The sequence below is a fragment of the Pontibacter sp. HSC-36F09 genome (genome assembly GCF_024171605.1).
Classification (GTDB): Bacteria; Bacteroidota; Bacteroidia; order Cytophagales; family Hymenobacteraceae; genus Pontibacter.
Genome location: NZ_JALKAA010000002.1, coordinates 634,387 through 692,057 on the forward strand (window position 1 = coordinate 634,387; position 57,671 = coordinate 692,057).

A 57,671-nucleotide genomic window follows, 5' to 3' on the forward strand; every position below is an offset into this window, starting at 1 on the left:
CAGGTATAGGCGGGCTGTTTCCAGTACGACAGGTTGAGGTGCAGCGGGGCTTTTCATAGTTTTTTAATTTCAAATTTAAGATTCAAAATCAGAATTGAAGCAAGGGTGATTAAAACAAATTAAACAGTAGGCGACAGCATGTTGCCAGCCTTAAAGGCATTTTAATCTTTACGGAATGTAGGTGCGAGCTGCAAGTTCGCACCAGAGGCAATTGCCATTGACACCAGTAAAAGCACTAGCGAAAGGAGAATTCGCATAGCACTGGCTCCACAAGATTGCGAAACGTCAACTCCTGATAGTTTAGCGCAGGCCTAATAACTTCCATTGTACTTCCGCACAAACCACTCGCCGCATACCAGCGCCAGAATCACGAAAAACAACCATTTTAGGTCTACCAGGTCGTTGAGCGACTCAGAACTGTAGATCAGATCCTTGTGCTCGGCCTGCAGAATATCTTGTTCCAATTGTTGCAGTTGGGCAGGGTAATAAAGCTTTGAGCCGGTATTGGTACCGAGCTGGTACAGCAGGTTGTGATCGGCCACAGCATGTAAGGCTTCCAGTTGCCGCTCTTCTACCACAAACTCGCCTTTGTCCTGCTGCAAAGAACCGTTGATGCGGGCCGTAGCCGTGTAGGTATAACGGCCACCCGGCAAGGTGCCAATGTTCACACCCGACTGGTTCTCGCCATTGGCAAAATCAAATGACTTTTCGGCTCCTTCTGTGTCCTGTATTTTGAGGGTGATATTCTGTCCGTAGATCGGTTCCAGGGCTTCGTTGTAGGCCTCGGCTGCGAAGCGGATTTCGTCGGAACTGCTGTATTCGTTCAGTTGCGGGTATACGTTCAGGCGCTTTTTGTTGCGGGGAGCCGTAAGCAGTTGCACCAGGTTGGTGATCAGCTTGTCGTACACGGCGGCATTTTCGTGGGTGGCCGTTTCCGTAAGTCGCCATTGCCAGGTGCCGGATGCCAGCAGAGCGGCGTTGCGTTTGTCGCCCACGGTCTGCACGGTGAGCAGCGGTTTGGTGGTACGCACGCGCCCCACTTGCTGGTACAGCACCGTTTCAGTGTTGGGCGTGAGTTGGTAATCGCCATAAGGTACCGTGGCCGGTGGATATTGCTGCAGACGCTCTGTGGCTTCCTCGGCTACTTTAAAAGTGCTGAAGTTTGGGTTGAATACACTGGTTACTTCGTCGGACTGCCCGGGTGTGTTGATGCGGATGCCCACGTTAAGGCGGTTGAAATTACCGATGTCGCTTTGCGGACCGATGATGTACAAGGCTGGCAAATTCTTTTGGCGCACCAGACTAAGCGCTGCCTCGCCGCCGGCTGTGCGGCCCGGCAACTGGTGTAGCACGGCCACATCGTAGTCCTGCTGCTTAAGTGTAGTCAGGCCAGGTATAAATAGTTCGGTTTCATAGTTCTCGTTCGATTCAATGGCGGCACGCAGTGCCTTGATGTCGGGATGGGGAGACGCGGCGGCCACGAGTACTTTTATCTTGCCTTTCACCACATCGATGTACGCGCTCCGGGAGTTGTTGAGATCCGTAAACTCGCCCTGCTGCGGCAGCACTTCCACCTCGTAGTGGCGCTTGCCCAGACCACTGGCCATCACCTGAAAAGGCACTTGCTGCAGCGGCTGACCGGCTTTGAGGGTAACGGTTTTGCGCTCGATCACCTTCTTGTTCTCCTTCAGCTGCACCGTTACGGACCTGCCATCAAAGCCCTGCTGCTGTAGTTCGGCCTCCAATGGAAAACGGTTACCACTGTAGTTTACCTTGTTGTAGCGCAGCGAAGCCATCACGATGTCTCTCTTCGGCACGGTATCGCCCATGGCTACAGGGTATATGGTATAGTTGAAATTCGCGTAAGTGGGGGAGGTGCCCTGGTTCACGATGCCATCCGAAAGCAGGACGACACCGGCCAGGTTCTGCTGCTCAAAATCAAGCTGCACCTTGTGGAGCAACTCGCTCAGATTGGTAGTCTCCGATTCGTACTGCAATTCACTTAAATTTTGGGGAGCCTCCGCTTCACCTAAAACACGTACCTCGGTCTGTATACCCTGCTCCTGCAGTTTGTTGCGCAGGTTCTGCAACCCCTGCTGCACCTGACGGAGCTGCACCGAGTCGGAAAACAGCGCCACGGACTGCGAATTATCCACTGCAAACACAATGGTAGGCGACTGCGTGCTGCTGGTGACATAGCGCACCATCGGACCAAGCAGCAGGAAACACAGAAAACTCACCACCATGAAGCGAACCGCCGCCAGGGTATAGTTTATATATGCGGACCAGGGTGTACGCTTGCTATAGAGCAGCCAGGCGTAAAGCGCCCCAACAGCCAGGCAGGCCACAATCAGCCAGGGCGAATAAGTCGTTATGAGGCGGAAGGAATCCAAAGAAGTTTAAGTGTTAGAGAGTTTAAGAAGTTGTTCTTCTAAAGAATCGAAAAATCTAAGGATTAAAGATAAAAGAAAAAGACCAATGCTACTAACGTAAACGCTTTAGCATTGGTCTAATATATAATTTGAAAGTCCGAGAGTTCAAAACTCTCAAACTCCTCAATTCTTAAACTTAGGTCAGCATGCCGCCGTCTACCTGTAGCACCTGGCCGGAGATGTAAGACGACTGGTCAGAGGCCAGGAAGGCAACGGCGTTGGCCACGTCTTCGGGCGTGCCGCCACGCTTCAGCGGAATGGCCTTTCTCCACTCGTCAACCACTTTCTGGTCAAGCTCGCCTGTCATTTCAGTTTCGATGAAGCCCGGGGCCACCGCGTTGCAACGGATGTTGCGTGAGCCCAGTTCCAAAGCCACAGACTTCGTGAAGCCGATGATGCCTGCCTTAGAAGCGGAGTAGTTGGCTTGTCCGGCGTTGCCCTTTATACCTACCACCGAAGTGATGTTGATGATCGAGCCGTTTTTGGCGCGCATCATGTGCTTAGTGGCACCTTTCGTTAAAGCAAACACAGATTTCAGGTTGGTATTGATCACCGCATCCCACTGCTCTTCGGTCATGCGCATCAGCAGACCGTCACGCGTGATGCCGGCGTTGTTCACCAGGATGTCGATCTTGCCAAACTCCGCTACTACATCCTCGATCAGCTTCTCAGCCTGCGCCATGTCAGAGGCGTCGGAGCGAAAACCTTTGGCTTTGCCGCCGTTGGCAGTCAGTTCCTGCTCCAGGGCTTGGCCTTTTTCAACGCTTGAGAGGTAGGTGAATGCTACCTGGGCGCCCATCTCTACCAACTTCTCGGCGATGGCGCGGCCTATACCTTTTGATGCCCCGGTTACGAGGGCTACTTTTCCTTCTAGTGCTTTCATAGGGGCCAAAGTTATAAAAGATTTTTTTATTCAGAAGGGCCGCCGCATTCTCCAGTTTTAGATGGCTACAATTTTCTGATTTTTAGTTGGTTAAGGTGATGTGAACGAGCAAAAGTGCAATCGGGGTAATGCGTGTTAAGCCACTTTGATGATATAGTTTAATTCTGAATATAGGCTGCAACATATTTATAATCTGAATATTGTGTTCTAAAATATTTTTATTTCTATCGGTTAAACCATATTTTCGTGCCATTCTTCCAACCAAAGGTACCTTGTAATGTTCAAACGTAGTGTCGGACTAGCCATCCTGATCGCGGTGTCGATGTTCGTGTTTATCACGGCAGCGCAAACAATCAGCTTCGAAAAATTCCATTTCTCAGAAGATAAAATAGTAACTGAACCGGAGCCCGAACCAGCCGTTGTGGTCAAAAAACCTGCCCCGATCATCTTCGGCATCCCCACCGACACACTCGAAATAGTAGAAGGCACCGTGGAAAGAGGGGAGAACCTCTCGCAGATCCTTGCCAGCTTCAACATCTCGCCGGTCACCATCGACCAACTGGCCCGCAAATCAAAAAAGATATTCGATGTGCGCCGCATCAACGCCAGGCGCAACTACATTATTCTGCATGCCCAGGACTCTGCACAAACGGCCCGCTACTTTATCTATGAACCAAACGAGGTGGAATATGTGATCTATGACCTGAACGGGGAACTGGACGTCCGCCTTGAGAAGCGCGAAGTGGAAGTGGTGGAGCGTGCCATAGCCGGTTTTATTGAAAGCTCCCTGTTCGAATCTATTCTGGCTGCCGGTGGCTCGCCGCAGTTGGTCAACCACTTTGCCGATATCTACGCCTGGCGCCTCAACCTGAGCCGTCTGCAGCCCGGCGACCATTTCAAGTTGATCTATGATGAAAGGCAGGTGAACGGTAATGTGATCGGTTTCGGGAAGATCAAGGCTGCTTATTTTGAGCACGAAGGCAAACCACTGTATGCCATTGCGTTTGACCAGGAAGGCAAGAAAGCCGGCTACTACGACCAGGACGGAAAAAGCCTGAAAAAAGCCTTCTTGAGAGAGCCATTGGAGTACAGTCGCATTAGCTCCCGCTTTACTAAGAATCGTTTCCATCCAGTGCAGAAGCGCTACAAGCCACACCTGGGCACCGACTTTGCCGCTCCGCGTGGCACACCGATCCGGACGGTGGGAGATGGCGTGGTACTGGAAGCGTCCTATACCCGGGGCAATGGCTACTATGTAAAGATCAAGCACAACAAGACCTATACCACCCAGTACCTGCATATGTCCAAATTTGCCAAAGGCATCAGACGTGGCTCCCGCGTTAGCCAGGGCCAGACCATCGGCTACGTAGGCAGCACCGGCCTGGCGACAGGCCCGCACCTGTGCTACCGCTTCTGGAAAAACGGCCGACAAGTGGACGCCCTGAAAGTGAAGCTGCCGTCCGCCCACCCGATCGAAAAGAAGTACAGAGAGGCTTTTGAAGAGTTGAAGTCTGAACTGGAGGGCAAACTAATGGCGATTGAGCCCAAAGGCTTGCAGCAGGAACTGCTGGCTACGGAGCAACAGAAGAATTTTAATGAAGAAGAGGTATAACGTTTATTATAAGTGAAACAAAAAAGGGGCGCTGCAAAGCGTCCCTTTTTTGTTTTGTGCCGATGAGGGTTCGTGGCTATACCTGTACTTGGATTCCTTTTGTCATATCGAAAGAATTGAGAGATCTGGAGCACTTAAAATCTGGACAATAATTCAGATTTCTCCTGAAACGAGGGCCCCTACCCCCAAGTCGAAATGACATTAAAAGCTTTAGATAACTATAATGGACAACGCCTTCTGCTCCTCTCCTAAAAAGACACTTTACTTAGTCGGATTTGTGGCAGCGGTAGAATTCTGATTGCAAAACTGTTTCAGATACTGAGCAGCTTCTTTTAAACCGAGTTTTTCAGCTTTTACCCAGTCTTCGCAGGCACCGCTTATGTCCCCGCTGGTATACCTGGGCGCTCCCCGGTTATAGTAGGCCTCGGCGTAGTTGGGCTGCAGCGTGATGGCGCGGCCGTAGTCGATGATGGCGCTGCGGTAGTCTTTAAGGGCGAAGCGCACCAGGCCACGGTTGTTGTATGTGCGAGCCTGCAGCTGATCGATCGAAACGGCTGTGTTGAAATCAATGAGTGCACCCTTGTAGTCCTGTAGGTTATACTTCGAAAGGCCACGGCTTACCCACGCTTCCACGTGTTTAGGATCCAGTGCCAGGGCTTTGTCAAAGTCAGCAATGGCACCGCGGTAGTCAAGTATGCGGTCGCGGGCGATGCCGCGGTTCGTCATCGTGACGATGTGCTCGGGCTCCTGCTTCAGCACTTCGCTGTACTCCTTTATGGCCTCGGTATATTTGCCAGACTTAAATTTCTGGTTGCCAGCATTGAAATGCTGCAGCGCCGTTTTCTTGGGGGCAGGCTGCGTTGCGGCCTTCTGTGAAAAAGCCGGTAGCGCAAGAAGTACAGGTATGATCAGAAGTAAAATTGTTTTCATGCAGTAGGGGTTACCTCATGTTATAGCGCGCAAAATACAATAGTTCAGTGCAATACCGAACAGCGATGCTGTTTTTTGTAGCAATTCTTGGTAATACCTGCGTGCTGCCTTTTTATAGTGCTATGTTTAACTCAGATCACACTGTTGCAGAACTGGTTTTGTGATGTTGGGATTATCGTTTAATTTTGCTCAGCATTTAAAAAAGAGAAACTATGGCATCAAAATACGATTTGGTAGTGTTGGGTAGCGGCCCGGGCGGTTATGTAGCGGCTATCCGCGCGTCGCAACTGGGTTTGAAAGTAGGTGTGATCGAGCGTGAGTCGCTGGGCGGCATCTGTTTGAACTGGGGCTGTATCCCAACCAAAGCATTGCTTAAGAGCGCAAACGTTTTCGAATACATCAACCATGCGGCTGACTACGGCATTACGATCGGAGAAGCCTCTGTAGACTTCAACGCGGTGATCAAGCGTAGCCGCGGTGTGGCCGACGGCATGAGCAAAGGCATTCAGTTCCTGTTCCGCAAAAACAAGATCGACGCCATCATGGGTACCGGCAAAGTAGTAGCCAAAGGCAAAATTGAGGTGACCGATGCAGACGGTAAAAAAGACACCGTAGAGGCAGACCACATCATCCTGGCAACAGGTGCCCGTTCCCGCGAGCTGCCTAACCTACCAATCGACGGCAAAAAGATCATCGGCTACCGTCAGGCCATGAATCTTGACAAAATGCCAGAGAGCATGGTCGTAGTAGGTTCCGGCGCCATTGGCGTGGAGTTCGCTTACTTCTACAACGCCATGGGCACGAAAGTGACCATCGTGGAGTACCTGCCGAACATTGTGCCGGTAGAGGACGAAGAAGTATCGCGTCAGCTGTCGAAGTCTTTCCGCAAATCAGGCATCAACATCATGACCGATTCCTCAGTGGAGTCAGTAGATACCAGCGGCGACCTTTGCAAAGTGAAAGTGAAAACGGCGAAAGGTGAAGAAACACTGGAAGCGGAAGTAGTGCTTTCGGCGGTAGGTATACAGACCAACCTCGAGAACATCGGTATCGAGGAGCTGGGTATAAAAGTAGACAAAGGCCGCGTGATCGTGGACGAGTACTACAAAACCAACGTGGACGGTATCTATGCGATCGGTGACATCGTGCCAGGCCCAGCGCTGGCGCACGTAGCATCTGCCGAGGGTATCATCTGCGTGGAGGCCATCACTGGTCACGATCCGGAGCCGTTGAACTATGGTAACATCCCGGGATGTACGTACTGCTCTCCTGAGATCGCTTCGGTTGGTCTGACAGAGAAAGCTGCTCGCGAGCAAGGTTTGGAGATCAAAGTAGGCAAGTTCCCATTCTCAGCTTCCGGCAAGGCAAGCGCCGCCGGTGCCAAAGACGGTTTCGTAAAATTGATCTTCGATGCGAAATATGGTGAGTTCCTGGGCGCGCACATGATCGGCGCCAACGTAACGGAGATGATTGCCGAGATAGTGGTTGCCCGCAAACTGGAAACTACTGGTCACGAGATCATTAAGTCGGTGCACCCGCACCCAACCATGAGCGAAGCCATCATGGAAGCCGCCGCAGCTGCTTACGACGAAGTGATTCACCTATAATTTTTTAGGTATAGCTTAAAAAAGCCTGACCGGATTTATCTGGTCAGGCCTTTTTTTGTACTTGCTGGTCTAGCCTAGCATTTTTTTTGGCTCTATATTTGAAGTGCAGGAGCTACTATTTATGTGATTTTGACTATATTGCGAACATTGTCAGGTGTGTAAAAACCTGTCGTATCGCTCGTAATCAGGAATTGAACGCTGAAGCAAGTTGCAAAAGAGTCATGGGGTGACGCAATAGTTCTGAACTTAATTAAGCCGAATTCTCTTTTATATTGAAACTTAGTACATCCTCAGTTCACTCTTTGTGCCTTTTTGCCCCTACGTGTGAGTTCTGATTTTTCACACAACACCCTAAAAACTATGAAGCTGCAAAGCAAAGTCAAGTTTGTCAACAAGGACAAAAGCCTGTTCTTTCCGACACTCCGCAAGCGTGTAGACGCTTATTTCGCTGAGAATAATATCCCCAAAACTGCCAACACCGCCATGATTGTAAAGAGCGTGGTGCTGTTGCTCACATACTTTCTGCCTTTTGTGGCCCTGCTTGTTTTTACACCCGGACTGGGCGTTAGCCTGCTGCTATGGTTCCTGATGGGATTGGGCGTGGCAGGGATAGGGATGAGCGTGATGCACGACGCCAACCACGGCGCCTTTTCCAAGAGCAAGCGTGTCAACGACCTGATGGGCCATACCTTAAATTTAGTGGGTGGCTCCGCTTTTAACTGGAAACTGCAACACAACATCCTGCACCATACCTACACCAACGTGGTAGACCTGGACGAGGATATTCAGGACAGACTAGTGCTGCGCTTCAATCCCCACAGCAAAGTGAAGTTCTTTCATAAGCTGCAGTGGGTGTACGCGTTTGTATTCTATGGTTTGCTCACACTCTATTGGGTGGTGGCCAAGGACTTTGTGCAGTATGCGCTTTTCAAAAAGAACGGTGTCAACAACAACACGGCAGCTGAGAACAGGAACTGGTTCATGAAACTGGTTGCCATGAAAGCGCTGTACTTCTTTACCATGTTTGGGGTGCCGACCCTTTTCTTCGGAATTCCTTTTCTGCAAGTATTACTAGGCTTTCTGTTGATGCACTTTGTGGCCGGTATTATCCTGACGGTCGTATTCCAGTTGGCGCATACCGTAGAGGGAACCACGCACCCGAGGCCGGACGAGACCGGTGTGATTGAGAATGACTGGGCGATACACCAGATGAACACCACCGTTAACTTTTCGCGCCACAACAAAATTCTGTCGTGGTACGTGGGAGGATTGAACTTCCAAGTGGAACATCACCTTTTTCCGCGTGTATGCCATGTGCATTACCCGGCCATCGCAGGTATTGTGAAAGAAACGGCCGAAGAATTTGGCGTTCCCTATCTCGAGAATGAGACTTTTGGGCAGGCCGTGCGCTCCCACATTGCCACGCTGCATCGCTTTGGCCGACTGCCAAATATGAACGAGGCCATCGGCTAACAAAATCAAATTACCCGCACCTGCTTATACTCCCACATTTCTACTCTATATTTGTAGCCGCTTTTGCATATCTGACTGGCAAAATTGATTTGGTCAGCGCTTGCATACAGCAGAAAATCACAAGTTAGAGCGGCAAAGACAAACACATAACCGACTGATTCGTAGGATATACCTCCCTCGGGTGAGTTTTGAATAAAGATTATCAAGTAGATTAAATGAAGCTTAAAGGCAAAGTAAAATTCGTTAACAAAGAAAAAAGTCTGTTTTTCCCGACGCTCCGCAAACGTGTGGATGCCTATTTTTCTGAAAATAACCTGCCCAAATCCGGCAGTTCCAGCCTGCTGGTAAAGAGCATTGTGCTGTTGCTGATGTATGTGGTGCCATTTGCGGTTCTGCTTGCCCTCACACCAGGTATAGGCATTAGTCTGCTGCTGTGGTTTGTGATGGGCCTGGGCGTGGCCGGCGTGGCCATGAGTGTGATGCACGATGCCAACCACGGCGCTTTCTCCAAAAACAAGACAGTGAACTACCTGATGGCGCACTCGGTGAACCTGCTGGGGGCCTCCGCTTTTAACTGGAAACTGCAGCACAACATCCTGCACCATACCTACACCAACGTAGTGGATATGGACGAGGACATCGACGACATGGTCGTACTACGTTTTTCCCCGCACACCGACGTGAAGTTGATCCACAGGCTGCAGTGGGCGTACGCTCTGTTTTTCTATGGACTACTTACCCTGTACTGGGTCATTTTGAAAGATTTTGTGCAGTTCTTCAAGTATATCAAGAGCGGGGTAAACGCAAATTCCAAATCAGAAAACACAGTGGCCTTTCTGAAGATCGTTGCATTTAAAGTGCTGTACTTCTTCTCTATTCTCGTTGCCCCTACTCTGATTTTTGGTATACCTTTCTGGGAAGTGCTGGCCGGCTTTGTGCTGATGCATTTTGTAGCAGGCATTATCCTGTCGACGGTGTTTCAGCTGGCGCACACGGTGGAGGGCACCAGCCATCCGCTGCCAAGTGAGAGTGGCGTAATCGAGAATGACTGGGCTATCCATCAGTTGAGCACGACCGCCAATTTCGCGCGTAAGAGCAAGTGGCTGTCGTGGTATGTGGGCGGACTGAACTTCCAGATTGAGCACCATTTGTTCCCGCGCATCAGCCACGTGCACTACCCGGCCATTGCGGAAATCGTGAAGCAAACCGCTGCCGAATTTAACCTCACCTACATCGAGAGCAAAACCTTCATGCAGGCCGTGCACTCACATTTGAGCACCCTGCACCGGTTCGGGCGACTGCGTCTGCCGAACCTGAACGAGGTGATGGCGTAGTTTTTTTGACAAAAGACTATTTGATAAAGGACAAAAGACCTTTAGAATACAGCAAATCAAGAACGGCGGGAATACACTCCCGCCGTTTTTTTGTTGCACACAGGTATAGCGCCTTGCCGGGCTACCCTATACCTTTGCACCAGCGTTGGCCGCACAACCTGGCTAACCACGTATACCTGAAGCTATTATGACATTCAAAGACCTATCCCTGATTTCGCCCATCCTGCAGGCGCTGGAAGAGGCGGGCTATATCCTGCCCACGCCCATCCAGTTGCAAGCTATACCTGAAGTGCTGCAGGGCCGCGATTTGCTGGCGACGGCCCAGACGGGTACAGGCAAAACGGCGGCCTTCGCTATACCTATATTGCAGCTGCTACACGGGCAGGCTATACCTGTGCCGCGCATCATCCGGGCACTTGTGCTCACGCCCACGCGCGAGTTGGCCAGTCAGGTAGGCGATAGTTTCGCAGCCTACAGCAGGTATACCGACCTGAAACAGTTGGTGGTATATGGCGGCGTGCCGTACAAAGTGCAGACCGAAGCGTTGCAGGCAGGTATAGACATTCTCGTAGCCACACCCGGCCGTTTGCTGGACCTGCTCGACCAGGGTTTTGTGGACTTGGAGCACGTGCAGCTGCTGGTTCTCGACGAGGCCGATCGTATGCTCGATATGGGCTTTCTACAGGACATCCGTCGGGTGCTGCATGCCATACCTGAAAAACGACAGACTCTGTTCTTTTCGGCTACCATGGCCCCCGAGGTAAGCAAGCTGGCTAAGAAGATATTGACAGAACCTGTGACGGTAGAAGTGACGCCTATCTCATCGACGGCAGTTACCATCCGGCAGGAACTGTATTATGTGAAGAAAGCGAACAAAATGCCTTTGCTGCTGCACCTGTTGCAGCATACAGGTATAGACCGCACGCTGGTATTTATACGCACCAAAGAAGGAGCTGACAAACTGGCCAAAGAACTCAGCTCCGTAGGTATAGCCGCCGAGGCCATCCACGCCGACCGCGCCCAGCGTGACCGGGAGCGAGTGCTGGAGAGCTTCAAAAACAGCGAAACACGTGTGCTGGTGGCGACTGATGTAGCCGCCCGGGGAATTGATGTAGAGGAGCTATCGCATGTGATTAACTACGAACTGCCTTTTGAGCCGGAGACGTATGTGCACCGCATCGGCCGCACGGGCAGGGCGGGGGCTGCAGGTATAGCGATTACCTTCTGCGGCGCCAGCGAAACCCCATTACTCATCGCCCTTCAAAACCTGACCGGCAAAGCTATACCTGTAGTAGACCAGCATCCTTTTCCGCTCACCACGCAGGATTTTATGGATGCAGCCGCTGGTTCTAAAAACGACAAGCGCAAAGGCTCAGGCAGGGGAGGGAAAGGCAAGCGGGGGAGACGATAGCATAGGAGTACCTGGTGCACGTAGCTCCCGCAATTGTCTGTCATCTAGCCTAATTTTACCCAAATAAAACAGGCCGCCGGTTTCCCGATGGCCTGTTTTGTTATCAACGACAGGTATAGCCTATCGCTCGTCTTGTGGCTGCTGGTAATTCTCCCGCTCTCGCTGGCGTTCCCGCTTCTTCTTGTCTTTCTTGCGGCCGATGGCTCCACCACCGACTGCACCTGCCGCGCCACCAATCACCGCACCGGAGGTACCCCCCACGGCAGCACCTGTGGCTGCACCCGCTGCACCGCCTATCACGGCGCCTTTCTTTTTACTGCTCCAACCGTCTGTGCCAGCACAACCACCTAGTAGAAATACTGACATTATTGCAAAGGTTAATATTCTTATATTTTTCATAGTTCATTGGTTTTCAAGTGAATGTTATACGAATTGTGCGTATGTGTTGTTTTCGGTCCCTTTCGAAATAGTGCAATTTTAACCTGAAGTGCAGGCCTGATTTGGGAAGGGGTATGAAATAATTATTGGCCGGAAATAGAAATTTAAGCCCTCACGCAGCAAAAAAACAATCGCGCCGTAGTATATTGGCTTAAGCAATTTCTATTACAGACACTACATGACCGACATTGCCATATCCCCCTGCCTGCTTGCAGACCTGACCGATCTGCGGAACATAGCCATAGAGGCTTACAACGACCATTATACGTACCTCTGGCACGATGGCGGAGCCTGGTACCTCGACCGGTGTTTCTCGGAGGAGGCGCTGCGCCATGACCTGGCTAATCCTAACTCGTCTTATTTCATGATCCAGTACCAGGATGCGCCTGTGGGTTTTATGAAGTTCAATAAAGACAAGGCGTTGGAGGGCTATACAGATGCTGAGTGCCTTGAATTGGAGCGGCTATACCTGGTTGACCTCGCTTCAGGTATAGGCATCGGTAAATGGGCCGTGGATTTTACAGTGCAGTATGCCCTTGAAAGCGGCAAGCGAGTTGTCTGGCTCAGAGCCATGGATAGCAGCCGTTCCGTGGACTTTTATGAGCAGAATGGCTTTGTGCGGTGGGGAACCGACGAGCTCGACTTCGAGCAGATGAAGGAGATATACCGCGGCATGGTGATCATGAAAAGAGACATTGCCTGATGCGCTGAAACGATTCTCTTTATACCTTTGAATCCGACAAAACTGCACCGCATGAAGCTCCGCCTCATATTTGCCCTATACCTATGCACGCTCGTGGCCTGCAGCCAACAAGAGGAAGAACAGTATGAGCGGCTTGAACAGGAAAACGTAAGCTCAGATGTAAACACATGGGTAAAGGCCGACCTGCAGTGCGAGGAAATCCAGAATGCCGATGATGACAATCCGTTAGCTGTGGTATACCTGAGTCAAATGGAGATGCAGTATGTGATCGATACGGTGTATACCTGCTCCGTCATCGCGCCGCAGATGTTCACTTCCTTTGGGGTACCACGCCAGGCGCTCTCGGCCTGCGGTGGCTGGTGGGCCGGACAAGGCAACTTTTACTATACCCTGCACGAAGGCGATAGCATCGCTGTGATGCATGCCAGGCCTGTTAAAAGCGACTCCGTAGACTTTCAGTATACCTTACTGCAGCGGGTGCCAGTCTCGCACAGCACCACCGACCTGCCCGAAGAAAGCTACATGCCTTAGGCTGCTTCTTTAATGACGTTTTGCTTCGTTCTACTCACCAGGTATACCCCTGCAAAAATCAGGAGCGCATAGATCGCCTTTTGCAGCGTGAACACATCTTTGCCTACCCCAATTGCAATCAGGATAGCCATCACGGGCTGCAGGTATATGTAAGCACCAACCAACGAGGGATTGGCGTAACGTAGCGCCCAGGTGTTGAGCAGGTAGGCCACGATAGTGACCGCAAAGACCATGAACAGAATAGCCAGCCAGATCGACACTGGAAACGCGTTGTATTCAGGCGCCATGAGCTGTTGCCAGCCAAACGGAATCACCAGCACGGCTCCTACCGTAAAGATGCGGCTCACAATGGTAATGGCCTGGTACTTCTGCATCAGCGGCTTTACCAGCACCAGGTACAGGCCAAAAGACGTGGCGTTCAGGATGATGAGAAGGTCACCCCACAGGTTGCCAGTAGCCTGTCCACCCTGCGAGGTATAAATGAGCAGAAAAGCACCCACACAGGCCATGGCTATACCTGACACCTTCCGCTTGCCGATGCGCTCCCGCAGCAGCAGGGCCGAAAAAACCAGCACCACCACCGGCACAATCACCATGAGGAGCGCCGCATTGATCGGAGCAGTCAGGTTCAAGCCGCCAAAAAAGCACAGCTGGTTGACGGCCACACCGGTCACCCCACACAGAATTACCCGGATGTTGTCAGCACGACCCACAATCTTCTCCTTCACCACGAGGCGGGCAAAAATGCCAAAGAAAAGTGCCGCCGACACCACCCGGATCAGGATTAATCCGAATGGGCCAACATACTCAGGCATCACCTCTTTGGCGATGCTGTAATTACTACCATAGATAAGTGCCACCAGAAAAAGTGAGGCGTGCACCTGTACCTGTTTATTCATGCCGCAAAATTACGTGCTTAATCGGTTTGTACCGTATAAGGAGGCAACTAAAACCCATACGCTCAAGCTACACTACTACATGAATCAAATACCTCTAACGGTGAGAAGAGCCATCGAAATAACAGGACTGTTTTTTCTGGGCTGGATAATAGTATTGGGAAAGGGATTGCTGGCACCCCTGCTCATGGCATTCTTCATCAGCATCATGCTGCTGCCGGTATACCGTTTTTTCAGGAACAGTAAGATGCCGGAGGCGGTAGCCATTGGCCTGAGCTTGTTGGCGATGATTGTGGTGCTGGGCGGCATTGTATGGTTTTTCTCCTCCCAGATCAGCGTGCTGATACGTGATTTCCCGACCATCCAGAAAAACGTGATGAACCACCTGAACGCGCTGAGCACATGGGTTGGGAGCAATACACCCTTTTCTTCTCAGGAACAGATCAATTTCGTTAAAGAGCAGAGTAACAACCTACTGACCTATGCCGGTACCCTGCTGGGCGGTGTGGCTGGGGGCGTTACGGGTATTCTGATCTTCCTGGGCCTGTTGCCCATTTACATCTTCCTGCTGCTCTTTTACCGGAACCTCCTGCTGCGCTTTGTGTTCCTGTGGTTCCCCCGCGATAACCACGAGAAAGTGGAGGAGATACTGCGCGAGATGCAGGTGATCATCAAGAGCTACCTGTTCGGCCTGCTCATACAGGTAACCTACATGACGGTGCTGCTCGGCGGCCTTCTGATGATCATCGGTATTAAGCACGCGCTGCTTATCGGAATTATCTTCGCTTTTCTCAACCTGATACCCTATGTGGGCGCGCTGCTGGGCAACATCATCGGGGTGCTGCTCACGCTGGCCTCGTCACCTGATATCTGGCCGATCTTTGTGGTGTTGGGTACCATTGCCGGTGTGCAGTTCCTGGATAACAACATCCTGATGCCCCGCATCGTGGGTTCCAAGGTCAAGATCAATGCCCTCGCCACCATCGTGGGTGTGGTAGTGGGCGGCGAGATAGCAGGTATAGCAGGCATGTTCCTGTCGCTCCCGATTATTGCGGTGCTGAAAGTGGTGTTTGACAGAACAGATCAGTTCAAGCAGTGGGGTGTGCTGTTTGGTGACGAGCGTCCTTCCCGCAGCCCCATGGAAGTTCCGGTGCTGCGCTGGAACACGAAAGCCATCAGGCAAAAACTCGAGAAGGAAAACGAGATAGAGCCGCCGCATGAAGGAGAAAAAGAGGAGGAGACGAAGAGGTAGGAGATACACTAATTCAGTCCGTCAGCTTTGCCCTCAAATTCGTAACTTTGTTTAGAACGAATTTCGAAGAGAGAAAAAGAGCAGATGAATCACCCGAACGTACCTTTGGCCGAGCGCTTGCGGCCACACAACCTGGACCAGTATTACGGACAAAAGCACCTGGTAGGGCCGGATGGCATCCTGCGCCGCTACATCGAAGGCGGGGTTATACCTAGCATGATTTTGTGGGGACCTCCGGGCGTGGGTAAAACTACGCTGGCTAACATCATCGCCAACCAAATGAAAGTGCCTTTTGTGGCGCTGAGTGCCATTAATGCGGGCGTGAAGGATATCCGGGAAGTGATTGAGCAGGCCAAAAAGCGGCAGGGCACGGTGCTGTTCATCGACGAGATTCACCGCTTCAACAAGTCGCAGCAGGACGCATTGCTGGGCGCTGTGGAAAAAGGCACCGTGACTTTAGTGGGCGCTACGACCGAGAATCCTTCCTTTGAGGTGATATCGGCCTTGTTGTCGCGCTGCCAGGTATACATTCTCAAACACCTCACCAAAGACGAACTCATCGAACTGGTTGACAAAGCGCTGGAGCAGGACGAGTGGATGCGCCACCGCAAGGTGCGGATAGAAGAATACGAAGCGCTGCTGACCATTTCGGGTGGCGATGCCCGCAAGCTGCTGAACCTGCTCGAGATCGTTGCTGAAGGTATAAAATCCGACGAAGTGGTGGTGACCAACGAACTGGTGAAGCAGGTGGCCCAGCAGAACATCGTGATGTACGACAAGTCGGGTGAGATGCATTATGATCTGGTTTCGGCTTTCATCAAGTCCATCCGCGGCTCCGACCCTAATGCGGCTGTTTACTGGCTGGCCCGCATGATCGAGGGCGGCGAAGATCCAAAATTCATTGCCCGTCGATTGCTCATCGCCTCTTCCGAAGACATCGGACTGGCCAACTCCAACGCGCTGCTCATGGCAACTTCCTGCTTTCAGGCAGTGCAGATGATCGGCTATCCGGAGGCGGAAATCATTCTTTCGCAGTGCACGGTATACCTGGCGACTTCACCGAAGAGCAATGCCAGCTACAAAGCCATCAAACAGGCCCGCCAACTGGTGCAGCAAACCGGCAACCTACCTGTTCCGCTGCACATCCGCAACGCCCCGACTAAACTGATGAAAGAGATCGGGTACGGCAACAACTACAAGTATGCCCACGACTACGAAGGCAATTTTGTGCAGCAGGAGTTCATGCCGCAGGAACTCACCAACACCGCCCTTTACCAGCCCGGCAACAACGCCCGCGAACGCGACCTGCTCAAGCAACTGCAGGCACAGTGGGCCAAGAAGTACCGGTATTAGAGTTTGGGAGTTGAGGAGTTTAAGATTCGACAAATGAACAGAACTGTTTTCGTGATTTTATTGGTGCTGCAAATTGTCTGCTTTCTGGTTTGGCGGCATTTGGGGTATAGATATGGAGGAGCGTATCTTTTCCTTTCGGGAATAGTGATGCTCTATTTCCGCAGACGCTACCTGGATATGAAACCCTACTGGGGCGGAGAATTTTCAGACGTTCCCAAGTATTTCACCGGAAAGTATAAATCAAAGATCAGACAGGTATAGCAAAGGGATAACTACATCAGGATAAGGGGAACACTGGCTCTTCCTAGGATCCATGTCCCGAAGAGCCTTTTAAAAAGCCATTTGCAAATTATGCCTATACTTGTAGGGACAGGTCGCGACCTGTCGGGCTATACCTGTCCGATTTGCGCACCGGCGTACTTGTCCAATTCGCTCAAGTTAATTGTTCTCCCAACAATTTAACCTTTCAACCATCAACCATTCAATTAGTCTATGAAAAGGCCCGATTGGTCGAGATTGCTGTTTAATGGGGTTTGGTATTGAACTTTAAGCGCTATTTTTGTTTATTGTATGCAGGGACCAGTATTTCCTGATACCTTTAAAACAGAACCTTAACCCTAACTAGAACCTATGTTGAATTTCCTCCGATATGTACTGGCGACCATCCTTGGCCTGTTCATATTTTTCTTTCTGGGCCTCCTGATTATGGTCGGCATCATTGCGGCATCAGCCTCCAAGGGCGATATCACGGTAGCCGAAAACTCCGTGCTGGAGCTTAAACTGGACAAAGCCATCGTGGAACGTGAGCAGGAGAACCCCTTCGGTGACCTCTCTTTTGGCTTCTTCTCGATGAGTAGCGGCGACGGATTAGATCAGATCAAAGCCTCTATTCGCCGTGCCAAAACAGACGACAATGTAAAAGGCATCTTCCTGAACATGCGCTTCGTGGATGCCGGTATGGGCAAACTGGAAGAGATTCGTGATGAACTGATCGACTTCAAGGAGTCAGGCAAATTCATTGTGTCTTACGGCGATATGACCAACGAGAAAGCTTACTACCTTTCTTCTGTGGCCGACAAAATATACCTGAACCCACTGGGTACGCTGGAGTTTAACGGCATCAGCTCTGAGGTGTTCTTCTTCAAAGGCACCCTCGAAAAACTCGATATCAAGCCTGAAATCTTTAAAGTTGGCGATTTCAAGAGTGCGGTAGAGCCTTTCTTCCTCGACAAGATGAGCGAAGCCAACCGGGAGCAGATGACTTCTTTCCTGAACTCGATCAACGACTACCAACTGCGCAAAATCGCTGAGGCTCGCGGCAAGACGTATGAGGAACTGAAAAAAGTATCGGATGAAGTGTTGGTTCGTGAAGCGGAAGACGCCAAAACACATGGACTGGCCACTGATATTGGCTACTACGACGAAGCTATAGATTACATGAAAGAGCAAGTTGGTGTAGAAGCTGACAAAAAGCTGCAGTTGGTTAGCCTTGCCAAGTACAAAAAGGTGAAAGACGCGGAAAAGAGTGGCTCCGCTAAAAATCGCATTGCCGTGATTTACGCGGAAGGCGACATTGTGGACGGTGAAGGTGATGACGACCAGATCGGTAGCACACGCTATGCAGAAGCGATCCGCAATGCCCGTATGGACAAAAACGTGAAGGCTGTGGTACTCCGCATCAACTCACCGGGTGGCAGCGCGCTGGCGTCTGATGTGATGTGGCGCGAAATCCAGGAGACCCGTAAGGTGAAACCCGTGATTGCCTCCATGTCTGACATGGCTGCCTCCGGCGGTTACTACATGGCTATGGGTTGCGATACAATTGTGGCGCACCCGAACACCATCACAGGCAGTATCGGTGTGTTTGGCATCGTTCCGAACTTCGAAGGTTTCTTCAAAAACAAGCTGGGCATCACGGTGGACCGCGTAAGCACAGGCAACCACTCAGACCTGCCGACTGTTACCCGTGCCATGACGCCTTTCGAGAAAGAAATCGTGCAGCGCGAGATCAATAAGATCTACGAAGTATTTACCCAAAAAGCAGCTGACGGCCGTGGCATGTCGCAGGACGACCTGAAGAAAATTGCTTCGGGCCGTGTGTGGTCAGGTATAGAAGCCAAGGAGCGCAACCTGGTGGATGTGCACGGTGGCTTGGAAAAAGCCATCGAAATTGCCGCTGCCCGTGTAGGTATAGAAGATGATTACCGCATCAAAGAGCTGCCGCGCCGTAAGACTTTCTTCGAAGAGATGCTGGGTGAGGCTGGTTCGCAGGTAAAAGAACGTGCTGTGAAGGCTGAGCTAGGTCAGCTATACCCTATGTACAACATGTACAAGAAAGTGGAAAACATGCAAGGTATACAAACTCGTATGCCGTATGAACTGACGATCCATTAAAGATTATAGGCAGGTATAGCCTGCTGCTGATTTAATATCTGAGAGCCCGCTGGTGCAGACTAGTGGGCTTTCTGTTTCAGGACTGAGCCATTTTTTGCAACTTGCAGGTATAGCGGGGGAGGTTTATTTAATGGCGCGAGCGTCCACGCTCGTGACTGTTATAGTGGGGCCTCTGGCTCAGGTATAGGTAGGTATAGTTTACTTTGCTTTGTAGTAACTGCTATTGCAGGTATAGCTACTTGAGTTGCTTCATTGCTTGCCCTGGCCGGAGGGCACTCACTTTTTGTCTTGACACAAAAAGTAAGCAAAAAGGTCAAGACTCCCCAAACTCGCTGAACGCTCGAACAGTGGGTAGTCACAAAGGTGCACCTGGCTAAGGCTGTTTGTTTCATAGTAGAAGTGGCAAGTTACTTTTTCTATACCTGCCAGTGGAATGTTACTGGTGCAATAGGGCTATACCTGAGAAATTGAAGTGGCTAAGAACCAGGCACAACTAAAGCGGTACAAAACCTTTGGTACCACCACATGATGAAAATCATTTATTCTCTCAGAATAAATGCCCTATTTCGCGAACCTAAATACAGCATAAAAAACGATGAACGATATGATGCAGCAATTACGAGAGTCCGCTTCTTTTATTCAGGAAAAGACAGGCAATTTTCAACCTGAGTTCGGAATTATACTGGGCACAGGCCTGGGTGCTTTGATCAAAGAAATTGAGATAGAACACAGACTTGACTACGCCGATATTCCGCACTTCCCGGTTTCGACGGTAGAGAGCCATACCGGTCGTTTGGCTTTTGGTACGCTGGCCGGACGTCGTGTGATCGTGATGCAGGGACGCTTCCATTACTACGAGGGCTATACCATGAACCAGGTAGTGCATCCGGTGCGTGTCATGAAGTTGCTGGGCGTTAATAAGCTCTTCATTTCCAACGCTAGCGGTGGCCTGAATCCTGCTTTCAACACCTCTGATCTGATGGTGATCACCGACCACATCAACCTGCAGCCGTCTAACCCGCTGATCGGTCCGAATTTAGACGAACTGGGACCTCGTTTCCCGGATATGAGCGAAGTGTATGACGAGAAGATGGTGCGACAGGCCATGGTGATAGCGGAAGATGCCGGCTTCACGCTGCAGGAAGGCGTCTATGCGAGTGTGCCCGGCCCGATGCTGGAAACGTTAGCAGAGTATACCTATATTTCCCGAATCGGGGCTGATGCCGTGGGCATGTCGACGGTGCCGGAGGCCATTGCTGCCCGTCACATGGGCATGAAGATCTTCGGCATCTCTGTGATCACGGATATGGGTACGCCCGATCGTATCAAGAAGGTGAACCTGGCCGATATTCTGGAAGCCGCCGCCGTAGCCGAACCACGAATGACCATGCTGATCAAAGAAATGGTTCGTCAGCAGTAATTTTGTAAACACTAGTGCGAAGGCACAAAAGCAATAAGCAGGGGTAGCCAATTTGGCTACCCCTGCTTGTTTTAAGAAACCTTATACAGTTTCTGTGCTATTTTTCGATCACCACCGTCTTGCGGTTGTAAGAGAGATTCGTGAAAATACCGATGCCGCCTTTCACCGAAGACACAATGCGGGAAGGCTGCGCAAAAGGGTTGCCGTTCGCATTGCGGGCATCTGAAACGGAGCCCAGGAAGTCGTAGTACTGCTGTTCGATGTGGAAGAGCGAAACGACCAGCGTGTCGCCTTCCTCGTATTCATAGCCCGAGCCGTAAGATACGCGCTGCCCGTTGGTGAGCCGGTCGCTGGATATGAAGTCGCGCTGGGAGGAGTTAGAGAGGCTGTCACGGTTCACCATGTAGCGGTAAAAGTTCTCAGTATTTGGATCGTCCTGGTAAGAAGTGAGCAAATAGGCTTTGTTCTTTTCATTGAACTTCCACTCTACTGCCTCGATCGGAACCTGGCCCATGATCGTGGTGGTGCCTGTCACATGGCGCCCTTTACTGTCTTTTACCTCCAGTGTGACCACATCACCCGGTTGCAAGTTCAGTATCTCGCTATGGCGGTGGGTAAAGTACTTGCCGGTCTCCTTGTTCTGAACAGGACTGAAAGGCAGCTTGATTGTTCTGCCCTTATGCGTTATAAAAACCTCTGCATCGGGCACGAGCGGCAGTTCCGGGTCGTTGAAGTAGCTCACGCTCTCCAGCACCACAGCCCGCAGCGTTTTGCCGGGCTCCAGGTAACACTCCACCACCAACTGCGATTCATGGGGCGGCAGCTTCACTTCCACTTCCTGTTCCAGGTCACAGGAGGCAAGCAGTAAAAGCAGGGGCATCAGCAAGGTATAGATCGTGCGTCTGGTCTTCATCAGAACTTGAAATTATAAGTAACAGAAGGTATAACCGGGAACAGTGACACCTGCTTGGCCCGGAAGCCGAGCGTTTCGTTGTCGTCCTCGTCCTTCACCTGTTCAAAATACACAAAGTACGGGTTGCGGCGGTTATAGGCGTTATAGGCGCTGAAGGTCAGGTCGGCCTCGCCGTGCTTCGGCTTGAGCTTGAGTACCAGCCCCAGGTCCAGGCGGTGGAAAGCGGCCAGCCGGAAGCTGTTGCGGTCGCTGTACACAGGCACCACAGTGGCTCCCTTGCCCTGCACATCCTGAAAGGCAAAGCGGGCCACTGGCAGCGAATAGGCGTTGCCGGTACCGTACACAAAAGCGCCGGTCAGGTGGATGCGTTTGCTCAATTCATGCAACACGACCACACTTACATCGTGGCGACGATCGTAGCGGGTCGGGAAGCGGCGGCCCTCGTTGATTCCGTCGAACTGGCGGTAACTCCACGACAAGGTATAGCCCACCCAGCCCGTTGTGCGTCCCTTTATCTTTTCGAGGTATACCTCATTGCCGTAGCTTTCGCCTTTGCCGAACAGAAACTCCTCTTCCAGGTTGTCATTCACAAACAGATTGGCGCCGTCACGGAAGTCGATCTGGCGGTGCATCCACTTGTAGTACAATTCGTTGGTGACCATATAGCGGCCCCCACCGAAAAGATGGCTTATACCTGCGGCCACCTGCTGCGAGCGCTGCGGCTTCACGTAGTCGTTGGAAGGATACCAGATATCGGTCGGCAGCGAGGCACCGGAGTTGGCCACCAGGTGAATGTACTGCATCATGCTGGCATAACTGGTCTTCAGGGAAGTACGCTCACTCAGGCTATACCTCGCAGAGGCTCGCGGCTCCAGAGCGCCATAGGTTTTGCCGCCGCTGTTAAAGGCAGAGAGCCGCAGACCGTAGTTGAGCGAAAGCTGGCTGTTCACCTGAAAATCGTCGGCGATGTACGCTGCTGCTTCCGTGGCCTCGTAATCGTTGCCTGCACTGAAACTCTGCCTGTCATCATCCGAGTCGAAGTTGAGGCGGCCGATGGTAAAGTTGTGCTTGGTGGCCATAGCGCCGAACTGCAAGGTATGGCCTTTGTCCAGGATCAGGCTGAAGTCCGTTTTCAGGGCCACGTCACGGATGTCGGAGGTCAGGTTGAAGCTGAACACGTCGATCTTGTTGCTGACGTTGTACTGGTAGCTGCTGCCCGAAAGCGTGGTGTTTACCTGAAAGCGCGGGTTGAACTTGTGCTGCCAGCGCAGGGCACCCACCTTATTGCCCCAGTCGAAGCCAAACTCAAAATCAGCGTCGTTAAAGCCAAAGAAATCACGCCCGTAGTAGCCGCTTACGAACAGTTCGTCTTTCTCGCCCAGCTTGTAATTTGCTTTGCCATTGAGGTCGTAGAAGTAATAGTCAGGTATAGGGTTAAAGTCTTTTTTGCCCTCCTGCAGGCGGTTGATCTGGCGCGTGAACACATCCACATACGTGCGCCGGCCGGAGAGGATGAAGGAGGACTTGTCTTTCACGATCGGCCCGTCCACGGTCAGGCGGGAGGCAATCAGGCCAATGCCGCCGGTTACGCCGATGCGCTCTTTGTTGCCTTCACGCATCTTCACATCCAACACCGAAGAGAGCCTGCCGCCAAACTGCGCTGGAAAGCCCCCTTTGTAGAGGTCCACGCTTTCGACGGCATCCGGGTTGAACACCGAGAAGAAACCGAACAGGTGGGAGGCATTGTACACGACGGCATCATCCAGCAGCACCAGGTTCTGGTCCGGCCCGCCGCCGCGCACGTACAGACCCGATGCGCCTTCGCCCCCGGATTGTACCCCGGGCTTGAGCTGCAGCGTCTTGATCAGGTCGACCTCTCCAAAAAGGGACGGCAGCAGTTTGGCCTCCCGCGTGGTCAGCGTCTCGACGCTCATCTGGCTGGCAGTGAGTTTCTGCTGCAGGGAATTGGCCTCGATCACGACTTCGCGCAACTGGCTGTTGGCAGGCAGCAAGGCAAAGTTGATGGTCAGGTTCCGGTCTGTGACCTCGATGATGCGGGAGATCGGTTCGTAGCCGATGTAAGTGGCTTGCAAGGTATGGCTGCCCTCCGGCAGCTGCAGCGTATAGAAACCGCGGGCATCCGTGGCAGCGCCTATGCGCAACTCCGGAACTGATACAGTAGCCCCGATCAGTGCGTCTTCGTTGCCGGTACCCCGCACATAGCCACTAATGGTATAGGTGCTTTGAGCAAACACATCGGTGGCAACGAGACTGAGTAGGCAGAAAAGGTATACAGCAAAAGCTGGTAAGCGCATCTAACTAAATTTAAAACTGAGGGCTTTGAAAATCAGGTACAAAGGTACATAAATTACCTGATCTGCCCCGGTAAAACGATCATTGTCAGATCATTTAAGGCGATTTTACTCTAATAAACAGCCGTATAGTTAAAATGTTCCGTTTAGGTATAGTGATTAAGGCAGGGTCTCGTTCAGCCAGGCCGCGCGCAGGCGAAACTGCCTTTCGGTTGGCGACTCTACAGGCTCGAGCAGGTGCAGTACCTCGCGCTTAACGGCAGTTACCTTACCCGTGAGTTTTTTGGGTTTTACAACGCCCTTGGCGTCTTTGCGGCCTACCGTGATCTCTATTTTGCTGCCGGGCTTGGCCTGTTGCAGCTCTTCGCCTATGATGTCGCGGATGTTCATCGGGGTGACTTCCTTGCCATTGAAAGCCAGTAACTGGTCTCCCTCCTTGAAGCCCATCTGCTTCCCGAATTCGTCCATGTCATCTGCTTCGGCCACCGTGATCTTATCGGCTTCGCGATCATAACCCGGCACAAAGCCCCCGTAGGAGTTGACCAGTTGCACGGCTACCGGCTCGTACTTCACACCAACTTTTTCAAACAACTCCTTTAAAGGCAGTGGCTCGCTTCCTTCCACGTAGCGGGCAAAAAAGGTCCGTATCTCAGGGTAGGTGAGCTCGGCTATTTTATCGAAGAGCTCGTCGTCTTTAAAGGGTTTGCCTTTGCCGTAGGTTTTGGCCAGGTCCTGCATCAGGTTCACCAGCCCGTATTTGCCATCCGATAGATCGCGCAGCTGTATGTCCAGCGCCATCCCGATCAGTGCACCCTTCTGGTACACGTTGCCATACTGATTTTCGTACTCATCCAGCACCTTGGCACTCATCTCCGTGAAAGGCAGGGTGTCGTTAAAGGCCATGGAGCTGAAAATGTACTCCCGGATCTTCAGCATGAACTCATCCACCGAAATCAGCTTTTCGTGTACCTGCACATGCGAGGCAAAATATTCCGTCACGCCCTCATAAAGCCACAGATGCTTCGACATGCGGGGGTTGATGAAGTCGAAATCGTGAATCTCTTCGGATTGGATGGAGAGCGGTGTCACGATATGGAAAAACTCATGCGCAGCTACGTCGCGCATGGTGCTGTTGAAACGCTCTTCGGGCATTTCGGGCAGATAATATACCGAGGAGTTGGAGTGCTCGAGCGCCCCATAAGAGCCTGATTTGCCCGGTCGCTCCGGTACGTAGATCAGGAAGGCATACTTGTCGACAGGCAGTGTGCCGCCGAGGTAGCTGCGCTGCGCCTCCAGAATGTCGCGGATGTTATCGGCAATGGGCTTAGAGGTCACGCTACCGGTTGGGGAGTAAACGGATACCAGTACTTCGGTTTCGCCCAAACTGAGCACCGTCGTATCAGGTTTGTTGTACATGAGCGGAGAATCGGCCAGCTCCACGTAATTGGGTACGTTATAGGTATCGGTGGTGGCGGTGCTGGAAGTGGCCTGCAACGCCGTGGAGCCATAAAAACCAGCCGGTTTGGTCACAGTGAGTTCGTAAGGCACCTGCTTGAGTCCATCGAAATAACCGACGAAACCGAATGGGTTGAGCAGGAAATTCTGGCCTTCTTCGATGTTGGTGCCGCCCGGCTCAAACACTACGTCCTGCCGTCGGGCTGCATCGAAGGTGTCGTCTACCCAATACGTAATTTTATCCAGGTTCTGTGCCTCCGAGATGCGCCAGCGGTTGGTGTCGATGCGCTCGACTGGCAATGGTTTGCCCTGCTTGTCCAGCGCCTGAAACTCTGACACGAACTTGCCGAAATCAGACACGGAGTAAGTGCCGGGTACGATCTTGGGTATGTTATAGATCGCCTCGCCCTGCTTGATGGCCGGTGGGCGCAGGCTGACCGGCACCTTGTCGCCTTTGACTTGCGTGAGGTCGATGGCGACGGAATAGCGAGGTTCTGAACTCGACTGTGTGGCAACGGAAGAGCAGCCAAAATGCAGGCTGAGCAGCAGGAGCAGGATCGTTTTGGTTAATTTCATGTAATGCGGACGTGAGTTAACAACTAGTTAACGGGCACGGGCTGCTTTTGGATTTGTGCTTGCCTTCTCTCTAAGAAAGAATCGACAGATAGGGGACCGGCACCGTTGAACAGGTAAAAGAAACCTGCGAAAATAAGCTCGGCAGCCGGATAGTATTGCGGGAATGACTGGCCGATGTGCACGATGAGGATGGCGGCCGTGAAATTGATGACGAGCAGCAGACCGGCTATCCGAACACCCCAACCCAGCAGGAGCATCAGGCCGATCAGAAACTGGGTATAGACAGAGAGGTGGGCGGCCAGCAGGGGAAGGGGCACCTCATGCGCCTGTAGAAAGTCCCGGAACTCGAGCATACGCTCCCAGCTAAATACATTGTCCTGCACGCCATAGATCAGGAAAACGCCCATGGCAAAGCGCAAAAACACCACGCCATAGGCCCTATGGCGCTTAAAGAACGTAAATGGGTCCCTGATCTTAGGCTGCCTCATCGCAACGCAAGTTCTGCGTGCTATTCATATCAGAGATCAGGTATAAGCGCTGCTCTCCTGGTTTTTCGTCGGTGTTGCAGTCCTTTTGCTGTTGGGGTTCCAGTGTGTTTTCCTGGCAGAGCTGCACCCCGGTGAGGATCTGCACCAGATCCGAAACAGCAGGTCGGAAGTCGGCGAAGCTGAGGGCGCCGGAGATAAGGGAAGCGAAGAAAACAGCAATGGCACTTTTCATTTTTTTCTTTCTGTGGCGTTGTCTTTCCTATAGATGCTTTTTAAGGACAAAAGGCTGCTTCGGTGTTCAAATTTTTTTAAGGATGCCGAAAGTGTATCAGCTATACCTGCAAAACAAAAGGCTCTCCTGATCTAAGAGAGCCTCTGCGTTTTAAGTATACCAGGTATGCTATACCTGATCAGCTGGTGTGCTGCTGTATGATCTGGCTAAGCTGATGACCCGGCACGGCGCCCGCCTGTTTCCAAACGATCTGCCCGTTTTTGAATAGCATAAAAGTAGGCACCCCCTGCACGCGGTACTGCTGGGCGGCTGCCTGGTTTTTGTCCACGTTTATTTTGATGACCTTCAGCTTGCCCGAAAAATCTTGGGCCAGCTGCTCTACCACAGGGTTCATCGTTTTGCAGGGACCGCACCAGTCGGCGTAAAAGTCCACAAGTACCGGCATACCCGGGCTCTTTATCAGTTCAGCGAATGATTTCTTTGCCATAGTTCTCTTGTTTAATCTGTATTTACGGAGTGCAAAGCTAAAAGATAAATTGTTCAGACCGATCAGACCGGTTCCTATACCTTGCTAGTGTACCATCGCTAGAGTTCGATTTGCCCTACCACACATGATTCAATTTTTCGCTTAGCCCTCGCGTGAGGCGCTGCTATACCTTGGTTTGTCAACCGGGAACTATAGACAGCGCGGGTTGCTTATTAGTAGGTAAAAGTCTTTCCCAAAGCACATGACGAACCTGAAATATACGCTGAGACAATGGATCAGCACCCTGGCGATTGCCGTCCTTATCTTACCAGTCACTTTACAACTCAGTTCCTGCAGCAAAAGCGATGCGGCTATACCTGAAGACGTGGCCGAGCGCGATCTGCTTATATCATCTGAGAAGGTGGGCACCCTGTCTGCTGCCGCGCTCAAACAGCTGGCAGGCGCCTATGCGGGTAGCTTCCAGAGTCAGATCAGGTACGATGTGGCGATCTACAAGGTGAATTACCGGACCACCTTCCAGGGACGAGAAACGGAAGCTTCCGGGCTGGTCGCGCTGCCAATGAACCTTACTGCGCCGGCTCCGGTACTGAGCGTGCAGCACGGCACCATCTTCGAGCATGACGAAGCGCCCTCTGCCATGAGTGGTGGCCTGACGGGCTTTGAGGTTTTCGCCTCCGGTGGCTACATCACCCTTATACCTGACTACCTGGGTTTCGGAGCCTCCAGGCAGCTTTTGCACCCCTACTATCATCAGCAGTCATCCGGTATAGCCGTGGTCGATCTGATCAAGGCAGCCAAGTCGCTGTACGCACAGGAAGGTATAACCGACAATGGCCAGCTGTTTCTGGCGGGCTATTCGGAAGGTGGCTATGTAACACTGGCTGCGCAAAAGGAGATTGAGACCAATCCGCAGCATGGCCTGAAGATCACCGCGTCTGGCGCAGGAGCCGGCGGCTACGACCTGACCGAAATGCTGGCCGATGTGGTGGCGGGCAAGCCTTATACCTATCCGGCTTACCTGGCCTATGTGCTGATGAGCTACAACAAAACCTACGAATGGAATCGCCCGCTCACTGATTTTTACCAAGACCCCTACGCCACCCGGTTGGCAACCATGTTCAATGGGCAGCACAGCGGTGGCGCCATCAACAAACAGCTGACCACCCAGACAGAGCAATTATTTACTACCTCCTTTCTGGAAGGGCTCCGTAGCGATGGCGAGCAGGCACTCAAAAAGGCCCTGCAGGAAAATAGCTTTAACAGCTGGGTACCGCAAAGCCCGACGCGCCTTTACCATGGCACTGCTGATGTAATTGTACCTTATGCTAATTCGAAGCAAACGTACGAGCGTATGAAGGCGGCCGGTGCCCCTAATCTGGAGCTTATACCTATTCAAAATGGCACGCACGGCAGCAGCCTGATTCCCATGCTCACCGATTTGATCCCCTGGATGCAGTTGTTTAGAGCGAATCCATAAAAGTACTTTGCAAGTGACTGTTGCAGGTATAGCAACTAGTGATGTTTAATTGCTTCGCCAGTGCATCATACAAGTGGAATTGCTGCTGCCGTTGCGGGTATAGGAACTAGTATTGTTTTATAGCTTGCCCTAGCCGGGCGGGCCTCACTTTTTTCCTTGATGAAAATAAAGAGGGCCCCTACCCCCAGTAGCAAAAAAATCAAGACGCTCCAAATCGAGGGCCCCTACCCCCACTCGCTGACCGCTCGAACAGTGGAGTGTCATAAAGTGCACCTGGCACAAGTAATCTGTTGAATAGTTGAAGGGGCAAGTTAGACTTGCTATACCTGTCAGGGGTGTGACGCTCACTATATGACTTACACCTGAGAAGTAGTAATTACAGGCTTCCCTTCTTGGATAAGGAGGGGCAGAGGTGGTTCGACCGGTATAGCTAAACAGTAACTACGAAGCTTATACCTGATTGAACTGGAAACGGCCGGAAGTCCCCTTAGGTGTAGCGGATACCAACCGTCCAAACCCTATACCTTCGTACACTTCAAACTATACACCATCGGAATCATATTTTGCAAATGTTGGATGCGCCAGTAGCCGTCGGGGCCCTGTACGATGTGGCTGAAGCAATTGTAAGGCGAGTAGGGAAATTCGTGGAAAAGCTCCAGTTTCAGCCCTTGATTCAGCAACGCCGTGATGACTTCGCTCAGGCTGTGGTTCCAGGAATATTCCTTATACCTGATCGGAGAATCGGGCTCGGCGTAGGTGCCCGTCTGCTCTTCTATAATGGGCTCAGGAGTGTTGTGGTAGGGGTATCGCACTTGCGTAAAGTCGTTGTCAAACATCCACACCACCGGGTGGAACTCGGCCATGTAGAACGTGCCGCCCGGCTTCAGGAAATGCGCGATCACTTCGGCCCAGCGGTTTAGGTCGGGCAGCCAGCCGATCACCCCGTAGGAGGTGAACACGATATCAAATTGCCCCTGCAGGTTTTCTTTCAGATCATACACATTAGAGCACACAAAGCGGGCATTCAGCCCAAGCTCCCGGTTGAGTTTCTCCGCTTCTTTAATTGCCTCGTCCGACAGGTCTATGCCAGTGGCTTCGGCACCCAGTCGGGCCCAAGAGAGGGTGTCCTGCCCGAAGTGGCACTGCAGGTGTAGCAGGCGCTTGCCAGCAACGGGCCCCAACTCTTCCAGCTCAATGGCGTTGAGACTGGACTTTCCGGCTTTAAACCCGGCAACATCATAGAAAGCAGAGTCCTTGTGCACGGCAGTGCGCAGATTCCACGCCTGTCTGTTCGCTTCAAAATATTCCTGTTCCATCCCGTCTCTGTGTGAAATGTTTGATTAGTTAAAAGATAAAAATACGATAAATTACTTTATGTAAAATTTCCTATATTTACATTTATTCTTACATACGAACAAACCATTCTATATGAATATCACAGGGAAAGAGGGCGGTCCGATAGACCGTGACCAGGCAAAGAAATGGACAGCCAACTACAGAGCGGCTGGCCGGGGCAAAACCAACTCCCATCTGTTTGGAGCGGAAACTGTTAAGCAGCTCCTCGACCAGGAGAGGTGTGTGGCGATGCGGATCTATTATGCCCTGGATGATAACGGACAGCAGCAACTGCTGCTGGTAGGTACGGATGCCGAAGGAAATGATATGACAGAAGGCCTGATTCTGGACTTGTCAAGTCCATGCCCTCCTGACTGTTCAGTTAGCAGCGAATTAGCTGGCTAATGGAATTCTTTATTCAAAATATTTATCCCTGGCTCAGGCAAGTATCGATTTACAGTACGCTTATACCCTTTCTGATTGGGCTGTTTCTGTTTAGAAAGCATGCGTCGGTGTTTTTCAAGTTGCTTTTGCTGCTTGCGGTTTTGGGTGTAGTAGGTGAGGCCTCTCAAAAGATATCAATTATGATTGGGACGCGCAATAACCTCTGGATGTCCCATGTTTACACACCGCTGGCAGCAGGAATAATCACCGCAATTTACTACCATGCTTTCGAAAATGTTCGCTCCAAAAAGCTGGTTCTTGCTGGATTTGCTTTGCTATTGATGGTCAGTATTTTTGATGCTTTTGGACTGGAGGGCTTGGAGAAAAATAATACGTTCGCGCGTTTGGCCTCTAACTCTTTTATAATTGTGTTGGCCATTTCCTATTTTTATAAAATAGCGAACGACATGAAGACGGTATACCTGGATCGCGATCCGTTGTTTTTGCTGAGCTGTACCATCCTGATTTACTACGCCGGAACCAGCATGGCAAGTGCCCTGTTCAACCAGGCGCTGGAAGTATCGCACGATGCTGCACGCATCTGCCTTTCCGTTGTCTTTATACTGAATATTTTGTTTAACGCGGGGCAGGGATTCGTGCTAAAAAGAATGGCCGCATGATAGAAACGTTGACTCCTTTACTCATCATCACCCCGGTACTGCTGGTGCTTGCTATTGGCATTATCGTGTTCGTGTTTGCCTACCAGCGGCGCATGCTGCAGCACCAGGAGCACCTGCGCGAACTGCAGCAACTGCGCCAGCGACAAATGTTGGAGGCAGCCCTTGACGCGCAGGAAGAAGAGCGACGCCGCGTAGCCCGCGACCTGCACGACGAAGTAGGCGGTATGCTGGCTCTCATCCGGCTCAATATTGGCCAGGTAGAGCGCAAGTGTGCTGAAAATGAAGCAGCCGCTGAAACTGCCCAACGTTCCAAAGAACTGCTCGACGAAGCGATACACAGTGTTCGCCGCATCTCGCACGATCTGCTGCCAGTAGTACTCGACAAAATGGGGCTGGTGCAGGCCATCAACAGCCTGGTGCACTCGGTACCACCTGACAGTGGCCTCGAAGTGAAATTCACTCACAACCTCGAAAAATTCCGGCTCGAAGCACGGCAGGAATTGCTGCTGTTCCGCATTCTGCAGGAACTTGTGAACAATACCCTGAAGTATGCCGAGGCGAGTCTGATCACGATCAACCTGCACCACGAAGACGATAAGCTGACCCTCCGCTATACCGACAATGGCAAGGGATTCAACTACGACGCTACTCTGGATGCGGGAGGGGGAAGCAGCGGTCTGGGACTGAAGAACATGCAGAGCCGCGTGGACCTGCTAAACGGTGCCATTAACTTCTTTTCAAAGCTGGGCGCAGGTATAAAGGCTGAAATAGTTGTCCCTGTTGCATATATTATCGTTATTATTTATAACTTTGGTTTGCTAACTTAAGCTTTACTTTATGGAGCTGCAGCCACTCACACTTGCCATAGCGGATGATCATACCCTTTTCAGGAAGGGCGTAATCGAGATTCTGAAGAATTTCGAGGAGATCACGGTGATAAGTGATGCGGCCAATGGAGCAGAACTGCTTGAGAAAATAGAAGGCAACCTGCCGGATATCATCATGCTGGACCTCGAGATGCCTGATATGGATGGCATTGCCGTGGCCCGCTACGTGCTCAGCAAATACCGCAAAGTAAAGATCCTGATCGTGTCGATGTATGGGGAAGAAGAGCTGGTGAAGAAACTGCTCGACGAAGGCGTGCACGGTTACCTGCTCAAGAGCGCCGACCCTGAGGAGCTGCGCGAGGTGCTCCAATTGCTACGGAACGGTAAAACACATTACCCGGTATTCTCTCCGAATTATTTCTCGCAACGAACGCTACGATAGAAATAAAAAAGCCGCCCTTACGAGCGGCTTTTTCTATACCTGTCAGCCTACCGTCCGGATACGACTCACGGTCCACACGGCCACCACCGTGACCACACTCGCCATAATGCCCACCCAGTTGTAGTGCGTGAGCGTGCCACTGGCTGTTTCCTGCACGATAAGACCGCTCACAAAAGCCGCTATACCTGCCCCCAACTGCTGTACCGAAGAGTTGATGCTCATGAAACTGCCACGAAGCTCCGGCTCCACGCTGGAAGTAACCAGTGACATGGCCGGTACAAAACGGGCTCCAAACAGGATAAAGAAAAACGTGGAGACAATGAGTGCCAGCACCATGTCCACTGGGGGCAGGTTGGTGATGAGCAAAATCGGGATGATGGAGAGAATGGCAGCCCACCGGAAAATGAGGTGCTTGCCATACCTATCCGCTAGGCGCCCCGCCCACTGCGAAGTAAAGACTGTAGCCAGACCGCCGAACAAGTAGATGTAGCTCAGGTCACGCTCCGAAAAGCCCACGTTGGCCACCATATACGGACTGATGAAGGGCACCACCAGGAAGCCAGCCATGGTGAGGGTAACGGTGAGGGCCATGGCCCACTGCAGGTTAGGCTGCACCACCATCGCCTTGAGGGCACGGAACGGATTGCCGGGTCTGGCATTGGTCAGGTGCCCGCGCATGGCCGGCAGAAAGCGAACTGCCACCAGCAGGATAATCACACTGAGGCCCACGAGCAGGTAAAAAGGAGCGTGCCAGCTCATCTCACTGGCCAGGTATAGCCCGACCGGTATACCGGCGATTGAAGCCACCGAGAACGCTGCCATCACGCGACCGGTAGCCGCCCCCCGGCGCTGTTCAGGTATGGCATCGCCGATAATGGCCAGCACCAGTGCGCCCAAAACACCGCCAAATCCGCCAGCTACCACTCTGGCCAGTAGTAGCAACCCATAGTTAGGAGCAATAGCACAACCCAACGTTCCCACTATGAAGCCAACATACAACGCCAGCAAGGCATGCTTTCGGTCGAAGCGGTCAATGAAAAGGGCGCTCACAAAACCGGCGATGGCCGCACTAAAGGTATAGGCCGACACGAGCAAGCCAAACTCCCGGGGGGAGATGTTGAAGACTCGCATCAGCTGCGGCCCGAGCGGCATCATGATCACAAAGTCCATCATGTGCGTGAACTGGATGGCTGCCAGCAAAAAGATCAACAGGCCTTCCCGAATCTGATCTTTCGGCACCAGGGCCTCCTGAACGGAAGCGGTTATCGGAGCAGGATTGTTATCCTGAAATCTTTTCATAGTTTAAACATTGAAATCAAAACAGGGCGCCAATGTACTAATAATTTGCGTCTGCTTAGCGGTAAATTTTATTTCTGTTTGCTTTGCATTTTGAGTACCACAAAAGGTGAACGTTTCGTCGATGCAGGCATAATGTCTGATTCTAACCAAAAACCTTGTGTATACGCGATTCAACTCCCAATTGCTATACCTGCTCAGCAGATACTTCGCTATTCATGCAAACCAGCAGGTGAGTGTGGCTGGAAGTGGTTGATACTTACTGGGTACAAGACTTGTAAACCTTGGGAGTGGCACAAATGTTTTAAACTGGCAAAGTGTGTTGTGGATAGGGTATGCAGACTGAAAATACACTCACCTACGGACGACCGCGCTATAGCATTATCCGACCGAACCAAGGCTAGCATGTAACAGCGAGCCTGTACACAAAGTAGAAACGGTATGGCAAAGAAAGAGGAGGAACTGGTTTGTGAACTCTGCGGCCGGGAGGTGCAGTACCTTACGCGACACCACCTGGTGCCCCGCGAGGAGGGGGGGCGCTACGGCGCCACGGCCGAGCTGTGCCAGCCCTGTCACAGCACCCTGCACCTGACCTTTAGCAATCGCGAACTGGCCCTGCAGTACAATTCTATACCTGCGCTGCAGCAAGCCGAAGACCTGCAGAAATACCTTAAATGGGTACGTAGCAAGCGCGTTGAGCGCATCTACAACAGGCGTGGCCGCAAACGCTAAAGGTATAGTGCTTGCTAGTGTGCCTGCCGTGCTTTCAATGCAGCCTCACCTTTCTCGCGGATGGCCAGCACCAGGTTGGTCTTGAACTGCTGGAAGCCTGCCTCCAGACCGGCCGGGTAGCTGTGCGGGTTCAGCAGGCGGCGGATGCTTTCGTGCAGTTTGCCGATTTCCTCTTTGCGGTGCTCCCGGATGGCTTTCAGGTCGGGCAGCTCCTGCACAAGTTTTCCTTTGGCGAGCACAGGCTGCAGCAGGTCTTTGTAAGGAGTGCCTTCCGGAACTGCTTTGCGGCGGGTATTGTCGAGCGGATTCACGATGAGCACTTTTTCTGGAAGTGGTTCAGCTTCGTTGAAGATCATGTCTCCCACAAATCCATGTTCATCGTAAAAGCGGCGCACCTGCTGTATACCTGGGTTAGAGGTTTTTTCGAGTTGCTCCGACAGTTTCAGGGTATAGTTCCATTCCCCGTTCTCCTGTTTAAAAGCCGCCAGCTTGTACACCCCGCCCAGCGCCGGCTGGTCATAAGCCGTCACCAACTGCGTACCGATTCCCCAGACATTGATTTTGGCACCTTGCTGTTTGAGGCTGGTGACAATGTTCTCGTCGAGGTCGTTGCTGGCTACAATGTTGGTATCGGTCATGCCTGCTTCGTCGAGCAGCTTGCGGGCCTCGATGCTGAGGTAGGTCAGGTCGCCGGAGTCCAGTCGGATGCCCTTAAGCTTAAAACCAGTAGCATACAGCTTTTTGGCTACCCCAATGGCGTGGCGCACGCCTTCCAGTGTATTATAGGTGTCTACCAGAAACACCGAGTCATGGGGGAAGGCTTTGCCGTAGGCTTCAAAGGCGTCAGCTTCGCTCTCAAATGCCTGTACCCAGCTGTGGGCATGGGTGCCGCTCACCGGAATGCCAAACAGTTTGCCGGCCAGCAAATTGGAGGTGGCATCCACGCCGCCCACATAAGCGGCTCTGGCAGCGGCCAGCGATCCGTCTATACCCTGGGCACGGCGCATCCCGAACTCACTTACCAGATCATCTTTGGCTGCCTCTTTGATGCGGGCCGCTTTGGTTGCGATCAGTGTCTGAAAGTTCACGATTGTAAGCAGCGGCGTTTCCACGAGTTGCGCCTGCAGGAGCGGTCCGCGCACCCGGATCAGCGGCTCGCTCGGAAACACGACGCTTCCCTCCGGTATGGCATCCACGTCGCAGGTAAAGCGCAGGTCGCGCAGATAATCCAGGAAAGCCTGCTCAAACAGCGGCTCGTTCTGGCCGCCGCGCAGGCTGCCCAGGTAAGCCAGGTCCTCTTCCGTGAATTGCAGCTGCTGCAGATACTCCACCACATGGGCCAGTCCTGCTGCTACCGTATAACCTCCTTTAAAAGGCGCCTTGCGGAAATAGAGGTGAAAAACGGCTTCACGCTCCGCTATACCTTCCTTCCAGTAGCCGTAGGCCATGGTGAGCTGGTAGAGGTCGGTCAGGAGGGAAAGGGAACTGCGGTATAGTTGCTGGAGGGTTGTCATGTTCTGTGTGTTGATGATTTTGTAAAAAACGAAAGTCTGGGCAATTGGATGTTCCGATACCTGTTACACCTGGTATGTTGTTAAGAACACCCGAATTTAAGGGATGACTTCAGATTTAGCTATATTTAAGGCATGATAAAGCGACAGTTTATACCTTTTGCCGACGTAAAAGAGAAAAAGGCCATCATCGTGGACAGCATGCACCCCAACGGACTGGTGCTTTCACACTGGCGCGGCGCTCCCACACCGGATGAAGTGCGCGACGATACCAGCGCTGCCATGGTGCTGCATGCGCTCCGGCTCAATCTGCCGGGTTTGGAGCTGCCTTACGTCACCGCCAATCATTTCGACATCGATGGGTTTGTGGGTGTTTGGAGTTTGCTGAACCCGGAACTGGCACTGGAGAATGAAGAGCTGCTGCGCCTGATGGCCCACATTGGCGACTTTCGCGAACTGGACTTGAATCATCCGCTGGCAGGGGAGGCGCTGAAACTGGTCTGCTGGCTCAACACCCGCGAGCGCGATATGTTCTACGCCCCTTTTGCGGCTGACGAATCCGAAGAGAAAGAAGCGAAACGCTGCGTCGATAAATTCAGGTATTTCCTGCGCGAGTTCGGCCGCGTGCTCCAGGACCCTGACTGGGAAAAGCCTGTTTGGGAAGAGGAAGTGGCCGACGTACTGATCGGCTACCGCGACATGTACAAGCCCGACACCAAACTGCAGCGATTTCCCGACCTGGGCCTTATCGTAATCAATACCCAGAAACCGGTCCACTACTATGCCTTGTTCAGCCGCACCATCGGCTTCGACATCGTGCTGAGCTGCTACGAAGGCAATCGCTACGAACTGGAGTATAAGTATACCACCTGGGTGGATTTTGCTTCCAGGCCTACGCTGCCACGCATCAGCCTGAAGCCATTGGCACAGCAACTAAATGCCCTGGAAACCTCCGGCTATACCTGGACGGCGGACAATTTTACCGAAACTGGCCCACTGCTGCGCCTAGAAGGAAAGGACCTCTCGCGTACGGAGCGCTACGACCACCCGACCACCCGTGAGATTTATACCTCGTCTATTCCTGCCGATGAAATGAAGCAACTAGTTGTGGACTACTTCCGGGAAAAGTACGCAGGTATAGCCCCGAAGCGCTTCTGGACCTGGGAAGAAGTGAAGGGGCTAAACAAAGAGATTGGCAGATAGTCAAGGCTACTGTATTTTCGGGCAGAGGCTATTGTTGACGAAGGACGAAAGGTTTCTTTAGATGTGCTATTACCTAAACTATGTTCAGCCAGAAGCCTGTCTGCGCGCTCAGATGATTTTATTTTTTGACTCAAGTTCCACTTGTCAGGAGCTCTTACCATAAGCATCTAACAAAGCGCCTTCGGGTCAGGTAGAAGCAAGCGCACAGAATTTGCCTGAGATGACTCAGGTCATTTTTATTGGCCAGATTAAAGCGCATTTTTGCTTCAGCACGTATACATAGTGAATCTTTGATATAGACGCCTACCCAACCACCAAATAACATGAAAAAAATCCTTTGCCCCACCGACTTTTCTAAAACAGCTAACAAAGCGCTGGAATATGCTGTGCTCATTGCCCGGCAGTCAGGAAGCCACCTCTCCCTGCTGCATGTGGTGCACCTGCCCATCGTCGATACCTCTGAAACTGCCCTGGTGGCCAGCGAGCTGTTGGGTGAGCAGATGCGGGATGCTGAAGAAAGACTAGTAAATCTCTGTCGCGAAATTGAGGAGCGCCACGGCGCAAACCGGGGTGGGGGGTTTACCTGCGACTATATCATCAAAGAGGCCCTGCTAACTGACATAGCCGAACACCTGACCAAGACTGTCGGGTACGACCTGATCGTGATGGGTACCACGGGTGGCGGCAACGCGCTTGAGGAATTGCTGATCGGAAGCAACGCTGAGGCAGTGATGGAGCAGGTGAAATGCCCGGTATTGTCTATACCTTCCACAGCCACTCATCCGCGCATCGAGAAGATCATCTATGCTTCGGACTATGCCGCCGATGACATAGCTACCTTACGCGAAGTGCTGGACTTTGCAGCCATGTTCGGAGCCACCGTAGACGTGGTGCACGTGAACAAAGCAGGACGCACGAGCGACAAGAAAGAGAGTATTATGCAGGAAATGGCACAGGCCTTCCCGGGTGCTCCCATCCATTTTGAGGAAGTGGTGAGCAAACACCGCACCGACGGTATAAAAGAATACTACACCGCATCAGGCGGCGATATGGTGGCGATCCTGCGACGTGAAAAAGGTTTCCTGCGGGAGCTCTTCTCGCAGAGCCTGGCCGAAAAAATGACCTACCAGGCCGAAGTGCCTTTGCTGGTGTTGAAAGGCAGAAAGTAAGGATAGAACATTCATAAAAAAAGCGGCAGCTTCCTTAGGAGGCTGCCGCTTTTTTTATTCTGAAGTCAGATTAGTATTAGTTGCCAAGCCCTGTTTCCATGCGCACGGCATCTTCGTCAAAAACATAAGCCAGGTCGGCGCTGCAGGTTTCGCAGTTGTAACGGCCGAAAGCCTCCACAGCACGCGGCAGCGACAGGTTGCGGAAAGTGCTCGCGCAGCTGATTAGCACCGGGCAATCGTGTTTCTGGTGAAAAATATCTTCGCTTGGGTCCATGCAGATGTACACCCGCTTTTTCTCCAGCCCCTTAAAGGAGTAATACTCGGGCTTGGGACGGGGCTCCCGCTTCGTTGTGTCAGCAGTTGCGCTTGTCTCTTGCACGTTAGTTTGCTCTGCTTTCGCGTCGTCTGGTGACTGGCAGGCAGCCAGCGAGATGAGCAGGACACACATACCTGCCAGGGTCTTTTTGAACATATCAGTGTCTGATTGAATAGAATGCTATACCTAAAATAGGCGGAATTATTTAGGGCTGCAAGTTTTGTCAGCCCGTCTGTTGTGTTGGCGGATCGCCTCAGCTTCTGTAACCGTGATGATCTGCTCTTTGCAGCGCTTCAATACGGAGCAATTGGTGCTGTAATGGTATACGGCCGAGCCGGAGCTGTCGCAGAGGTATACCTGGCGTTTGGTGGCGCCGGCAGGCACAGGGGCTTTGCTGTTGTCTACGGGAGCAGGTTTCTGTTTGCGGAAATCCCAGGGAGCTACTGGGTTCGGGTCCTGCCACAGGCCTCGTTTAAAGCGGCGCGCATCAGCTTCCAGGTTAGCCAGCGTTTTGTCTTTGGAGTAGGCCGTGTAGTGCCAGGCAAAGCCTTCGCGCACCAGTTCTTCGTTCAGGCTGCGGCCATCGGGCAATATGATCGTGCCCACCGTGCGGCCGTAGCGGTCTTTGTTGTTTTCGATCAGGCGCACATTTTTGCCAAAGGCCAGGTCAGAGGCGAATTGCTTGGCCCGCTGGCCGAAGGCCTGGTTCTTCTCAGGTGTATCGACGCCCAAAAGGCGTACCGTAATGGTCTGCCCATTGCGCAGCAGCTCAAAGGTGTCGCCGTCTTTTACACCCACCACCCGGTCGCCAGGCACCGTCGGAGCTTCCGTTTCATGTACCATCTCCGTTTTATCCCGGGGGACTACATCTGGCCTGGTAGGGTCTTCCTGTGTCGCAGTGGCTTCGGTTGTGTTTTGCTCCACAGCACCGCGGCGCTGGCGGAATTCCTCCTGTGCTTTTTCATTGTCCTGCTTACAGGCAGGCGCAGCCAGAAGGCTGGCAAATACGAGTAGGTATAGGATGGACTTATTCATGTGGCAAAGGTGCTGCTATTCTCCTTTTACAACAAGTAGAACTATTTGTTTTTATGGAAGCCTTCAATAAAAATGGCTGCCCCTTTTCAGAGGCAGCCATTTTTATATTTCTTATAAAGCGTTAAGCTAATTGCAACTGTTCTGCTGCTTTTTCTTCTTTTTCCTGTACCGTAGGAGCATCTTCCCCTTTTTCTTCTTTCTTAACGGAGCACGGGAGTGTGAACATAAACGTGCTACCCATGCCTGGTACACTTTCCACCCAAATCGCGCCACCGTTGTGCTCTACGAAGTCTTTGCAGAGTGCCAGGCCCAGACCGCTGCCCTTTTCGTTGGCGGTACCCCTGCTGGAGTAACTGCTGGCTCCAAAAAGCTTCTGTTGCACCTCTGGGGTCATGCCTATACCGGTGTCTTTTACCGAGACCAGCACGTGGTCATCCTGCAGTCTGGCTGAAAGCGTTACTGTATCGCCGGCCTTGCAGAATTTGATGCCGTTGGAGATCAGGTTGCGGAGTACCAGTCGGATCATTTCCTTGTCGGCACAGCCTGTCAGGCTCGGATCTATCCTGTTATCCAGCACCACCTCTTTGCTGCTGGCCACTGGCTGCAGCAAGCGGATGTTCTCGTCAGCCAATTCGCGGAGTGGCAGCGGTTTCGGGTCGGCCTCGAAACCCTCCATTTGCGCCCTGGCCCAGTCGAAGAGGTTGTCGAGCATCCAGAGCACGTTCTGCTGTCCTTTCACTAAGCTGTTAAAGAGTCCTTCCTGTTTGTCGGCCGGCACTTTGCCCATGGCCATCACATGTAGCAGTCCTTTGAGCGCTACCAACGGACCACGCAGGTCGTGGGCGATGACGGAGAAGAGCTTGTCTTTGATGGTGTTGAGCTGCGTGAGTTTCTCTTTCTGTATGTTGAGCTGCTGGGCCTGTTCCGTCAGGGCTTTCTGGTGCTGGTTCAGCGCCTGGTTCTTATGCATAATCAGCTCGTTCTTCTGGGTGAGCAGCTTGTTGATGCGGCTTTGGTGCTGTCGTCCTCTGAAGAACACATAGGCCATGGCACATACCAGTAACAGCAGCGCAATCGTGAAATATTGCACAATGCTGCGTTGCTCGAGTTTGCGCAGGTTCAGTTCCTGTTCCGCGCGGAGCAATAGGTTTTCCTTGTCTTTCTGGGCTGTTTCGTACTTCACACGTTCCTGCGCAATGCGATCGGCAGCCCGTTCGTTGTGCAGGCTGTCGTTGTAGGCCGTGTGCAGTGTCAGGTAGTGGTGGGCCAACTCAAAGTTGCCCATGGCAGCGTAGATGCGGTCCAGGATGGCAGCATTCTCCCGAAGTACATACTTGCCTTCGTATGCTTTGGCAAGTTCCATGCTGGCCAACGCGTTATCGAGGGCTTTCTCGAAGTTGCCGGCTTTCAGGTATGACTCGGCTTTGCCGCGCAACACATATACCTCATCATGCTGACTGCCCAGGTCATTGGCAATCAGGTGAGCTTTATTCAGGTAGGAGAGGGCGGTCTGGAAGTCGTTTTTGCCGTTATAGGCATCTCCGATATTGATCAGCGAGATCAGGATTCCCTGTTTGTCGTTCAGCTTTTCCTGAATTGGCAGTGCCTCCCGGTAATAAACCAGTGCCAGGTCAAACTTGCCCTGGTCCAGGTATACGCCGCCAATGTTGCTCAAGGCGCTGCTCATGCGTAGGGTATCCTGTGCCGTGGTGGCAAGTGAGAGTGACTTTTTGTAAAGCGGCAGCGCCTCTTTGTGGTTGCGTTGGTCGGCGTACACATTGCCGATGTTGTTGTAGGTGGCACTCAGGTCAGAAGGATCGCCCAGCTTCTCGCGGATGCGGAGCGCCATATAGTAAAACTGAACAGCCTTGTCGATATCGCCGAGCAGGTAGTGACCGGAGCCGGTCTCATTGTAGGCCAGGGCCAGTAATTTGTCGTTACCCGCCTTCTGTGCCAATGCAACCGCCTTGTTGCCATACGCAATAGTGGTTTTCGGATTGATGCTGTTGTGTGCCTTGCTCAGTTCACAGTACAACTCTACCTTCCGGGTTATATCCTCCGTCCGGTCCAATTCAGTTTTCAAATCCTGGATCAGGATTTTTTGCTGCGGCTGCGTCAGGCTGATAAGTAGGAAAATACGAGTCAGGAATAGTAGAAGCATAAGTACCTCTCTACAGTTAGAATTACCGTAATTGATTTATTAGGAGGAAGCAATATAAGAATTTAATGGTTAATAATGCCAACCTGAATTTGTGAATATAAAGGCTGCTTGAAAAAGTGCAATTTAATTTCAAACTAAACGCTCTTACTTAGCACAGGAGGACTACACCTGCCCGATTCGTGCAGGTGTAGTCCTATGTTATGGAAAAGAAAATTATCGGCAGAATCACGCCACAACGCGAATGGAGCTTACTCCGCCGGGCTTTTTGGTTACCACAATCTGGGTGCTGATACGCTCCTTCAGTGCATCCACGTGCGATATGATCCCGATCGTTTTGCCGGCGGCATGCAGATTGTCCAGTGTTGAGATGGCGGCTTCCAGCGTGTCCGCATCTAGGGTGCCAAAGCCCTCGTCGATGAAGAGCGAGTTGATCTGGGTGCGGCGGCCAGCCAGGTCCGAAAGGCCCAGGGCCAAAGCCAGGCTCACCAGGAAACTCTCGCCTCCGGACAACGTGTTCATCGGGCGCACCGCTTCTGCCTGGTAGGTGTCGACAATCTGCAAGGCCAGGTCCTCGTCCGGCGACTTGAGGATGCGGTAGCGATCGTTGAGTTTGAGCAGGTGGCGGTTGGCCAGTTCCACGAGCCGTGCCAGGGTGAGCCCCTGCGCAAAACGACTGAACTTCGATCCGTCTGAAGACCCGATCAGGTCAGCGAGTTGGCTCCAGCGGTGGCATACCTGCTGCTGCGTCTTCAGCTGTCCAGCCAGTTCTCTGTTTTTTTCGCGCTGTCGGGTATCCTGCTCAAGTAGTTGCTGGTGACGTGCCCGCTGCGAGATCAGCTCCCGCTGCAGTGCTGTTTTCTGTTGTTGCTGCTCTTGCAGAGTCGCTATACCTTCGTCGGTCAGCTGTTTTTGTTCCATTTCTGCCAGTTCCTGTTGCACATCGCTTAGGCTTTTGCGGAGTTCGGTCAGGTGCTTCTCGGTTTGTGCTTTTTGGTTGGCCAGCCGGTCGGCTTCGTCGCGGTGCAGCAGCATTTGGCTCAGTGCCTCTATGGTTTCAATGCCTTTCTGGTGCAGCACATGGAGCAGGCCTTGTCGTAGCGCTTCCAGCACCGAGGTATTCTGTTGGTGGTTTTGCTGACATTCTTTCTGGCGGCTACGGGCTTCCTGTAACTCCTGCTGTTTTTGCAGTTGGTGACGACGGGCTTCTTCGGCATACCTGGCCCTGGCACTTAGTTCCTCACTGGCCAGCTTGCGCTCCTGATCCGGGTTTTTGTCACCAAACAAGGCATAGCGCTGTGTTTTGAGTTCTGTCAGTTGTTCATGCTCTTCTTTCAACGCCAGCTTTCGGGCATCCAGTTCTTTCTGCTTCTGGTCCTGGTTGTCTTTCAGGTTTTTTACCAACTGCTGCAATTCAATGTATTTCTCCCGCATACCTTCCAGCGCCTGTTGCTTTTGGGTATAGGAAATGGCCTGCTGATCTAAGGTTTGCACCAGATTGTGGCGCTCTTCAGCTTTGTACTGCAAGCCGAATGTAGCGGCAAAGGATTCGGTGGTTTCGGTATGCGCCTGCTGTTGCTCCTGCTCGTCCGCCAGACTTGTCTGTAGTTTCTGGAGCTGGGTTTGCAGCAGTTTGTCGGAGGCCTGTAACTGGTTAAAAGTCGACTGGGCACGCACCTGTGCTTCACGGAGCTGCTGCAGCTGCTGGTTTATACCTTCCAGTTCACGGCTAAATGCCCGGGCCTGCGCCAGTTGCTGCTGCAAGGCCGTGGCTGTTTCCTGCTGCTGCTGGAGTAGCTGAGCCAGCTGTTCCAGTTTGTCTATACCTGTTTGCTGGGGCAATCCTGCTGACACCTGTGCAAAGGTATGGCGTAGTCGCTGCAGTTCCGACTCAGCATCCGTTTTGGCTGTTTGCTCCAGCTGCTGTTTTTGTTCCAGGGAGTTGCGTTGTACCTGTAGTTGCTGCAGGTGCTGCTCCAATTCTTTTACCAGTTCCTGCTGCTTGTCACGCTTCTGCACTTCCTCGGGCAGATCGAAGGTATAGCCGTTCTCCGCAAAAGGGTGGTGGGTGGAGCCGCAAAGCGGGCAGGGCTCGTCCTGCGACAAGGTATGGCGTGCCTCCTCGTACTGCTGAATCTGCTGCTGCAATTGCACGAGTTTCTGGAGTGCCATCAGGTGTTCGCTGGCCAGGCTATACCTGTTTTTATTTTCCTGAAGCGTCGTATCTGTTTCCTGGAATTGCTGCTTCAGCAGTGTCAGGCGATTGTCCGAGAGTTGGAGTTTTTGCAGTTGTGCGTTATGTTGCTGCGCCAGTTCATGCAGACGCTCATAGCGGGCCAGCAGGGCTGGCTGCGCCTGTGCTGTCTGCTCCAACTCCTCCATGTTTTTATCGGCCAGTATACCTTGCAGGGCAGCTAGCTTTTCGGCTTTCTGCTGCTGCTGTTGCTCATGTAGCGCCTGCTGCTTTGTCTGCTGCTCCTGCAGTGCTGTAAGCTGACTGGCCTCCTGGTTCCGCTGTTGCGTCAGTTCCTGTTGCTCCTGTTGATGGCGGCGGATGCGCTGCTCCACTTCCTGCAGGTCGCGCAGCACAGCTTTGAACTCTGGCAGATGATCCCTCAAGTCCTGCAACTTCGCATTTTGTTCCAGCCAGTTTTCTATTCTGCTCTTTTCATGCGTCAGCTTTTCTAATTCGGCTTGCTTGGCCTGCAATTGTAACTGTTCCTGCTTCAGCTGTTCATCAAAAGCGATATAGGAATTTTTGTTTTTGGTATAAGACTCGCGTACGCTATTAAGCTGGTGATCAAGCCGGACTACCTGCGTCAGAATAGGGTCCAGTTTCTGAATGGCCTCTTCCTGCTGCTGAAACGCTTCGGTGGCTTCCAGTGCGATTTTCCCGGCGGCTTCCAGTTCGGTCTCCAGGGTGGGCACTCGTTTTTGCAGGGTTTGCAGCTGCTCCTGTACTTCAAGCACCTTGCTATTGGCGCTCCGGATCTCGGCCAGTTCGCCCACAAACTGATGGGCCTGCTGGTGTTGGGCAAGTTTCACGAAGTCAGGCTGCAGTTGCTGTAGTTTCTGCTCCTGCACCCCGAGAGCCTGCTCGTGTTGTTGCTGCCGTGTTTGCAATTGCGCCACTTGCTGAAGCCACTGCACCTTCGCCTGCAGTGTGGTCAGGTCTTGCTGCAGGGCAGCTTCCTGTGTTGTCAGCTCCTGTATGCTGGCTTCGTAGGCCGCACGCTGCTCTTCGGGCAATAGTTGCGTGTTCAGGAGCAGTTGCTCCAGGCTTTCGTATCTCAGTCGCTCCTGCTTGGCTTTCTCAAACGCGAACTTCGAGATGTCCGAATAAATGCCTGTATTGGTGATCTTCTCCAACAAACTGCTTCGCTCGGTCGGATTTGCCTTGAGAAAGCGGGCAAAGTCGCCCTGCGAGAGCATCACAGAACGCAGGAACTGGCTGTAGTCAAGTCCGCAGATCTCGGCCACCATAGCAGGTACTTCGCTAGGTTTCAGGTCCAGCAGTTCGTCTTTATCAAAGTCGTACAGCTCCATGTGCACGGGCTGTATCTTGCCATCGGCTTTGCCCCGGCTGCGGCGCAGGTGCCACTTCGAGCGGTATACCTTGCCACCCGCCTCAAACTCCACCTCAGCGTAACACTCTGCCGTGTGGCGGGTCATCAACTCCAGCGGGCGCTCGTTGTTATGCCGGTGCGCTTGTCCGTATAGCCCCACCGTGATCGCATCCAGTATCGTAGTCTTACCCGCGCCCGTCGGGCCGGTAATGGCAAACAGCCCCGCATCAGCCAGCGGACTCTGGTCGAAGCGGATCTCGTGCTCACCTTTCAGTGAGTTGAGGTTCAGGAAGCGTACGGCGAGGATTTTCATGGGGTGAAAAGTTTAAGCTTGTATAGGGATAATGGTGCTGCTTCTTCGTCTAAAATGCCAGGCTTGGTTTTCTTTTTAAAAGAGACCTTTTGTTGTTCCTGATCTTTCTTATCAGACTCAGAAATTGTTTATCATCCAGAAGACTAGACTGGTATCGATATATCCTGTAATCTGTGGTTATGATTTTTAAAGAGGTTTCCTGTTTCGGCAACAGCTGGGAAGAAACAGTGTCTATTCCAGTTAAATGGAATGCTTTTTTTCTCCAGGGGAAAAAATCATTTTTTACAAGTAGAAAATTATCCGAAACCATGAAGTAATGATTCTGCCATACAAGTGCGAAGTAGAACATACTGCAAAGCAAGATCAGTATACCAGTTCCTGCCAATGGATTAATAGCCCAAGGTATACCTCCTGATATTATCATCAAGAGACAAAAGATAACGACACTTAGATAACCACAATTCATAAAAGACTTGAGTGGAGAGTTTTTGAATGTGATAAAGTTCTCTAAATCGTATCTCTGAAGAATAGTCGTTTTAGTTGACTCCGGGATTTCAAATACATTTCTTTCGCCCCTAAGGTATTTATCAAGCTCATTAAGACATACCCTCAATCTGCTGCCGTTACTATAATGCTCTACAAAAAGCTTGTATTCCACTCCATTTTTCAATTTGATGGAGCTAACCTCGGCATAGGTATAGGGAACGAACAGGAAAAAGCTATTGCTGTGACTATAAATTTGTATTGATTCAATTTCCTGGATCCTTATTACTTCATTTCCAATCTTAATGGCTTCTGGGTTAATTTTGATTTTTGGTGACTTACTCCAATAGAAGTAAATAGAGTAGATAACAAAGGCGATAACTACGAGAGGAAATACAAGCGTAAAGCCAAGATCATCAATCGCTCTACCGGCATATATGTCTTTGATTAATTTGAGCAAGCCCATACCTGCGACAAACAGTAGTGGAGCTAGTAGTAGTGATAGTAGAAATAATTTATAGTTAAACCTGGTGCTGAACTCTTTATTCATCGCAATACTATCCTCTTGATTCTTTCCGTAAGTGAGAAACTAAAAACATTTTCGCTTCTCAATTTTTGTGCAGCAGCTTAGCTTATAAATTTCGATGTACTTAATGCTGCGGAGCGTGTCGAAATCAGCAATTTTCCTCCTGCCGCATCAACTCCAACAACTCCGCGAAGGTATGGCGCAACTCCGTATGGTCGCTTTCCGGGAAGGCGCTTTCGCAGCGTTTCAGGAACACGTCTTTCTCACTCAGGGTATGGAGGTCCACTTCTTCGCGCACTTCCTGCTCCAGGGTTCTTCGGGCTGTTCTGAGGATGGGCGGACGGTGGATCAGCAATTGCAGTTCGTCGCTTTTCAGTTTCAGGATTTCGTCCAGCTGCTGGTTCAGGTCAGGTATAGGGGTATCAAGTTCTACCTGCAGCTCGGCCCAGGCCGGCAAGGTATAGCTGCTGTTATCGTAAACGGCGATCTTCTGCTTCACCTCCTCGAGTTCGCCCTTAAAGCGCACCAGTTTGCGGCAGACAGGTATAGCGATCTCCTTCAGATCCGTGAGTTTTCCGTTCTCGAAATCCAGCACATAGACTACTTTCTTATCAGCAACCTCACTGAAGCTGAGCGGAATAGGGGAGCCGGAGTAGCGGATGTGATGCGCCTTGTTGACCTGCTGGGGACGGTGCAGGTGACCGAGCGCCACATAGTCGAACTCTTTAGGAAATTGATCGGCCCCGATCTGACCGAGGTTGCCCACGTGTATTTCCTTTTCGCTGTCGGAAGCGGAGCCGCCGGCGGCAAACAAATGGCCCATGGCCACCACCGGTATACCTTGTGTTTTGTAGGGTTGCAGGTGCGGCACAAAAGCGGCGTAGTGTGCGGCTATACCTTGTTTGATGCGCTGCTCGCGCTCTTCGTAGCTTTCGCCAGGTATAGAAAGGCGTATGTCGCGGTCGCGCAGGAAAGGCACGGCGCAAACCACCAGCTCCAACTGACCGTTTTCATCCCGCAGTTCGATCAGCTCGTCCAGCAATTCTCCGGTAGCGCCGCCTATCACTTTTATGTTAAAGCAGTCGAGGAGCTCTTTGGGTGCGTTGAGCGTAGAAACCGAGTCGTGGTTACCGCCTGTGATGATAATGTGGCGGCAACAGGTAGCGCATACCCTAGTCAGGAAGGTATAATATTGTTTGAGGGCCGTGTTGGAGGGAGCGCCGGTGTCGAAGACGTCGCCGGCCATCAGAAGCACCTCAATCTTTTCGGTTTCAATGGTTTGCAGGAGCCAATCCAGGAAATGCTGGTGTTCTTCGGTTCGTTCGAGGTTGACGAGTCGCTGGCCGAGGTGCCAGTCTGAAGTGTGTAGTATGCGCATATCCCTGTTCCTTTCTCCTTTGCACCACAAGTTACATTAAGGTATACCTATACTGCAAGTTTGTGATATAAATTTTTCCGGATCAGGTATAGCGCTTTTGCTATATAAATGGAGGTATACAGGGTTTGGTAGCTTACTGATTAATCCAGATCAGGGCATCCTTTTGGTTGGAGAAATTTTTGAATAAAAACCGGTTGATGTTTTGTGCTTCTGCGCGGGTGGCGACTGCCTCGAGGGCTATTTTGGAGAAAAGGCTGCTTGGTAATATTCTGGCCAATTTATGAAGTGAAGTCTGGGAGAGCAGTTCATAGAAACTTGTCGACATCCAGTCTTTGGTAGAGGTGTCCAGCAAAGTCAGCCGTTCTGCGTTGGCTACTGCCCTGGTGATGCCTGTATCACGAAGTGCTTCATAGAGCTTGGTGCCGCCCGTAATCATTTCGCTTTGAGTTACTCCCCGCAGCCACTCAGCCATCAATAAATCATTCTTCTTATCAACTTCTATTTTGTAGAAATCCGAAGAGTATATAGTTTGAAAAGAGGAATGTTTTAACAACATGATAACAGATAAATCATGTAAAGGTACGTGAAAATACTAGTTGACAGTCACGCTGCGTACCAATTTTAACTATTATTCTTTCACCGGAAGACCAGCTGATTTAAGGTCTTGATACCCACCGATGTTATAAACGTTTTTAAAGCCGGCTTCTTCCATCAGTTTGGCTGCTTTGCCGCTTCGGTTTCCGCTGGCGCAGTACAGGTAGTAGGTTTTGTTTTTGTCCCAAGTCTGCATTTCTTTTTCAAACTGGCCGCTCAGGAAGTCGGCGTGCTGGGTGTTTTCGAGGTGTCCCGCTTCAAACTCAGTAGGAGTGCGCACATCAACCAGCATAACTTCTTGGTTGTCGATCTTTTCATGGTGGGCTTTGTATTCGGTGGCAGAAATAGTTTTGACTTTTGCGTCGCCTTGCTGTGGGCTGGTGCAGCTCATCAGGCTAGCTGCCATTATGGTGATTAGGAATAGTTTCATGGAGAATTCGGGTTAACCTATGTTATTGTAAACGTAAGCAAGCATTTTTTGGTGCGCCGGCTCTTTCCAGAGTTCGATTCAAAAAGTAAGTATATGAAAATAATTTCATTTTACTATGCATTCTAACCAGCTTCTTGTACAGGTTTGCAGCCTTTGATGCAATCAATGATGTCAGAGATGCTGGAGTCAGTGAGAAAATAAAATACATTTTTCCCCTGTCGGCGGGTTTCCACCAGACCTTTGTCGCGCATGTTGGTGAGGTGATGCGAGAGGAGCGACTGTTCGATTTCCAGCACTTCCTGTAACTGACTCACGGTGAGTTGGTCTTCCTGCTCCAGCAGATCAATGATGCTGATGCGCACCGGATGCGCCACGCATTTGAGCACATAGGCCGTTCGTTCCAGCTTTTTCTTTTCTACCCTTACTTTCAGGTCGGTCATGGGAGTTCGAATAATAGGTAATTACAATACATGATCATTTATTCATGTATAAATTTTAATACAATTTTAAACCGCTTTAGGTTCCGGTGAAGTTGGCTGTAGCACAGGTATATCGAAACGGGTCAGGTATAGCGGAAAAAGTATATGCGTGACCTGGTAAGTATGTGAGGCGGGTATAGATTTAATCAGGTTTCCTGAAACAGGAAAAGCCGGCACGGGGCCGGCTTTTCCATAGCACAAAATTATGGTGTCATCTTAGTGGGCTTGCACACCGCCTGTGTGGGCGCTTACATCAACGCCCAGGCCTTGCGCTATACCTAGTCCGAGACCGATATCGGCGCGGAAGAAGTGACACAGTTGACGGTTTATAATCTCTGCCCGCTTCGGTCCGTCTATACCTTGCATGGCTCCCACGATATTACTGATGGTGTTTTTCTTCTCCTCCGGCGTCATCAAACGGAACAGGTCACCCGGCTGGGTATAGTGGTCGTTCTCGCCTTCGGCGTTACGGTCGTACCAGTCGGCTACCACGTTGCTGCCCAGGTTTTGAGCAGGCTCTTTGTAAGTTTCGTCTGCTTTGATGTTGTCGAAAGAGTTCGGGAAATAATTTGGTGCGCTGCCGCCATTGCCATCCACCCGCATGGCACCGTCGCGTTGGTAGTTGTTCACTGCAAACGGGCAACGGTTTACCGGAATCTGCTCGTAATTTGCCCCGATGCGGTAGCGCTGCGCATCCGGGTACGACAGGATGCGGCCCTGCAGCATGCGGTCCGGCGAGAAGCCGATGCCATCCACGAGGTGGGCCGGTGCAAAAGCTGCCTGCTCCACGTGCGCAAAGTAGTTGTCCGGAACTTCGTTCAGCTCCAGCACGCCCACATCAATCAGCGGATAGTCTTTCTGCGACCATACCTTGGTCAGGTCAAATGGATTCCACTTGTAGTTTGCTGCCTCGGCTTCCGGCATGATCTGTACTTTCAGAGCCCAGCGTGGGAAGTCGCCTCTATCGATGGCTTCTACCAAATCGCGCTGCGCGTGGTCCGGGTCCATACCTTTCATCACGGTGGCTTCTGAATCTGTGAAATTCTGGATGCCTTGCAGTGTCTTGAAATGGAATTTTACGAAGTAGCGCTCGTTTTCGTGGTTAATAAAAGAGAAGGTATGGCTACCAAAACCATGCATGTGGCGGTAAGAAAACGGCGTGCCACGGTCGCTCATCAAAATCATTACCTGGTGCAAACTTTCCGGGTTCAGTGACCAGAAATCCCATACCATGGTTGCGCTTTTGGTGTTGGTGCGCGGATCGCGTTTCTGGGTATGAATAAAGTCAGGGAATTTTTTCGGGTCCTTGATGAAGAACACCGGCGTGTTGTTGCCCACCAGATCCCAGTTACCTTCTTCGGTATAAAACTTTACGGCAAAACCACGCGGATCGCGCTCAGAGTCTGCACTGCCTTTTTCGCCGCCAACAGTAGAGAAGCGCAGGAACACGCGGGTTTCTTTGCCTATCTCGCTGAACAATCTGGCTTTGGTATACCTGGTGATATCGTGGGTAACGGTAAAGGTGCCGTATGCGCCGGTGCCTTTGGCATGTACCACGCGCTCCGGGGTACGCTCACGGTTGAAGTGCGCCAGTTTTTCGTGCAGGATATAGTCTTCGAGCAGGATCGGGCCGCGTGGACCGGCGGTCATGCTGTTTTCGTGCTCGTAATATGGTTTGCCGGAGGCAGTAGTCAGTTTCTGATTTGGGTTCTCGGTGTTCATATAGCGAAGGGTTTTGAGGTTTCTGCTGAATTGTTGCCTCAAAAGTATAGCCCTATGATATATAGATCAAATCGATTGATTTTATGATGCGATAGTTTTCGTTTATAACATGGCAAGGTTAACCCAGACCGTAGATTACGGCCAGTGAAACTACCGAAATGATCAGCCACAAAATAACGCCCTGCCAGAAAGGTTTCGCGCTGATTGCTTTCAAGGCACTAAGGCTAATGTTGGCACCGATCAGGAAAAGGCTGAGCAAAAGTCCTTTTTTGGCTAGTAGCACAATGGTGGGAGAAACCACCTCAACAGCAGGTATAAATGTGCTGATGACCGAGGCCAATACGAAAAGCAGAATGAAGGTCGGTATGCTCAGTTTCTTTTTTCCGTCTTTGAACATTAAACCGGAAACCAGCACCAGCGGCACGATCCAAAGTGCGCGGGTGAGTTTAAGCGTGGTCGCAATTCGCAGGGCTTCGTCGCCGTAGCGGGTGGCGGCGCCTACTACCGAACTGGTATCATGTATAGCAATGGCCGCCCAGGTGCCAAACTGCTCCTGGGAAAGTCCGAGGGCATTTCCGATGGGTGGAAAAATGAAAAGCGCTACCGCATTCAAAACAAACACAATACCGAGCGCTACAGAAATTTCCTGATCGTTTGCCTTGATGGCCGGCGCCACCGCTGCAATGGCGCTGCCTCCGCAGATAGCCGTGCCCGACGAAACCAGGTGCGTGAGGCGCGGAGGGGTATAGAACAGCTTGCCCAGTAACAGGCCGATCAGCATGGTAGCGGCCAGCGAAACTAAGGTATAGACAATACCCATCAGTCCGGTTTCAGCCACCTGATACAGGTCTATGCCGAAGCCCAGGCCTACCACCGCCGCCTGTAACAGGTATTTCGAAATTTTGCCGGTACGCGCCTTAAACGGATTACCCAACAGCAGCCCGACAACTAATCCGGCCGCCAGAGCCATGGCTGAATTGAGCAACGATGTGAACAGAATCAGAAGAACAAAGGCTATGAAGATCGTTTTCTGGAATAGGGGAGATGAGAGCGGAAAAAGTTTGGACATGCTTCGGGTGGCGTTTGGCTGATCGCTGACAAATTTACGCTTCTTTATTACTTTAGATATGTGACTTTTGTCGCATTCAGGCAGATAAAGAATTTGTAAGACCTTGCAGCAGGTATAGCCGCGTTAAAAAGCCTCTCCGATCATCACATAAAAATTCACTCCTTCGCGCCCATACCCGATATCTGCCCGAATGTTGAGTTTTTGCTCGGGGTTCAGGGCGTAGCGCAATCCAGTTCCGACGGAGTATTTGAGCGTAGAGAAATGCACGTATTTTGGTTTGTCGAACACATCGCCTATACCTGCAAAAGCCGCCATGCCAAAGCGCCAGAACAGCGGGAAGCGGTACTCCAGCTGCGTGCCTGCAAAGTTGTCTTCCAGAAAGCGGTTTTTGGCATAGCCGCGCAATATGCGGTCGCCCCCGGCCATGGCCATGCGCATCACAGGTATATCGCCGTTGTTGAGGTTAAAGCTTGTGTTATGCGCCAGAATGTGGTTCGGTTTCAGCTGGAAATACTTCCGGAAGTCGAGGTTGAAATTGTTGTAGCCAAAGTCTCCACCGAACGTGCTGCCAAAGCGGTAGCCGGACATTTCGAGGTAAGTGCCGCTACTGGCAAAGGCCACATTGTCCCGGCTGTCGAGCAGGAAAACAAGACCCAGGCCGCTGTTCAGTCCACCCTGGTAGCCCGGAATCTGCTGGGTAAGCAGCTGGCTCTCTCTGTCTTCGTTAATCGGGTTGAGTTGGAGGTCGTAGTAGTTCGCGATCTGAAAGTCAGGTCCCAGGAAAGTGCGTGTTCCTACCTTTCTCAAAGCAGCCAATCGGGCGCTCACATAATCGTATTCATAGATTTCCTCATCAGAAAGCGGCGTGTCGTTGCCGATACCATAAAATCGGTCGGTATATACCCGGTGGCGCAGCTCGCCACGCAGCAGGAATTTTTCATCGCGCGTAAAAATGGCCCAATCCAAGAGTTGGTCGGTTTGCTTGCGCAAGGTATAATCCACGATCAGCCGCATGGTGGAGAGACGGGTATAGTCCTCGCCTTCGCTGTTTTTCAGTTTGAAGAAACCAAGCAGCGCTGCCCCAAATCCGAGCTTCGTGTCGGGGGTATAGTATAGTACCGGAATCGGAATCAGGCCGCGTGTTTTCTCAGCTTTAGGCGGAGTCGTGTCGGGTATAGCATCAGCCTGTTGGTCCTGCGCCAGCACTTGGGTAGGCGTGCCCAGCAGCAAACAGAATCCCAGCAAGCAGCTGGCAAGTGCATGTCGTTTCATAAAACTGATAAGGTATAAGGTGAGGGGGTGGGTTCTGTGTTATAACAGGTATAAAGCAGGACTTTTCCAGTAGAAATGTAGGGAAGTTTAAGTGATTTTTGCTAGTAGTGAGGGGATTTTTTTGTCTTGCTGGCAGGTATAGCTTCATGGCGCGAGCGTCCACGCTCGTGTCTGCTATCGTGGGGCCTCTGGCCCGGGTATAGGTATAGGTATAGCGGAAATGTGGTTTTGCATGGGGCCAGTTTTTAACTGGCGTAGCGGCGGCTTTTGCAGGTATAGCAACTAGTTTCGTTTCATTGCTTCGCCTGTGCGGCGGGCACCTACTTTTTGTCTTGACACAAATCGAGGGCCCCTTCCCCCAAAGTAGGCAAAAAAGTCAAGACTCCCCAAACTCGCTGAACGCTCAAACAGTGGTTAGTCATTTAGGTGCACTTGGAAAAGTTGTCTGTTTCATAGCTCAAGGGGCAAGTTACTTTTTCTATACCTACCAGGAGTCTGTGCTACAACGCTTATACCTTGAACTGGTAGTAACTCAAACTCCCCTCCTTGGATAAGGAGGGGGTAGGGGTGGTTGGACCTGGTATAGCAAAGGAACTGCATCAACTACGAAGCTATACCTGAGAACTGGCAGTGCGGAAAACTCCCCCTTTGAAGGGGGCAGGGGGATGTTAATCGTGCATAACTCTTACCAACACTAATATTTAAAACGCTTCCCCGATCATCAGATAAATATTGAATCCTTCGCGGCCATAGCCTATATCCAGCCTCGAGTTGAGTTTCTGATCGGGGCGGATGGCGTAGCGCAGGCCGGTGCCTACGGAGTACTTCACTGTCGAAAAACTTATGTCTTTTGGTTTGTCGAACACATCGCCTATACCTGCAAAGGCCGCTCCACCCAGACGCCAGAACAGCGGGAAACGATACTCCGCCTGTGTGCCGGCAAAGTGGTCGTCGTGGAAGCGGTTACGGGCGTAGCCGCGCAGTATCTTGTCGCCGCCAGCGGTGGCCAGGCGCTGTACCGGCACTTCGCCCTCGTTTAGCCGGAGCATGGTGTTGGTAGCCAGCACGCGGTCATTGCCCAGGCCATAATAGCGGTTGAATTCGAAGTTGAGGTTATTGTAGCGGAAGTCGCTGCCGAAAGTCTTGCCGAAATGGTAACCCGATAGCTCCAGGTAAAAACCTTTGCTCGGATAGGCGGTGTTGTTGCGGTGGTCGATCAGGAAAATAGCGCCCAGACCCACATTGCGCCCTTTTCTGTAGCCGGGTAGCTGCTGCGAGAGCAACTGACTGTCTTCCTCCAGTTTTACATTATAATACTCCGTAAACTGAATGTCCGGCCCTAGGAAGCTGCGGAAGCCCACGTTTTTGAGCACTGCAATTTTCGCTGAAACCATGTCATAGTCATAGATCTCACGGTCGTCTTTTCGGCTATCGTTGCCGAGGCCGTAGAAGCGGTCGGTATAAATGCGGTGCCGCAGCTCGCCACGCAGCATCAGACGCTCCTCGCGGGTAAAAATATTCCAGTACAGCCATTGGTCGGTTTGCTTGTTCAGGGTATAGTCCACCACCAGGCGGGCCAGCGAGAGGCGGGTATAGGTGGTGTCGGTATAGCTGCGAAGGCGGAAGTAACCCAGCAATGAGGCACCAAAGCCTAATTTGGTGTCGGGGGTATAGTAGAGGACGGGCGCAGGTATAAGCCCTTTTACGCTGCGCATGTCCGGCTTAGGCGGATCAACTGTTTTGTCTTCTACGGTTTGTTCCTGCGCCAGCACTGGGGCAGATTTTAAAAAGAGTAATGCTAGTAGCAGATAGGTGAGGTATAGGTATAAGCGCATGCAAACGTTGTTTCTGGAACGGGTTCTTAAAATATCAGGAGTACATACGTAAAGCAGCATTTCTGGTCTATACCGGGGTGCTGCATTTGTAGATTATGGAAGTTTCTATATTAGATAAAGTATATGGAGGTTGATCCTGAATATTTTATGAAGTTTTACAAGGAATTTTAAAGTGAAGATGTCTATATTGTGTTCTAAACCTAAACTAACCTCTTCTTCACCTTCACAGAACAATGAGAAAAATCTTAACCATTGCAGCTTGTCTCGCCCTGGGAGCAGCAGGCAGTGCGATGGCGCAGGAGACCTTTCCGCGCAATGGCGTATATGATGAGCGCACCGGACTGGTAGCTCTCACCAACGCCACCATCCACACCGATTACAAAACCAAAATTGAAAACGCTACCCTCCTGATCCGTAACGGGAAGGTAGAGGCTGTGGGCACCAAAGTACAAGTGCCTGCCGGCGCTATCGTAGTGGATGCCAAGGGCAAGCACATCTACCCGGGCCTGGTAGATATGTTCACCAGCTACGGTTTGCCGGAAGTGCAGCCAGCCCGCCGCAACTGGACAGCACCACCGCAAGAGGAGTCTACCAAGCAGGGTGCCTACAACTGGAACCAGGCCATTCGTCCAGAAACCAACGCGGTAGAGCTTTTTAAAGTAGACAAAAAACAGGCAGAGGAACTGCGCAAACTGGGCTTCGGTACTGTGTTGGCAGTGCACCGCGACGGTATTGCCCGCGGTACGGCCACACTGGTAACATTGGCTGATAAGCGCGAGAACGAAGTGATCCTGCTGGATAAGGCAGCCGCTGCGCTTTCGTTCGAAAAAGGTTCTTCGCCGCAGGATTACCCCAATTCCCTGATGGGATCTATCGCCCTGTTGCGCCAGACATACCTGGATGCGCAATGGAACAACATGAACCCGGGTCGTGAGCAGAACATCTCGCTGGCCGCTTTTACAGGTGCTAACAACTATCCACAGATATTCGAAGCGAACAGTAAACTGAACATGCTGCGTGCCGACAAGGTAGGCGACGAGTTCAGGAAGCAATACATCATCAAAGGTGGTGGCGACGAGTACCAGATGATCAAAGAGATTAAGGCGACCAATGCCCCGATCATCGTTCCATTGAATTTTCCGGAGGCTTACAACGTGGAGGATCCTTATGATGCCCGTCGTGTGCCACTTGATGCGATGAAGCATTGGGAAATGGCCCCGTCCAACCCGGCAGCTTTGCAAAAGGCAGGTATACCGTTCGCCTTCACTACCGCCGACCTTAAAGACAAAAAAGACTTTTTGCCAAACCTGCGCAAAGCCATTGAGTATGGCCTGTCAGAAGAGGAAGCCCTGAAAGCACTAACTGCTACGCCGGCTCAACTTCTGAAAGCCGACAAGCACGTAGGTAGCCTTGATAAAGGCAAACTGGCCAACTTCATCATCACAAGCGGCAACCTGTTTGCCGAGGACAATGTGATCCTGGAGAACTGGGTGCAGGGCAATCAGTACAAGATCACCGAGGTACCCGCCGATTACCGTGGCATCTATACCCTGAAGATCGGGCAGCAGCCGGAGCGCAAACTCCAGATTGCCGGCACACCTGAAAAACCGGAGTTGAAAGTAATTGGTCAGGACACCGTGACAGGCAAGATCACTGTTAGCGGCAACCTGGTAACGCTGTCATTCAACAAAGACAAGAAAAGCAAAGAAGCCATCCGTTTGAGCGGTTGGTACGCAGACAAGAACCTGCAGGGCGAAGGCCAGCTGCCGGACGCAACATTGGTGAAATGGAACGCAAAGTTCTCCGAAGCCATGACTGAGAAAGCTAAGAAAGACGCGGCCAAAGAAAAGCAGGCAATTGAACTGGGTAACATGATCTATCCGTTCCAGGCCTTCGGACAGGCTGAGTTGCCAAAACAGGAGACGGTGCTGATCAAAAATGCTACGGTATGGACGAACGAGAAAGAAGGCGTACTGCAGAATACCGACATGGTGCTGAAAAATGGCAAGATCGCAAAAGTAGGCAAAAACCTGACCGAGTCGGGCGCCCGCGTAATTGACGGAACAGGCAAGCACGTAACAGCCGGTATCATCGACGAGCACTCGCACATTGCGCTGCAGGGTGTGAACGAAGGTACGCAGGCCGTAACCGCCGAAGTACGCATGATGGACGTGCTGAACCATGAAGATCCGAACATCTACCGTCAGTTGGCTGGTGGCGTGACCACTTCGCAATTGCTGCACGGCTCTGCCAACCCGATCGGTGGTCAGTCAGCTCTCATTAAGCTGCGTTGGGGCAAGAGCCCGG

General features: G+C 51.7%; 48 protein-coding genes and 1 pseudogene (2 of these 49 only partly in view). 21 read left to right on the top strand and 28 right to left on the bottom strand.

Annotation, left to right across the window (positions count from 1 at the left end; genetic code table 11):
* The 3 genes from L1278_RS08745 to fabG all read right to left on the bottom strand — a co-directional run.
* A protein-coding gene (locus tag L1278_RS08745) for a GNAT family N-acetyltransferase (protein WP_253402938.1) crosses the window boundary here: on the bottom strand, positions 1 to 57 show its start. It extends 555 nt beyond the left edge of the window; the window shows 57 of its 612 coding nt (coding positions 1-57); its start codon is at positions 55 to 57; the stop codon falls past the left edge of the window.
* A gap of 254 nt (positions 58 to 311) precedes the next feature.
* A complete protein-coding gene (locus L1278_RS08750) occupies positions 312 to 2,393 on the bottom strand; it encodes a VWA domain-containing protein (protein WP_253402940.1) in 2,082 nt (693 codons plus the stop codon).
* Positions 2,394 to 2,568: 175 nt separating this feature from the next.
* Entirely contained in the window at positions 2,569 to 3,315 is a 747-nt protein-coding gene (fabG, locus tag L1278_RS08755) for a 3-oxoacyl-[acyl-carrier-protein] reductase (protein ID WP_253402942.1), read from the bottom strand.
* A gap of 277 nt (positions 3,316 to 3,592) precedes the next feature.
* On the opposite strand from fabG, the gene L1278_RS08760 reads away from it, so the two are divergent.
* Positions 3,593 to 4,927, top strand: coding sequence for a peptidoglycan DD-metalloendopeptidase family protein (locus L1278_RS08760; protein WP_253402944.1), 1,335 nt, complete (start codon positions 3,593 to 3,595; stop codon positions 4,925 to 4,927).
* Positions 4,928 to 5,188: 261 nt separating this feature from the next.
* On the opposite strand, the gene L1278_RS08765 is transcribed toward L1278_RS08760, so the two are convergent.
* Entirely contained in the window at positions 5,189 to 5,857 is a 669-nt protein-coding gene (locus tag L1278_RS08765; protein WP_253402946.1) for a tetratricopeptide repeat protein, read from the bottom strand.
* 212 nt (positions 5,858 to 6,069) lie between these two features.
* Between L1278_RS08765 and lpdA the strand changes: the two genes are divergently transcribed.
* From lpdA to L1278_RS08785, 4 genes are all read left to right on the top strand, one after another.
* On the top strand, positions 6,070 to 7,464 hold the full coding sequence (lpdA, locus tag L1278_RS08770; RefSeq protein ID WP_253402948.1) for a dihydrolipoyl dehydrogenase: 1,395 nt from the start codon (positions 6,070 to 6,072) through the stop codon (positions 7,462 to 7,464).
* Positions 7,465 to 7,824: 360 nt separating this feature from the next.
* A complete protein-coding gene (locus L1278_RS08775) occupies positions 7,825 to 8,937 on the top strand; it encodes an acyl-CoA desaturase (RefSeq protein ID WP_253402950.1) in 1,113 nt (370 codons plus the stop codon).
* Positions 8,938 to 9,152: 215 nt separating this feature from the next.
* Positions 9,153 to 10,271, top strand: a complete 1,119-nt coding sequence (locus L1278_RS08780; RefSeq protein WP_253402952.1) for an acyl-CoA desaturase — start codon at positions 9,153 to 9,155, stop codon at positions 10,269 to 10,271.
* A 187-nt stretch (positions 10,272 to 10,458) separates the two neighbouring features.
* The gene (locus tag L1278_RS08785) at positions 10,459 to 11,682 is read left to right on the top strand and encodes a DEAD/DEAH box helicase (protein WP_253402954.1); all 1,224 of its coding nucleotides are present in this window, start codon (positions 10,459 to 10,461) and stop codon (positions 11,680 to 11,682) included.
* 120 nt (positions 11,683 to 11,802) lie between these two features.
* On the opposite strand, the gene L1278_RS08790 is transcribed toward L1278_RS08785, so the two are convergent.
* A complete protein-coding gene (locus tag L1278_RS08790) occupies positions 11,803 to 12,048 on the bottom strand; it encodes a glycine zipper domain-containing protein (RefSeq protein WP_253402956.1) in 246 nt (81 codons plus the stop codon).
* A 250-nt stretch (positions 12,049 to 12,298) separates the two neighbouring features.
* On the opposite strand from L1278_RS08790, the gene L1278_RS08795 reads away from it, so the two are divergent.
* The gene (locus L1278_RS08795; RefSeq protein WP_253402958.1) at positions 12,299 to 12,823 is read left to right on the top strand and encodes a GNAT family N-acetyltransferase; all 525 of its coding nucleotides are present in this window, start codon (positions 12,299 to 12,301) and stop codon (positions 12,821 to 12,823) included.
* 27 nt (positions 12,824 to 12,850) lie between these two features.
* A complete protein-coding gene (locus L1278_RS08800; protein WP_253402960.1) occupies positions 12,851 to 13,354 on the top strand; it encodes a hypothetical protein in 504 nt (167 codons plus the stop codon).
* Here the strand turns inward: L1278_RS08800 and L1278_RS08805 are convergent.
* Positions 13,351 to 14,253, bottom strand: coding sequence for a DMT family transporter (locus L1278_RS08805; RefSeq protein WP_253402962.1), 903 nt, complete (start codon positions 14,251 to 14,253; stop codon positions 13,351 to 13,353). The genes L1278_RS08800 and L1278_RS08805 overlap by 4 nt on opposite strands.
* 79 nt (positions 14,254 to 14,332) lie before the next feature.
* Between L1278_RS08805 and L1278_RS08810 the strand changes: the two genes are divergently transcribed.
* The 4 genes from L1278_RS08810 to L1278_RS08825 all read left to right on the top strand — a co-directional run bounded on the left by L1278_RS08810 (position 14,333) and on the right by L1278_RS08825 (position 20,669).
* Positions 14,333 to 15,502: an AI-2E family transporter gene (locus tag L1278_RS08810; RefSeq protein WP_253402964.1), complete on the top strand. Its 1,170-nt coding sequence runs from the start codon at positions 14,333 to 14,335 to the stop codon at positions 15,500 to 15,502.
* A gap of 84 nt (positions 15,503 to 15,586) precedes the next feature.
* The gene (locus tag L1278_RS08815) at positions 15,587 to 16,855 is read left to right on the top strand and encodes a replication-associated recombination protein A (RefSeq protein ID WP_253402966.1); all 1,269 of its coding nucleotides are present in this window, start codon (positions 15,587 to 15,589) and stop codon (positions 16,853 to 16,855) included.
* A gap of 630 nt (positions 16,856 to 17,485) precedes the next feature.
* A complete protein-coding gene (sppA, locus tag L1278_RS08820; RefSeq protein ID WP_253402968.1) occupies positions 17,486 to 19,249 on the top strand; it encodes a signal peptide peptidase SppA in 1,764 nt (587 codons plus the stop codon).
* Positions 19,250 to 19,853: 604 nt separating this feature from the next.
* Positions 19,854 to 20,669, top strand: coding sequence for a purine-nucleoside phosphorylase (locus L1278_RS08825; RefSeq protein ID WP_253402970.1), 816 nt, complete (start codon positions 19,854 to 19,856; stop codon positions 20,667 to 20,669).
* 97 nt (positions 20,670 to 20,766) lie between these two features.
* On the opposite strand, the gene L1278_RS08830 is transcribed toward L1278_RS08825, so the two are convergent.
* From L1278_RS08830 to trxA, 6 genes are all read right to left on the bottom strand, one after another.
* On the bottom strand, positions 20,767 to 21,582 hold the full coding sequence (locus L1278_RS08830; protein WP_253402972.1) for a DUF4249 domain-containing protein: 816 nt from the start codon (positions 21,580 to 21,582) through the stop codon (positions 20,767 to 20,769).
* Positions 21,582 to 23,897, bottom strand: a complete 2,316-nt coding sequence (locus L1278_RS08835) for a TonB-dependent receptor (protein WP_253402974.1) — start codon at positions 23,895 to 23,897, stop codon at positions 21,582 to 21,584. The genes L1278_RS08830 and L1278_RS08835 overlap by 1 nt, the downstream gene beginning before the upstream one ends.
* A gap of 156 nt (positions 23,898 to 24,053) precedes the next feature.
* Positions 24,054 to 25,925 (bottom strand): peptidase M61, encoded by a 1,872-nt coding sequence (locus tag L1278_RS08840; RefSeq protein ID WP_253402976.1) that lies wholly within the window; start codon positions 25,923 to 25,925, stop codon positions 24,054 to 24,056.
* 23 nt (positions 25,926 to 25,948) lie between these two features.
* The gene (locus L1278_RS08845) at positions 25,949 to 26,413 is read right to left on the bottom strand and encodes a DoxX family protein (protein ID WP_253402978.1); all 465 of its coding nucleotides are present in this window, start codon (positions 26,411 to 26,413) and stop codon (positions 25,949 to 25,951) included.
* A complete protein-coding gene (locus tag L1278_RS08850; RefSeq protein WP_253402980.1) occupies positions 26,400 to 26,645 on the bottom strand; it encodes a hypothetical protein in 246 nt (81 codons plus the stop codon). The genes L1278_RS08845 and L1278_RS08850 overlap by 14 nt, the downstream gene beginning before the upstream one ends.
* Before the next feature lie 178 nt (positions 26,646 to 26,823).
* Positions 26,824 to 27,132 (bottom strand): thioredoxin, encoded by a 309-nt coding sequence (trxA, locus tag L1278_RS08855; protein WP_253402982.1) that lies wholly within the window; start codon positions 27,130 to 27,132, stop codon positions 26,824 to 26,826.
* 241 nt (positions 27,133 to 27,373) lie between these two features.
* On the opposite strand from trxA, the gene L1278_RS08860 reads away from it, so the two are divergent.
* The gene (locus L1278_RS08860) at positions 27,374 to 28,609 is read left to right on the top strand and encodes a lipase family protein (protein WP_253402984.1); all 1,236 of its coding nucleotides are present in this window, start codon (positions 27,374 to 27,376) and stop codon (positions 28,607 to 28,609) included.
* Positions 28,610 to 29,127: 518 nt separating this feature from the next.
* Here the strand turns inward: L1278_RS08860 and L1278_RS08865 are convergent.
* Positions 29,128 to 29,925: a bifunctional 2-polyprenyl-6-hydroxyphenol methylase/3-demethylubiquinol 3-O-methyltransferase UbiG gene (locus L1278_RS08865; RefSeq protein WP_253402986.1), complete on the bottom strand. Its 798-nt coding sequence runs from the start codon at positions 29,923 to 29,925 to the stop codon at positions 29,128 to 29,130.
* A gap of 112 nt (positions 29,926 to 30,037) precedes the next feature.
* Between L1278_RS08865 and L1278_RS08870 the strand changes: the two genes are divergently transcribed.
* The 4 genes from L1278_RS08870 (at position 30,038) to L1278_RS08885 (ending at position 32,277) form a co-directional block, all read left to right on the top strand.
* Positions 30,038 to 30,349 (top strand): hypothetical protein, encoded by a 312-nt coding sequence (locus L1278_RS08870; protein WP_253402988.1) that lies wholly within the window; start codon positions 30,038 to 30,040, stop codon positions 30,347 to 30,349.
* Between the two features lie 179 nt (positions 30,350 to 30,528).
* Entirely contained in the window at positions 30,529 to 31,008 is a 480-nt protein-coding gene (locus L1278_RS08875) for a hypothetical protein (RefSeq protein ID WP_253402990.1), read from the top strand.
* Positions 31,005 to 31,835 (top strand): sensor histidine kinase, encoded by an 831-nt coding sequence (locus L1278_RS08880; protein ID WP_253402992.1) that lies wholly within the window; start codon positions 31,005 to 31,007, stop codon positions 31,833 to 31,835. Before L1278_RS08875 ends, L1278_RS08880 begins: the two co-directional genes overlap by 4 nt.
* Positions 31,836 to 31,845: 10 nt before the next feature.
* Complete coding sequence (locus tag L1278_RS08885; protein ID WP_253402994.1) at positions 31,846 to 32,277, top strand: response regulator transcription factor; 432 nt, start codon at positions 31,846 to 31,848, stop codon at positions 32,275 to 32,277.
* Between the two features lie 42 nt (positions 32,278 to 32,319).
* Here L1278_RS08885 and L1278_RS08890 read toward each other — a convergent pair whose 3' ends face one another.
* Positions 32,320 to 33,576 (bottom strand): MFS transporter, encoded by a 1,257-nt coding sequence (locus L1278_RS08890; protein WP_253402996.1) that lies wholly within the window; start codon positions 33,574 to 33,576, stop codon positions 32,320 to 32,322.
* Positions 33,577 to 34,014: 438 nt separating this feature from the next.
* On the opposite strand from L1278_RS08890, the gene L1278_RS08895 reads away from it, so the two are divergent.
* Positions 34,015 to 34,305: an HNH endonuclease gene (locus tag L1278_RS08895; protein WP_253402998.1), complete on the top strand. Its 291-nt coding sequence runs from the start codon at positions 34,015 to 34,017 to the stop codon at positions 34,303 to 34,305.
* Between the two features lie 14 nt (positions 34,306 to 34,319).
* Here L1278_RS08895 and L1278_RS08900 read toward each other — a convergent pair whose 3' ends face one another.
* A complete protein-coding gene (locus L1278_RS08900) occupies positions 34,320 to 35,819 on the bottom strand; it encodes a nicotinate phosphoribosyltransferase (protein WP_253403000.1) in 1,500 nt (499 codons plus the stop codon).
* Positions 35,820 to 35,951: 132 nt separating this feature from the next.
* Here L1278_RS08900 and L1278_RS08905 point away from each other — a divergent pair, with 132 nt between their 5' ends.
* Positions 35,952 to 37,019 carry a DUF6687 family protein gene (locus tag L1278_RS08905; RefSeq protein WP_253403002.1) on the top strand — a complete coding sequence of 356 codons (1,068 nt, stop codon included), beginning with the start codon at positions 35,952 to 35,954 and terminating at the stop codon, positions 37,017 to 37,019.
* 323 nt (positions 37,020 to 37,342) lie between these two features.
* Positions 37,343 to 38,188, top strand: a complete 846-nt coding sequence (locus L1278_RS08910) for a universal stress protein (RefSeq protein ID WP_253403004.1) — start codon at positions 37,343 to 37,345, stop codon at positions 38,186 to 38,188.
* A 76-nt stretch (positions 38,189 to 38,264) separates the two neighbouring features.
* On the opposite strand, the gene L1278_RS08915 is transcribed toward L1278_RS08910, so the two are convergent.
* On the bottom strand, positions 38,265 to 38,660 hold the full coding sequence (locus L1278_RS08915) for a hypothetical protein (RefSeq protein WP_253403006.1): 396 nt from the start codon (positions 38,658 to 38,660) through the stop codon (positions 38,265 to 38,267).
* Between the two features lie 211 nt (positions 38,661 to 38,871).
* Here L1278_RS08915 and mprA point away from each other — a divergent pair, with 211 nt between their 5' ends.
* A complete protein-coding gene (gene mprA, locus L1278_RS19640; RefSeq protein ID WP_371927346.1) occupies positions 38,872 to 39,030 on the top strand; it encodes an MprA protease, GlyGly-CTERM protein-sorting domain-containing form in 159 nt (52 codons plus the stop codon).
* Here the strand turns inward: mprA and L1278_RS08920 are convergent.
* The 12 genes and pseudogenes from L1278_RS08920 to L1278_RS08975 all read right to left on the bottom strand — a co-directional run.
* Positions 38,970 to 39,539: pseudogene (locus tag L1278_RS08920) on the bottom strand (thermonuclease family protein); the annotation flags it as partial. The gene mprA and the pseudogene L1278_RS08920 overlap by 61 nt on opposite strands.
* Before the next feature lie 121 nt (positions 39,540 to 39,660).
* Positions 39,661 to 41,700 (bottom strand): tetratricopeptide repeat protein, encoded by a 2,040-nt coding sequence (locus tag L1278_RS08925; RefSeq protein ID WP_253403009.1) that lies wholly within the window; start codon positions 41,698 to 41,700, stop codon positions 39,661 to 39,663.
* 225 nt (positions 41,701 to 41,925) lie between these two features.
* Positions 41,926 to 45,576: an AAA family ATPase gene (locus L1278_RS08930; RefSeq protein ID WP_253403011.1), complete on the bottom strand. Its 3,651-nt coding sequence runs from the start codon at positions 45,574 to 45,576 to the stop codon at positions 41,926 to 41,928.
* A 49-nt stretch (positions 45,577 to 45,625) separates the two neighbouring features.
* Positions 45,626 to 46,609 carry a hypothetical protein gene (locus tag L1278_RS08935; protein WP_253403012.1) on the bottom strand — a complete coding sequence of 328 codons (984 nt, stop codon included), beginning with the start codon at positions 46,607 to 46,609 and terminating at the stop codon, positions 45,626 to 45,628.
* A 124-nt stretch (positions 46,610 to 46,733) separates the two neighbouring features.
* Entirely contained in the window at positions 46,734 to 47,963 is a 1,230-nt protein-coding gene (locus L1278_RS08940; protein WP_253403014.1) for an exonuclease SbcCD subunit D C-terminal domain-containing protein, read from the bottom strand.
* A 133-nt stretch (positions 47,964 to 48,096) separates the two neighbouring features.
* Positions 48,097 to 48,435: a hypothetical protein gene (locus L1278_RS08945; protein ID WP_253403017.1), complete on the bottom strand. Its 339-nt coding sequence runs from the start codon at positions 48,433 to 48,435 to the stop codon at positions 48,097 to 48,099.
* A 156-nt stretch (positions 48,436 to 48,591) separates the two neighbouring features.
* Positions 48,592 to 48,987, bottom strand: a complete 396-nt coding sequence (locus tag L1278_RS08950) for a rhodanese-like domain-containing protein (RefSeq protein WP_253403018.1) — start codon at positions 48,985 to 48,987, stop codon at positions 48,592 to 48,594.
* Positions 48,988 to 49,109: 122 nt separating this feature from the next.
* Positions 49,110 to 49,427 (bottom strand): helix-turn-helix transcriptional regulator, encoded by a 318-nt coding sequence (locus tag L1278_RS08955; protein ID WP_253403020.1) that lies wholly within the window; start codon positions 49,425 to 49,427, stop codon positions 49,110 to 49,112.
* 255 nt (positions 49,428 to 49,682) lie between these two features.
* A complete protein-coding gene (locus L1278_RS08960; RefSeq protein WP_253403022.1) occupies positions 49,683 to 51,188 on the bottom strand; it encodes a catalase in 1,506 nt (501 codons plus the stop codon).
* Positions 51,189 to 51,306: 118 nt separating this feature from the next.
* Positions 51,307 to 52,257 (bottom strand): YeiH family protein, encoded by a 951-nt coding sequence (locus L1278_RS08965; RefSeq protein ID WP_253403024.1) that lies wholly within the window; start codon positions 52,255 to 52,257, stop codon positions 51,307 to 51,309.
* Positions 52,258 to 52,380: 123 nt separating this feature from the next.
* A complete protein-coding gene (locus L1278_RS08970) occupies positions 52,381 to 53,529 on the bottom strand; it encodes a BamA/TamA family outer membrane protein (protein ID WP_253403026.1) in 1,149 nt (382 codons plus the stop codon).
* A gap of 701 nt (positions 53,530 to 54,230) precedes the next feature.
* Complete coding sequence (locus L1278_RS08975; protein ID WP_253403028.1) at positions 54,231 to 55,364, bottom strand: BamA/TamA family outer membrane protein; 1,134 nt, start codon at positions 55,362 to 55,364, stop codon at positions 54,231 to 54,233.
* Between the two features lie 233 nt (positions 55,365 to 55,597).
* Here L1278_RS08975 and L1278_RS08980 point away from each other — a divergent pair, with 233 nt between their 5' ends.
* On the top strand, positions 55,598 to 57,671 hold the 5' portion of the coding sequence (locus L1278_RS08980) for an amidohydrolase family protein (protein WP_253403030.1). Its footprint extends 953 nt past the window's final position; only the first 2,074 of its 3,027 coding nucleotides appear in the window; the start codon lies at positions 55,598 to 55,600; its stop codon lies off the right edge, out of view.

Excerpts from the sequence above, each read along its gene's own strand:
- L1278_RS08810 (WP_253402964.1), top strand. The coding sequence starts at position 14,333 with ATGAATCAAATACCTCTAACGGTGAGAAGAGCCATCGAAATAACAGGA.
- L1278_RS08835 (WP_253402974.1), bottom strand. The coding sequence starts at position 23,897 with ATGCGCTTACCAGCTTTTGCTGTATACCTTTTCTGCCTACTCAGTCTC.
- L1278_RS08845 (WP_253402978.1), bottom strand. The coding sequence starts at position 26,413 with ATGAGGCAGCCTAAGATCAGGGACCCATTTACGTTCTTTAAGCGCCAT.
- L1278_RS08830 (WP_253402972.1), bottom strand. The coding sequence starts at position 21,582 with ATGAAGACCAGACGCACGATCTATACCTTGCTGATGCCCCTGCTTTTA.
- trxA (WP_253402982.1), bottom strand. The coding sequence starts at position 27,132 with ATGGCAAAGAAATCATTCGCTGAACTGATAAAGAGCCCGGGTATGCCG.
- L1278_RS08910 (WP_253403004.1), top strand. The coding sequence starts at position 37,343 with ATGAAAAAAATCCTTTGCCCCACCGACTTTTCTAAAACAGCTAACAAA.
- L1278_RS08880 (WP_253402992.1), top strand. The coding sequence starts at position 31,005 with ATGATAGAAACGTTGACTCCTTTACTCATCATCACCCCGGTACTGCTG.
- L1278_RS08900 (WP_253403000.1), bottom strand. The coding sequence starts at position 35,819 with ATGACAACCCTCCAGCAACTATACCGCAGTTCCCTTTCCCTCCTGACC.
- L1278_RS08925 (WP_253403009.1), bottom strand. The coding sequence starts at position 41,700 with ATGCTTCTACTATTCCTGACTCGTATTTTCCTACTTATCAGCCTGACG.
- L1278_RS08895 (WP_253402998.1), top strand. The coding sequence starts at position 34,015 with ATGGCAAAGAAAGAGGAGGAACTGGTTTGTGAACTCTGCGGCCGGGAG.
- L1278_RS08945 (WP_253403017.1), bottom strand. The coding sequence starts at position 48,435 with ATGGCTGAGTGGCTGCGGGGAGTAACTCAAAGCGAAATGATTACGGGC.
- L1278_RS08805 (WP_253402962.1), bottom strand. The coding sequence starts at position 14,253 with ATGAATAAACAGGTACAGGTGCACGCCTCACTTTTTCTGGTGGCACTT.
- L1278_RS08815 (WP_253402966.1), top strand. The coding sequence starts at position 15,587 with ATGAATCACCCGAACGTACCTTTGGCCGAGCGCTTGCGGCCACACAAC.
- L1278_RS08935 (WP_253403012.1), bottom strand. The coding sequence starts at position 46,609 with ATGAATAAAGAGTTCAGCACCAGGTTTAACTATAAATTATTTCTACTA.
- L1278_RS08785 (WP_253402954.1), top strand. The coding sequence starts at position 10,459 with ATGACATTCAAAGACCTATCCCTGATTTCGCCCATCCTGCAGGCGCTG.
- L1278_RS08760 (WP_253402944.1), top strand. The coding sequence starts at position 3,593 with ATGTTCAAACGTAGTGTCGGACTAGCCATCCTGATCGCGGTGTCGATG.
- L1278_RS08870 (WP_253402988.1), top strand. The coding sequence starts at position 30,038 with ATGAATATCACAGGGAAAGAGGGCGGTCCGATAGACCGTGACCAGGCA.
- L1278_RS08890 (WP_253402996.1), bottom strand. The coding sequence starts at position 33,576 with ATGAAAAGATTTCAGGATAACAATCCTGCTCCGATAACCGCTTCCGTT.
- L1278_RS08860 (WP_253402984.1), top strand. The coding sequence starts at position 27,374 with ATGACGAACCTGAAATATACGCTGAGACAATGGATCAGCACCCTGGCG.
- L1278_RS08930 (WP_253403011.1), bottom strand. The coding sequence starts at position 45,576 with ATGAAAATCCTCGCCGTACGCTTCCTGAACCTCAACTCACTGAAAGGT.
- L1278_RS08960 (WP_253403022.1), bottom strand. The coding sequence starts at position 51,188 with ATGAACACCGAGAACCCAAATCAGAAACTGACTACTGCCTCCGGCAAA.
- L1278_RS08975 (WP_253403028.1), bottom strand. The coding sequence starts at position 55,364 with ATGCGCTTATACCTATACCTCACCTATCTGCTACTAGCATTACTCTTT.
- L1278_RS08970 (WP_253403026.1), bottom strand. The coding sequence starts at position 53,529 with ATGAAACGACATGCACTTGCCAGCTGCTTGCTGGGATTCTGTTTGCTG.
- L1278_RS08875 (WP_253402990.1), top strand. The coding sequence starts at position 30,529 with ATGATTGGGACGCGCAATAACCTCTGGATGTCCCATGTTTACACACCG.
- L1278_RS08795 (WP_253402958.1), top strand. The coding sequence starts at position 12,299 with ATGACCGACATTGCCATATCCCCCTGCCTGCTTGCAGACCTGACCGAT.
- L1278_RS08790 (WP_253402956.1), bottom strand. The coding sequence starts at position 12,048 with ATGTCAGTATTTCTACTAGGTGGTTGTGCTGGCACAGACGGTTGGAGC.
- L1278_RS08940 (WP_253403014.1), bottom strand. The coding sequence starts at position 47,963 with ATGCGCATACTACACACTTCAGACTGGCACCTCGGCCAGCGACTCGTC.
- sppA (WP_253402968.1), top strand. The coding sequence starts at position 17,486 with ATGTTGAATTTCCTCCGATATGTACTGGCGACCATCCTTGGCCTGTTC.
- L1278_RS08950 (WP_253403018.1), bottom strand. The coding sequence starts at position 48,987 with ATGAAACTATTCCTAATCACCATAATGGCAGCTAGCCTGATGAGCTGC.
- L1278_RS08965 (WP_253403024.1), bottom strand. The coding sequence starts at position 52,257 with ATGTCCAAACTTTTTCCGCTCTCATCTCCCCTATTCCAGAAAACGATC.
- L1278_RS08885 (WP_253402994.1), top strand. The coding sequence starts at position 31,846 with ATGGAGCTGCAGCCACTCACACTTGCCATAGCGGATGATCATACCCTT.
- L1278_RS08840 (WP_253402976.1), bottom strand. The coding sequence starts at position 25,925 with ATGAAATTAACCAAAACGATCCTGCTCCTGCTGCTCAGCCTGCATTTT.
- fabG (WP_253402942.1), bottom strand. The coding sequence starts at position 3,315 with ATGAAAGCACTAGAAGGAAAAGTAGCCCTCGTAACCGGGGCATCAAAA.
- L1278_RS08865 (WP_253402986.1), bottom strand. The coding sequence starts at position 29,925 with ATGGAACAGGAATATTTTGAAGCGAACAGACAGGCGTGGAATCTGCGC.
- L1278_RS08825 (WP_253402970.1), top strand. The coding sequence starts at position 19,854 with ATGATGCAGCAATTACGAGAGTCCGCTTCTTTTATTCAGGAAAAGACA.
- L1278_RS08775 (WP_253402950.1), top strand. The coding sequence starts at position 7,825 with ATGAAGCTGCAAAGCAAAGTCAAGTTTGTCAACAAGGACAAAAGCCTG.
- lpdA (WP_253402948.1), top strand. The coding sequence starts at position 6,070 with ATGGCATCAAAATACGATTTGGTAGTGTTGGGTAGCGGCCCGGGCGGT.
- L1278_RS08780 (WP_253402952.1), top strand. The coding sequence starts at position 9,153 with ATGAAGCTTAAAGGCAAAGTAAAATTCGTTAACAAAGAAAAAAGTCTG.
- L1278_RS08765 (WP_253402946.1), bottom strand. The coding sequence starts at position 5,857 with ATGAAAACAATTTTACTTCTGATCATACCTGTACTTCTTGCGCTACCG.
- L1278_RS08955 (WP_253403020.1), bottom strand. The coding sequence starts at position 49,427 with ATGACCGACCTGAAAGTAAGGGTAGAAAAGAAAAAGCTGGAACGAACG.
- L1278_RS08850 (WP_253402980.1), bottom strand. The coding sequence starts at position 26,645 with ATGAAAAGTGCCATTGCTGTTTTCTTCGCTTCCCTTATCTCCGGCGCC.
- L1278_RS08915 (WP_253403006.1), bottom strand. The coding sequence starts at position 38,660 with ATGTTCAAAAAGACCCTGGCAGGTATGTGTGTCCTGCTCATCTCGCTG.
- L1278_RS08905 (WP_253403002.1), top strand. The coding sequence starts at position 35,952 with ATGATAAAGCGACAGTTTATACCTTTTGCCGACGTAAAAGAGAAAAAG.